Annotated in this window: 44 protein-coding genes; 20 read left to right on the plus strand and 24 right to left on the minus strand. The window is 73.8% G+C overall.

Annotation, left to right across the window (positions count from 1 at the left end; genetic code table 11):
- Positions 1-432: 432 nt before the first annotated feature.
- The gene (locus ACZ7JA_RS25095; RefSeq protein ID WP_389306426.1) at positions 433-882 is read left to right on the plus strand and encodes a PTS sugar transporter subunit IIA; all 450 of its coding nucleotides are present in this window, start codon (positions 433-435) and stop codon (positions 880-882) included.
- Between the two features lie 76 nt (positions 883-958).
- On the plus strand, positions 959-2,629 hold the full coding sequence (gene ptsP, locus ACZ7JA_RS25100; RefSeq protein ID WP_351663740.1) for a phosphoenolpyruvate--protein phosphotransferase: 1,671 nt from the start codon (positions 959-961) through the stop codon (positions 2,627-2,629).
- A 70-nt stretch (positions 2,630-2,699) separates the two neighbouring features.
- On the opposite strand, the gene ACZ7JA_RS25105 is transcribed toward ptsP, so the two are convergent.
- Both ACZ7JA_RS25105 and ACZ7JA_RS25110 read right to left on the minus strand, forming a co-directional pair.
- Complete coding sequence (locus ACZ7JA_RS25105) at positions 2,700-3,593, minus strand: hypothetical protein (RefSeq protein WP_470810559.1); 894 nt, start codon at positions 3,591-3,593, stop codon at positions 2,700-2,702.
- 174 nt (positions 3,594-3,767) lie between these two features.
- Positions 3,768-5,735, minus strand: coding sequence for an acetoacetate--CoA ligase (locus ACZ7JA_RS25110; protein WP_389448275.1), 1,968 nt, complete (start codon positions 5,733-5,735; stop codon positions 3,768-3,770).
- A 214-nt stretch (positions 5,736-5,949) separates the two neighbouring features.
- Between ACZ7JA_RS25110 and ACZ7JA_RS25115 the strand changes: the two genes are divergently transcribed.
- Entirely contained in the window at positions 5,950-8,310 is a 2,361-nt protein-coding gene (locus ACZ7JA_RS25115; protein ID WP_470810561.1) for a glycoside hydrolase family 31 protein, read from the plus strand.
- A 9-nt stretch (positions 8,311-8,319) separates the two neighbouring features.
- Here ACZ7JA_RS25115 and ACZ7JA_RS25120 read toward each other — a convergent pair whose 3' ends face one another.
- Positions 8,320-8,856 carry an NUDIX domain-containing protein gene (locus ACZ7JA_RS25120; RefSeq protein ID WP_393438717.1) on the minus strand — a complete coding sequence of 179 codons (537 nt, stop codon included), beginning with the start codon at positions 8,854-8,856 and terminating at the stop codon, positions 8,320-8,322.
- A 201-nt stretch (positions 8,857-9,057) separates the two neighbouring features.
- Here ACZ7JA_RS25120 and ACZ7JA_RS25125 point away from each other — a divergent pair, with 201 nt between their 5' ends.
- From ACZ7JA_RS25125 to glpK, 3 genes are all read left to right on the plus strand, one after another.
- Positions 9,058-10,701, plus strand: a complete 1,644-nt coding sequence (locus ACZ7JA_RS25125; protein WP_389306416.1) for a GGDEF domain-containing protein — start codon at positions 9,058-9,060, stop codon at positions 10,699-10,701.
- Between the two features lie 362 nt (positions 10,702-11,063).
- Positions 11,064-11,813 (plus strand): MIP/aquaporin family protein, encoded by a 750-nt coding sequence (locus ACZ7JA_RS25130; protein WP_470810564.1) that lies wholly within the window; start codon positions 11,064-11,066, stop codon positions 11,811-11,813.
- A gap of 74 nt (positions 11,814-11,887) precedes the next feature.
- Positions 11,888-13,408, plus strand: coding sequence for a glycerol kinase GlpK (gene glpK / locus ACZ7JA_RS25135; protein WP_351663754.1), 1,521 nt, complete (start codon positions 11,888-11,890; stop codon positions 13,406-13,408).
- Positions 13,409-13,545: 137 nt separating this feature from the next.
- On the opposite strand, the gene ACZ7JA_RS25140 is transcribed toward glpK, so the two are convergent.
- The 5 genes from ACZ7JA_RS25140 to ACZ7JA_RS25160 are packed head-to-tail and all read right to left on the minus strand — an operon-like array spanning position 13,546 to position 21,456.
- Positions 13,546-14,151, minus strand: coding sequence for a GTP-binding protein (locus tag ACZ7JA_RS25140; protein WP_351663756.1), 606 nt, complete (start codon positions 14,149-14,151; stop codon positions 13,546-13,548).
- Positions 14,132-17,770, minus strand: a complete 3,639-nt coding sequence (locus ACZ7JA_RS25145) for a hydantoinase B/oxoprolinase family protein (protein ID WP_450751850.1) — start codon at positions 17,768-17,770, stop codon at positions 14,132-14,134. Before ACZ7JA_RS25145 ends, ACZ7JA_RS25140 begins: the two co-directional genes overlap by 20 nt.
- A gap of 24 nt (positions 17,771-17,794) precedes the next feature.
- Positions 17,795-18,190, minus strand: a complete 396-nt coding sequence (locus ACZ7JA_RS25150) for a DUF742 domain-containing protein (protein ID WP_351663760.1) — start codon at positions 18,188-18,190, stop codon at positions 17,795-17,797.
- 9 nt (positions 18,191-18,199) lie between these two features.
- A complete protein-coding gene (locus ACZ7JA_RS25155; protein ID WP_351663762.1) occupies positions 18,200-18,634 on the minus strand; it encodes a roadblock/LC7 domain-containing protein in 435 nt (144 codons plus the stop codon).
- Positions 18,631-21,456: a sensor histidine kinase gene (locus tag ACZ7JA_RS25160; protein ID WP_470810569.1), complete on the minus strand. Its 2,826-nt coding sequence runs from the start codon at positions 21,454-21,456 to the stop codon at positions 18,631-18,633. The genes ACZ7JA_RS25155 and ACZ7JA_RS25160 overlap by 4 nt, the downstream gene beginning before the upstream one ends.
- 418 nt (positions 21,457-21,874) lie before the next feature.
- On the opposite strand from ACZ7JA_RS25160, the gene ACZ7JA_RS25165 reads away from it, so the two are divergent.
- On the plus strand, positions 21,875-22,405 hold the full coding sequence (locus ACZ7JA_RS25165) for a hypothetical protein (protein WP_351664161.1): 531 nt from the start codon (positions 21,875-21,877) through the stop codon (positions 22,403-22,405).
- 76 nt (positions 22,406-22,481) lie between these two features.
- Here the strand turns inward: ACZ7JA_RS25165 and ACZ7JA_RS25170 are convergent, their stop codons facing one another.
- The 4 genes from ACZ7JA_RS25170 to ACZ7JA_RS25185 form a co-directional block, all read right to left on the minus strand.
- The gene (locus ACZ7JA_RS25170) at positions 22,482-27,146 is read right to left on the minus strand and encodes a hypothetical protein (RefSeq protein ID WP_470810571.1); all 4,665 of its coding nucleotides are present in this window, start codon (positions 27,144-27,146) and stop codon (positions 22,482-22,484) included.
- Positions 27,147-27,183: 37 nt separating this feature from the next.
- Positions 27,184-28,062, minus strand: coding sequence for a hypothetical protein (locus ACZ7JA_RS25175; protein WP_351663767.1), 879 nt, complete (start codon positions 28,060-28,062; stop codon positions 27,184-27,186).
- Positions 28,063-28,096: 34 nt separating this feature from the next.
- A complete protein-coding gene (locus tag ACZ7JA_RS25180; protein ID WP_389448294.1) occupies positions 28,097-29,623 on the minus strand; it encodes a hypothetical protein in 1,527 nt (508 codons plus the stop codon).
- A gap of 165 nt (positions 29,624-29,788) precedes the next feature.
- Positions 29,789-30,490 (minus strand): GntR family transcriptional regulator, encoded by a 702-nt coding sequence (locus ACZ7JA_RS25185; RefSeq protein WP_351663769.1) that lies wholly within the window; start codon positions 30,488-30,490, stop codon positions 29,789-29,791.
- Positions 30,491-30,638: 148 nt separating this feature from the next.
- On the opposite strand from ACZ7JA_RS25185, the gene ACZ7JA_RS25190 reads away from it, so the two are divergent.
- The 5 genes from ACZ7JA_RS25190 (at position 30,639) to ACZ7JA_RS25210 (ending at position 35,159) form a co-directional block, all read left to right on the plus strand.
- A complete protein-coding gene (locus tag ACZ7JA_RS25190) occupies positions 30,639-31,958 on the plus strand; it encodes an MFS transporter (RefSeq protein WP_351663770.1) in 1,320 nt (439 codons plus the stop codon).
- A gap of 5 nt (positions 31,959-31,963) precedes the next feature.
- Entirely contained in the window at positions 31,964-32,794 is an 831-nt protein-coding gene (locus ACZ7JA_RS25195; protein ID WP_351664163.1) for a putative hydro-lyase, read from the plus strand.
- A gap of 73 nt (positions 32,795-32,867) precedes the next feature.
- On the plus strand, positions 32,868-33,626 hold the full coding sequence (locus ACZ7JA_RS25200) for a LamB/YcsF family protein (protein WP_389306399.1): 759 nt from the start codon (positions 32,868-32,870) through the stop codon (positions 33,624-33,626).
- A 5-nt stretch (positions 33,627-33,631) separates the two neighbouring features.
- Complete coding sequence (locus ACZ7JA_RS25205) at positions 33,632-34,249, plus strand: 5-oxoprolinase subunit B family protein (RefSeq protein WP_470810879.1); 618 nt, start codon at positions 33,632-33,634, stop codon at positions 34,247-34,249.
- A gap of 40 nt (positions 34,250-34,289) precedes the next feature.
- Positions 34,290-35,159: a 5-oxoprolinase subunit C family protein gene (locus tag ACZ7JA_RS25210; RefSeq protein ID WP_470810574.1), complete on the plus strand. Its 870-nt coding sequence runs from the start codon at positions 34,290-34,292 to the stop codon at positions 35,157-35,159.
- Here ACZ7JA_RS25210 and ACZ7JA_RS25215 read toward each other — a convergent pair.
- The 5 genes from ACZ7JA_RS25215 to ACZ7JA_RS25235 form a co-directional block, all read right to left on the minus strand.
- Positions 35,060-36,028 carry an SGNH/GDSL hydrolase family protein gene (locus tag ACZ7JA_RS25215; protein ID WP_470810576.1) on the minus strand — a complete coding sequence of 323 codons (969 nt, stop codon included), beginning with the start codon at positions 36,026-36,028 and terminating at the stop codon, positions 35,060-35,062. The two genes, ACZ7JA_RS25210 and ACZ7JA_RS25215, sit on opposite strands and share 100 nt — an antisense overlap.
- Complete coding sequence (locus ACZ7JA_RS25220; RefSeq protein ID WP_470810578.1) at positions 36,025-37,215, minus strand: glycosyltransferase; 1,191 nt, start codon at positions 37,213-37,215, stop codon at positions 36,025-36,027. Before ACZ7JA_RS25220 ends, ACZ7JA_RS25215 begins: the two co-directional genes overlap by 4 nt.
- Positions 37,212-38,342 (minus strand): glycosyltransferase family 4 protein, encoded by a 1,131-nt coding sequence (locus tag ACZ7JA_RS25225; protein ID WP_470810580.1) that lies wholly within the window; start codon positions 38,340-38,342, stop codon positions 37,212-37,214. Before ACZ7JA_RS25225 ends, ACZ7JA_RS25220 begins: the two co-directional genes overlap by 4 nt.
- A gap of 354 nt (positions 38,343-38,696) precedes the next feature.
- Positions 38,697-40,115, minus strand: coding sequence for a HEAT repeat domain-containing protein (locus ACZ7JA_RS25230; protein ID WP_351663776.1), 1,419 nt, complete (start codon positions 40,113-40,115; stop codon positions 38,697-38,699).
- A 298-nt stretch (positions 40,116-40,413) separates the two neighbouring features.
- Positions 40,414-40,806, minus strand: a complete 393-nt coding sequence (locus tag ACZ7JA_RS25235) for an ankyrin repeat domain-containing protein (RefSeq protein ID WP_351663777.1) — start codon at positions 40,804-40,806, stop codon at positions 40,414-40,416.
- Between the two features lie 264 nt (positions 40,807-41,070).
- Between ACZ7JA_RS25235 and ACZ7JA_RS25240 the strand changes: the two genes are divergently transcribed.
- Both ACZ7JA_RS25240 and ACZ7JA_RS25245 read left to right on the plus strand, forming a co-directional pair.
- The gene (locus tag ACZ7JA_RS25240) at positions 41,071-41,265 is read left to right on the plus strand and encodes a hypothetical protein (RefSeq protein ID WP_143638022.1); all 195 of its coding nucleotides are present in this window, start codon (positions 41,071-41,073) and stop codon (positions 41,263-41,265) included.
- A 42-nt stretch (positions 41,266-41,307) separates the two neighbouring features.
- A complete protein-coding gene (locus ACZ7JA_RS25245; protein WP_470810583.1) occupies positions 41,308-42,933 on the plus strand; it encodes a hypothetical protein in 1,626 nt (541 codons plus the stop codon).
- Positions 42,934-43,023: 90 nt separating this feature from the next.
- On the opposite strand, the gene ACZ7JA_RS25250 is transcribed toward ACZ7JA_RS25245, so the two are convergent.
- The gene (locus ACZ7JA_RS25250) at positions 43,024-44,529 is read right to left on the minus strand and encodes an SCO1417 family PLP biosynthesis transcription factor (RefSeq protein ID WP_470810585.1); all 1,506 of its coding nucleotides are present in this window, start codon (positions 44,527-44,529) and stop codon (positions 43,024-43,026) included.
- A 101-nt stretch (positions 44,530-44,630) separates the two neighbouring features.
- On the opposite strand from ACZ7JA_RS25250, the gene yczE reads away from it, so the two are divergent.
- The 4 genes from yczE to ACZ7JA_RS25270 all read left to right on the plus strand — a co-directional run bounded on the left by yczE (position 44,631) and on the right by ACZ7JA_RS25270 (position 48,098).
- Positions 44,631-45,284: a membrane protein YczE gene (gene yczE / locus ACZ7JA_RS25255; protein WP_351663781.1), complete on the plus strand. Its 654-nt coding sequence runs from the start codon at positions 44,631-44,633 to the stop codon at positions 45,282-45,284.
- Complete coding sequence (locus ACZ7JA_RS25260; RefSeq protein ID WP_351663783.1) at positions 45,281-46,057, plus strand: glycerophosphodiester phosphodiesterase family protein; 777 nt, start codon at positions 45,281-45,283, stop codon at positions 46,055-46,057. The genes yczE and ACZ7JA_RS25260 overlap by 4 nt, the downstream gene beginning before the upstream one ends.
- 61 nt (positions 46,058-46,118) lie before the next feature.
- Positions 46,119-47,468, plus strand: coding sequence for an MFS transporter (locus ACZ7JA_RS25265; RefSeq protein WP_470810588.1), 1,350 nt, complete (start codon positions 46,119-46,121; stop codon positions 47,466-47,468).
- A gap of 255 nt (positions 47,469-47,723) precedes the next feature.
- A complete protein-coding gene (locus tag ACZ7JA_RS25270; protein ID WP_003977404.1) occupies positions 47,724-48,098 on the plus strand; it encodes an RNA polymerase-binding protein RbpA in 375 nt (124 codons plus the stop codon).
- Positions 48,099-48,187: 89 nt separating this feature from the next.
- Here ACZ7JA_RS25270 and fxsA read toward each other — a convergent pair whose 3' ends face one another.
- From fxsA to ACZ7JA_RS25290, 4 genes are all read right to left on the minus strand, one after another.
- Positions 48,188-48,739, minus strand: a complete 552-nt coding sequence (fxsA, locus tag ACZ7JA_RS25275) for an FxsA family membrane protein (protein WP_470810590.1) — start codon at positions 48,737-48,739, stop codon at positions 48,188-48,190.
- A gap of 55 nt (positions 48,740-48,794) precedes the next feature.
- Positions 48,795-49,613 carry a polyprenol monophosphomannose synthase gene (locus ACZ7JA_RS25280; protein ID WP_351663789.1) on the minus strand — a complete coding sequence of 273 codons (819 nt, stop codon included), beginning with the start codon at positions 49,611-49,613 and terminating at the stop codon, positions 48,795-48,797.
- 534 nt (positions 49,614-50,147) lie between these two features.
- On the minus strand, positions 50,148-51,752 hold the full coding sequence (locus ACZ7JA_RS25285) for an amidohydrolase (RefSeq protein WP_470810592.1): 1,605 nt from the start codon (positions 51,750-51,752) through the stop codon (positions 50,148-50,150).
- 52 nt (positions 51,753-51,804) lie between these two features.
- A complete protein-coding gene (locus ACZ7JA_RS25290; RefSeq protein ID WP_351663793.1) occupies positions 51,805-52,245 on the minus strand; it encodes an Lrp/AsnC family transcriptional regulator in 441 nt (146 codons plus the stop codon).
- A 290-nt stretch (positions 52,246-52,535) separates the two neighbouring features.
- On the opposite strand from ACZ7JA_RS25290, the gene ACZ7JA_RS25295 reads away from it, so the two are divergent.
- Positions 52,536-52,973, plus strand: a complete 438-nt coding sequence (locus ACZ7JA_RS25295) for a hypothetical protein (RefSeq protein ID WP_351663795.1) — start codon at positions 52,536-52,538, stop codon at positions 52,971-52,973.
- A 416-nt stretch (positions 52,974-53,389) separates the two neighbouring features.
- Here the strand turns inward: ACZ7JA_RS25295 and ACZ7JA_RS25300 are convergent, their stop codons facing one another.
- On the minus strand, positions 53,390-54,562 hold the full coding sequence (locus ACZ7JA_RS25300; protein WP_389306381.1) for an acyl-CoA dehydrogenase: 1,173 nt from the start codon (positions 54,560-54,562) through the stop codon (positions 53,390-53,392).
- Between the two features lie 347 nt (positions 54,563-54,909).
- Here ACZ7JA_RS25300 and ACZ7JA_RS25305 point away from each other — a divergent pair, with 347 nt between their 5' ends.
- Entirely contained in the window at positions 54,910-56,157 is a 1,248-nt protein-coding gene (locus ACZ7JA_RS25305) for a glycoside hydrolase family 18 protein (RefSeq protein ID WP_351663799.1), read from the plus strand.
- A 263-nt stretch (positions 56,158-56,420) separates the two neighbouring features.
- On the opposite strand, the gene ACZ7JA_RS25310 is transcribed toward ACZ7JA_RS25305, so the two are convergent.
- Positions 56,421-57,074: a TetR/AcrR family transcriptional regulator gene (locus ACZ7JA_RS25310; RefSeq protein ID WP_389304809.1), complete on the minus strand. Its 654-nt coding sequence runs from the start codon at positions 57,072-57,074 to the stop codon at positions 56,421-56,423.
- Positions 57,075-57,148 lie beyond the last annotated feature (74 nt).

Below are 57,148 nucleotides of genomic sequence, written 5' to 3' on the forward strand. Positions count from 1 at the left end.
CGGGGTATCAACATATCTGGCGTTGATTTTTGGCACGCTGTTGAGTTCTCAAGGAACGGTCGCTTCCTTTGTACTCACCCTCTCGGGCTTTCCTCTGGGCGCTTCCCTTCGGTGTTCCAAACTCTATCAGTGTTTTTCCGACTCTCTGACCACCCTCCGCAGGACATGCGGAAGGGATCCCGAGAGAGGATCTGACCAGTTTGGTTGCTGCCGGGCCGCGACACTTTCGCGCCGCCCCGCCCCAGGCAGGAGTACGACAGTACACGGGGCCTCGAAGGCCATGCAAATCGACGGCGCTGGTGGTCTAGACCACTAGCTGGTAAGTTCCGTACGGAACCGTCACTTCCTTTGGCATACGCTGCTGATCAGCGCGCCGTTTACGGGACAGGCAGTGACGGCCCCACCTGCAGCTCCACTCCTGGGAGGCTTCCCATGACCACCGTGACGTCCCCTCTCGCCGGTCGGGCCATCGGACTGGCCGATGTACCGGATCCGGTCTTCTCCGGGGCCATGGTCGGCCCGGGCACCGCCATCGACCCGGTACGTGAGCCCTCCGAGGCCGTGGCACCGGTGGACGGCGTCATCGTCTCCCTGCACCCCCACGCCTTCGTCGTGGTCGACGCAGCCGGGCACGGTGTGCTCACCCACCTCGGCATCGACACCGTCCAGCTCAACGGCGAGGGCTTCGAGCTGCTCGTCGCCAAGGGCGACACCGTGACGCGTGGGCAGAGCATCGTGCGTTGGGACCCGGCCGCGGTCGAGGCGGCCGGCAAGTCCCCCGTGTGTCCGGTCGTGGCCCTCGAGGCCACCGCCGAGTCCCTCTCCGATCTGCGGGACAGCGGCGACGTGAAGGCCGGCGACAGCCTCTTCTCCTGGAACTGACGGGAGGGCCGCCGTCCGGCGGCGTACAGGACGACCATCGCGGCGGCGGCCCCGCCGCACTATCGGAGACGGTGAGATGGAGACAACGCTGCGAGGCGTCGGCGTGAGCCACGGTGTGGCGATCGGCGAGGTTCGGCACATGGGGACGGCGGTGCTGGAGCCGCCTGCCAAGCAGATACCCGCGGACGAGGCGGGACGCGAGCAGGGACGGGCCCGCCAGGCGGTGGACGCTGTGGCGGCCGATCTGATGGCGCGCGGCAATCTGGCCGGCGGCGAGGCCCAGGCGGTCCTCGAGGCGCAGGCCATGATGGCCCAGGACCCCGAGCTGATGGCGGACGTGGAACGGCGGATCGCCGTCGGCAGCACGGCCGAGCGTGCCGTGTACGACGCGTTCGCCGCGTACCGCGAACTGCTGGCGGGCGCCGGGGAGTACCTAGCCGGGCGCGTGGCCGACCTGGACGACGTCCGGAACCGCATCGTCGCCCGGCTCCTGGGCGTGCCGATGCCCGGTGTCCCGGACAGTGACAGGCCCTATGTGCTGGTGGCGCGCGATCTGGCGCCCGCGGACACGGCGCTGCTCGACCCCACGCTCGTCCTCGGTTTCGTGACCGAGGAGGGCGGTCCGACCAGTCACAGCGCGATCCTCGCCCGTGCCCTGGGGGTTCCGGCCGTCGTGGCGCTGCCGGGTGCCGGGGAGCTGGCCGAGGGGAAGGTGGTCGCCGTCGACGGCAGCACCGGGGACGTCTTCGTGAACCCGAGCGCCGAGAAGAGGGCGCAACTGGAGGCGGCGGCGGCCGAGCGCAAGGCGGCGCTGGCGGCTTCCACCGGTCCCGGCGCCACGGCCGACGGGCACAAGATGCCGCTGCTCGCCAATGTCGGCGGGCCCGCGGACGTGCCGGCCGCCGTGGAGGCCGGGGCCGAGGGTGTCGGTCTGTTCCGCACCGAGTTCCTGTTCCTGGACGACAGCAAGAACGCGCCGTCAGAGGACAAGCAGGTGGAGGCCTACCGGCAGGTGCTGGAGGCGTTCCCCGAGGGCCGTGTGGTGGTGCGGGTGCTGGACGCGGGCGCGGACAAGCCGCTCGAGTTCCTGACCCCGGCGGACGAGCCGAACCCGGCGCTGGGCGTGCGGGGTCTGCGGACGCTGCTCGACCATCCCGACGTCCTGCGCACGCAGCTCACCGCGCTCGCCAGGGCGGCGGAAGGGCTGCCGGTCTACCTCGAGGTCATGGCGCCCATGGTGGCGGACCGTGCGGACGCCAAGGCGTTCGCGGACGCCTGCCGCGAGGCGGGGCTCCGGGCGAAGTTCGGCGCGATGGTGGAGATCCCGTCCGCCGCTCTGCGGGCGCGCTCGATCCTCCAGGAGGTCGAGTTCCTCTCGCTGGGGACCAACGACCTCGCGCAGTACACCTTCGCCGCTGACCGACAGGTGGGTGCGGTGTCACGGCTCCAGGACCCGTGGCAGCCGGCACTGCTCGACCTGGTGGCTCTGTCCGCCGAGGCGGCGAGGGCCGAGGGCAAGAGCTGCGGGGTGTGCGGCGAGGCCGCGTCCGACCCCCTGCTGGCGTGTGTGCTGACCGGTCTGGGTGTCACCTCCCTGTCGATGGGCGCGGCGTCGCTGCCGTACGTGCGGGCGACCCTGGCGAAGTACACGCTGGCGCAGTGCGAGCGGGCGGCCGCCGCCGCGCGGGCGGCGGACAGCGCCGCGGAGGCACGCAGCGCCGCGCAGGCGGTGCTGTCCGGGGAGTAGTCGATTCCGGCTCGCGCCGGATCGCCGGTTCAGGGGCGCCTCACCACCGGGTGGGGCGCCCCTGGTGCGTTCAGTGGCGGTGCTCCGGTGGCGTGTCCTCCTGTCCGAGGTCGGGCGGTGCGCAGTAGTCGACGTCCGGTTCGGGGCTGATGAGGTCGCCGGATTCGGCGTCCGTGCAGTAGGCGTCGAAGACCTCGGCCGCGCTGAGGGGTACGAGGTCGCCTCCGCGCAGCCGCCAGCCGTGCACGCGGTCGGCCGTACCGGGCGAGCTGACGCGCATGACCAGGCCGCCGGGGCTCTTGGTGGCGAGGCCGAGGGCGAGGACGCTGGTGAATTCGAGGGCTTCCCCCTCGTCGAGTTCGGCGGTGCCCTCGGCGCCCTGGTCGGCGTGGAGGACGGCGACCAGGGTTTCCGCCGGCGCCGAGACGCTGCAGACGAGGTGGCGGTCGCCGGGCGGGGCGCTGTCGAGGATGCGGACGATGAGCCCGGACGCGCGGGTGAAGGCTGCGCGGCCGATGTCCTCGCCGCAGGTGGCGCAGGGGCCGAGGCGGGTCAGGAGGATGGTGGCGTACTCCCAGGTGGCCTGGCGTACGGCTTCGTCGACGAGGTCGGGCACGAGCGCGGTGAGGGGGCGGCCGTCGTAGGGGACGGTGGGGCCCGTGGCCGCCAGGTGTGCGGTGAACCGGGCGCGGCTGGCGGATGCTTCCGGGTCGAGGCCGGTCGCCGCGCAGAACGCCGCGTAGTCCTCCGGATCGAACAGGGCCAGCGTGGTGTGTCCGCCCTGGGCCGCCCGGCTTTTCAGCAGGGATTCCACCTGTCGCAGGTAGGTGGTGTGGTCGTCGAAGACGAAGCTGCGGTAGCGCCGCATGGCGCCGAAGTCGTGTTCGTCGGTGAGCAGGCCGATGGTTCCGGCGATCTCGCGGCGCAGGGCGCGTCGCATCGTCTGCTGGTCGGTGTGCGCCATGTTTCCCCCAAGTGCGCTGTCGATCAATGCTCACTCACAGTAACCGGGGACACTGACAACGGGCCGGGGCGGAGACGTTCGCGCGGGGTTTCGCGGGGGCTTCGAAGCGTCCGGCCCCGGGCTTCGCCGGCGTGGCGGGTGAAGTCCGGGGCCGTTCGCGGGTGAGCGGGGAGGTCAGGCGCGCTTGCGGGCCAGCTCCTCGTAGAAGCCGAGCAGGGTGAGGTTGTCGATGGAGCCGGGGTTGACGGCCTTCTCCAGGGGGGTGCCCTGGAGGAGGCGCTTGACCGGGACCTCGATGCGCTTGCCGGTGAGGGTGTGCGGGATGCCGGGGACGGCGATGACCTCGTCGGGCACGTGCCGCGGCGAGAGCTGTTCGCGGATCGCCTGCTTGATGCGGTTCAGCAGTGCCTCGTCGAGGGCGGCGCCCGGCGCCAGGTGCACGAAGAGCGGCATCCAGTAGCCCCCGTCGGGCTGCTCGACGCCGATGACGAGGGACTCCTTGATCTCGGGCAGCCTTTCGACCACTTCGTAGATGTCGGCCGAGCCCATGCGTACGCCCTGCCGGTTGAGGGTGGAGTCGGAGCGGCCGTGGATGATCACCGAGCCGCGCGAGGTGAGGGTGATCCAGTCGCCGTGCCGCCAGACGCCCGGGTAGGTGTCGAAGTAGCTGCCGTGGTAGCGGCTGCCGTCGGGGTCGTTCCAGAAGTGGACCGGCATGGACGGCATGGGGTTGGTGACGACGAGCTCGCCCACCTCGTCGACGAGGGGTTTTCCGCTCGGGTCCCAGGACTGCAGGTCGGTGCCGAGGCCGGGCGCCTGGAGTTCGCCGGTGTACACCGGCAGGGTCGGCACGGCTCCCGCGAAGCAGGAGCAGACGTCCGTGCCGCCGCTGACGGAGGCGATCCACAGGTCTTCGCGGACCTCTTCGTGCAGCCAGCGGAACCCGTCCGGCGGCAGTGGCGAGCCGGTGGTGGCGACGCACTGGACGCGGGAGAGGTCGAAGTCGCGGGAGGGGTGCACGCCCGCCTTGCGGCAGGCCATGACGTAGGCGGCGGAGGTGCCGAAGAGGGTGGCTCCGGTGCGTTCGGCGACGCGCCACTGGGCGCCGGTGTCCGGGTAGCCGGGGCTGCCGTCGTACAGGACGATCGTCGTGCCCGTGAGCAGGCCGGAGACGAGGAAGTTCCACATCATCCAGCCGGTCGAGGTGTACCAGAAGAAGCGGTCCTCGGGGCCGAGGTCGCAGTGCAGCCCGAGCTGCTTGAGGTGCTCCACCAGGATGCCGCCCTGGGACTGCACGATGGCCTTGGGCAGGCCGGTGGTCCCGGAGGAGTACAGGACCCACAGCGGATGGCCGAACGGGACCTGTTCGAAGACGGGCTCGGTGTCGGCGGCGGTCAGCGCCGACCATTCCAGGGCGCTCTCCGGCGCTTCGGTGCCGAGCAGCGGGATGTGCACCACGGCGCGCAGGGTGGGCAGTTCCCGGCGCAGTTCGGCGACGGTCTCGCGGCGGTCGTGCTCCTTGCCGCCGTAGCGGTAGCCGTCGACGGTGAACAGGACGACCGGCTCGATCTGCTGGAAGCGGTCGAGGACGCTGCGGGCGCCGAAGTCGGGGGCGCAGGAGGTCCACACGGCGCCCACGGCGGCCGCCGCCAGGAGGGCGACGACGGCCTCGGGGATGTTCGGGAGGTACCCGCTGACCCGGTCGCCGGGGCGGACGCCGAGGGCGCGGAGTTCGGCGGCGAGGGAACCGACCTGGCGGCGCAGCTCGGCCCAGGTCACCGGGCGTGGTTCGTGGGTCTCGTCGACGTACAGGAGCGCCGGCTCGTCGGGGCGGTCGGACGCGGCGCGCAGGGCGTGTTCGGCGTAGTTCAGGGTGGCTCCGGGGAACCACTCGGCGCCGGGCATCGCGCGGTCGCCGAGCACGCGCGTCCAGGGCCTCGAGAAACGGACGTCGAACCAGTCGGCGACGGCCTTCCAGAAGGTGTCCAGCTGGTCCACGGACCACTGGTGCAGTGCGGGGTAGCCGCCCTCCGCAGGGGCGCCGTGGTGCTCGGCGGCCCATGCCTGGAACTGGGTGATGCGGGCCTGGGCGATCCGCTCGGGATCGGGCTGCCAGAGCGGCTTGGGGTTCGCGGTCGACATGGGGCGGCTCCCGGGCTGTACGCGTCGTGTGCGTCGGTCCGCGCACGGGCTGGGGTGTGCGCGTGACGCGGCTGACAGGGACGATGCCATGTGATCGACTTCTGCACCAGGGCGGGCCCCACATAGTCCGTGTCGTGAAGATGTGGTCCGGGCACGGGTGAACGGCAGTTGAACGACACACGCGCGCGGGGCGGTCAGTGGCAGGGTGAACAGCATGGACGGTCGTGACCTGGTGCGTTCGGTGAGTGTCGGTGGTTCGGGGCGGGCGGCTCAGGGGTTGCGCACGGTGCGGGCGGCGTGGCGCAGACGGCGGATCGACGCCGCCGGGCTGCCCCGGCGGGGGGCCGAGCGCGCGCGGGTCCCGGGGCGGGTGCAGGGGGCGGAGCCGGGTCCGGGGGGCGGTGTGATCCGGTTCAGCCGGTCCGACCTGCGGATCACCGTGACGGTCAGCGGGGCCGTGTTCTGGGGGTGGGACGGGGCGGGTCCGCAGCCGTCGTACGCCCTCGCGGGCGCGGCCCCGGAGCCCGATCCGCGGGCCGTGCTGGAACCGGACAAGGACGGCGGCTGGCGGGTGGTCGCCGAGCGGGTGACGGTCGTCGTGTCGCGGCACGGGGCGCTGCAGGTGTGCACTCCGGGCGGTGTGGTGCTGCGGCGGGAGATGCCGCCGCGGTGGTGGGAGCCGGCCGACGGGGGCCCTGCGCGGTGGATGCAGCGGTCCGAGGTGGCGGCGGACGCCCGCTTCTTCGGTCTGGGCGGGCGCGCGAGCGGTCCGCGCCTGCGCAAGGGCGTCTACCGGCTGTGGAACACCGATCCGGGCCGTGCGTTCGGCCCGGGGGACGATCCGCTGTACGTGACCATGCCGGTGCAGTTGGTCGTGGCCGACGCCGCGAGCCATCTGGTGTTCCACGACACCACGTGGGACGGCACGGTGAGCCTGCGGGAGGGCGAGGAGGGCGCCGGGTCCGGGCACGACCGGGCGGGGCGCTGCGAGCTGCGCATGGACGGGGGGCCGCTGCGCTGCTGGGTGATGGTGGGCACGCCCGCGCGCGTGCTGCTCACCTGGGCCTCGCTGACCGGGGCGCCCGCGCTGCCGCCGACGTGGGCCCTGGGCCACCAGCACGCGCGGTGGGGCTTCGGCGGTGAGCAGGAGGTGCGCCGGATCGTCGCGGGGTACCAGGAGCGCGATCTGCCGCTGGACGCCGTGCACCTGGACGTCGACCACTACGACGGCCATCGGGTGTTCACCGTCGACCAGGAGCGTTACCCCAAGCTGCCGGTGCTCGCGGAGGAGCTGCGCCGGGACGGCGTCCGTCTGGTGTCGATCGTCGACCCGGCGGTGAAGGCCGTGCCGGGGGACGCCGTGTACGACAGCGGTTCGGCGTTGGACGCGTTCGTGCGGGACGGCTCGGGGCGGAGGGTGCGGGGCGAGGTGTGGGCCGGCGAGTCGGTCTTCCCGGACTTCACGCACGCGCGCGTGCGCAAGTGGTGGGGCGGCCTGTACGAGGAGCGGCTGGGGCAGGGTTTCGCGGGGTTCTGGCACGACATGAACGAGCCGACGTCGTTCAGCGCCTTCGGTGAGACGACGCTGCCGCGTTCGGCGCGGCACGCCGTCGAGGGGCGCGGTGGCGACCACCGGGAGGCGCACAACGTGTACGCGCTCTGCATGGCCAGGGCGGGCTACGAGGGGCTGCGGGAGCTGTCGCCACAGGAGCGGCCGTTCGTGTTCTCCCGGTCCGGCTGGGCCGGCATGCAGCGCTACGGCGGCACCTGTTCCGGCGACGTGGCGACGGGCTGGCCCGGGCTGCGGGCCTCGCTGTCGCTGGTGCTGGGCCTGGGCCTGTGCGGGGTGCCCTACTCGGGGCCCGACGTGGGCGGTCACGACGGCAGTCCGTCGCCGGAGCTGTACCTGCGCTGGTTCCAGCTCGGCGCGTATCTGCCGCTGTTCCGGACGCACGCCGGTCCGCGGGCGGGCCGCAGGGAGCCGTGGGAGTTCGGTGCGGAAGTGCTGGGGCACGCGCGCGCGGCGCTGCTGGAGCGCCGGCGTCTGCTGCCGTACTTCGTGACGCTGGCGCATCTGGCGCGGCGCACCGGCGCGCCCTATGTGCGGCCGTTGTGGTGGGGGTCGCCCGAGGACCGGGCGCTGCGCGACTGCGAGGACGCGTTCCTGCTGGGTGACCAGCTGCTGGTGGCGCCGGTTCTGGGCCCCGGCGCGGGGCGGCGCGCGGTGCGGCTGCCCCGGGGCCGCTGGTACGACACCGTGACGGAGGAGGCGTACGAGGGTCCGGGGCAGGTCGTCCTGGACACGCCGCTGTCACGGATACCGGTGCTGGCGCGCGCGGGGGCGGTCGTTCCGGTCAGGGGCGCGGACGGGGAGCTGGAACTGGAGGTGTGGGCGCCCGTCGCCGGGCGGACCGGGGGCGGGCTGGTCGTCCGGGACGCGGGCGACGGCTGGGTGGAGCCGGAGATCGAGCGGTATGCGGCCCGCCGGCAGGGCCGGCGGGTGGTGGTGACCTGGGAGCGGGAGGACGGCGCGGCGGCGCCGCCCCACCCGGTGCGGGTACGGGGGCTCGGCTGAGCGGGCGGCTCAGATGTAGCGGCCCTCGAACCAGCCCCGTACGGCAAGGGTGTGCAGCGGGAAGGCGAGTTCCTCGGGTCGGCGCAGGAGGTGCCAGCCCTCGGTCTCGTCCGTGGCGCTGGACTCCGGGAGCCCTTCGGCCGGACGTTCGGGCAGGAGTCCGAACAGCAGCAGGTGTCCGTCGGGCGAGCTCATGGCGTCCACGAGGCGGACGTCCCGGGCGGCGGCGTCGATGCCCGTCTCCTCCTTGAGCTCGCGCACCACGGCCTGTTTCCAGTCCTCCCGGTCGTCGACGTAGCCGCCCGGCAGTGCCGTGCCTCCGCGCGCGGGGGCGACGGTCCGGGTGATGACGACCAGGGCGGTGCCGGTGGTGTCGTAGACGGGCTGGAGCGCCACCGCGACCGGAAGCGGGTTGCGGTAGGCGACGGTGCCGCAGGAGGGGCAGGTGCGCGGCCAGCCCGTCACGCCCTCTCCGTAGGGCGCTCCGCAGCCGGAACAGTGCGAGCCGGGCGCGGAGTTGGCGATGGGATGCTGATTTTCGGACACGCGCGGACTGTATCCGATCAGAGGAGGCACTTCTTCCGGCACTGACGAACAGGAAGCGGAAGTGGAACCAGGCGGCCCGGCCGGGATGCCTCGGAGGTGCCCGCACCGGGCACTCCGCACGCTCCGTGATCACCCGGGAATGCTGCGTGAACGTCTTATGAACTGGGCCTGGGCGCGTTCCGGCAGCGCCATCATGCTCCCGTGCACTCCTGGACGGATACTCTCCGCTTCGCCTTCCAGCCGGTGGTCAATCTGCGGACCGGCGCGGTCACCGCACTGGAGGTGCTCGCCCGCCCGGAGACCGGCGACGTCCTGGCCGAGGCGCGCCGGGACCCCGAGCTCGACGGCAGGCTGGCCGTGCTGGCGCTCCGCGCGGCGGCCCGCAAGGAGACGCTGCTTCCGCTGCACCTCAACGTGTTCGCGGCCACGCTCGCCGACCTCGGCGGCCTCGCCCGGCTGCACGACGCCGTCCGGGCGGAGGGGCGGATGCCCTGGGAGGTGACCCTCGACATCGTGCCGCCCTGCACCCATGTGCCGCAGCGAGCGCTGCTGGAGGCCGTGGGCGGGCTGCGTGAGCAGGGGTTCCGGATCAGCGCGGACGGCATCGGGGACGGGGACGTACCCCTGCGGCTGCTCACCGACCTCTCGCCCGACCTGGTCAAGCTCGACGCCTCGCTGCTGGCACGGCCGGCCGCTGTGCGGTCCATGCGGACCCTGTGCGAGCAACTGGGCGCCCTGGTGGCGGTGGAGGGCGTGGAGACCGAGCTGCAGTGCACGGCCGCGCTGTCGGCCGGCGCGCAGCTCGCCCAGGGCGAGCTGTTCGCGCCGCCGGCCAGGATCCCGGCGGCGGACGTGTACGTTCCGCCCCGCTCCGCCGCGGCCTCGGCCCAGCCCCGGCCGGGCCCGCCGGTACGGGAGTTCGTGCGGCCCGCCGCCGTGCTGCCGGTGACCGCTTCGGCGGGGCAGGTCCGTGCGCTGCTGACCGGCTCACCGGAGGTCTCCGGGGTGCTGCTCGTGGACCAGGCCGGAGTGCCCGTCCGTTCGGTGCACCGCTCCCGCTTCCTGCTGTCGATGTCCGGCCGCTACGGGCACGCCCTGTACGCGGACCGGCCCGCGTACAAGCTGGGCGACGCCCCGCGCGCGGTCGGCGCGGACGCCACCGCCTGGGAGGTGCTGGACGTCGTGGCGGTCGGCGGCAGCGACCGCACCTCGGACGACGTGGCCGTCGTCGACCACGGTGGCCGGTGCGTGGGCGTCGTACGGCTCGCGGACCTGGTACGCGCGCTGGCCGAGACCCGGGTGGAGGAGGCGGCGGGCCTGAACCCGCTCACCCGGCTGCCCGGTTCGGACGCCATCACCGCCGAGGTGGACCGGCGCATCGCCGAGGGGCGGGCGTTCGCGCTCAGCTGGCTCGACATCGACCACTTCAAGCAGGTGAACGACGGTGCCGGTTTCGCCGCGGGTGACGAGCTGATCCGCTCGGTGGGCCGGGCGCTGCAGCAGGCCGCCGCGGGGCACGCGCGCGTGGGCCACATCGGCGGGGACGACTTCCTGGTGCTGACCGACGAGGAGACGCTCGAGCCGCTGGCCACCGCCCTGCTCGACGTTCCCTGGTCGGCGGGCGGCCGCCTGGTCACGCTGTCCCTCTCGACCGTGGTGTGCCGGCCCGGGAGCGTATTCGACCACCGGCAGGCCGCGGCCGCTCTCGCGCCGGTGAAGAAGGCCGCGAAGGCGCTGGCCGGAACGAGTTGGGTGCTCGTGCGCGCGGGACTGCCCGGGCAGGAGGTCCGGCGCGGGGCGGCGCCGGCCCGGGCCGGCCGGGCGGCGGCCGAGCCGCTCGGGTGAACGGCCCGGCCGCACAGGGCCGTTCGTGCCCCCGCCTGCGAGAAGGGCGCCGCCGGAAGTTGCGCCCGTGTGAACGCCGCCATCGTTGCCGTCGGCGACCTTGACGGCCTCCCGGTGCCGGTGAACACTTCCCGGTGTCAGCCGACATCGCCGTACATTCACGGCGTATTCAGGCACTGCGCCGTGGGTTTTTTCCGCGCCCATCGGCCCGCCATCGAGGCGATCCGGCTGCGTCGGCACGCTCGTCACGGACGCCGGGCGGGGCGCGGGGCCCTCCCTGCCTTCGGCTGAAGTCGCCAAGGAACCGTTCCTGCACGGAGGGCCGGGGCCGTTCGCCCCAGGCCGGCGTCAAGGGAGCCGCCATGAGCAACGGAGACATATTCGTCGGCGAAGTCATCGGTACCGCGATCCTGATCCTGTTCGGCGCGGGTGTCTGCGCCGCCGTCACCCTCAGGTACTCCAAGGCCCGGGCCTCCGGATGGGTGGTCATCGCGTTCGGCTGGGGATTCGGCGTGCTCGCGGGCGCCTACACCGCCGCGCCCCTGTCCGGCGGGCAGCTCAACCCCGCGGTCACCATCGGCATCGCCGTGGACACCGGCAAGTGGGACAAGGTCTGGGTCTATCTGCTGGGCCAGGTCGTCGGCGCGATGCTCGGCGCCGTCCTCGCCTATCTGGTGTACCTCGCGCAGTTCCAGGCCAACGTCCGCAAGGAGGGCACCACGGAGGGGACCGCCGACGAACCGGTGCCGACGCTGGGCGTCTTCGCGACCATCCCCGAGATCAGGAACCCGGTCGCCAACCTCGTCACCGAGATCATCGCGACGATGTCGCTCGTGCTGCCCGTCCTCGCCTTCGGTCTCACCAAGGGACTCGGCGAGTCCGGCACGACGGTGCTGATCGTCTCACTGCTCGTCGTCGGCATCGGACTGTCCCTCGGCGGCCCCACCGGATACGCCATCAACCCGGCCCGCGACCTCGGCCCGCGCATCGTGCACACCTTCCTGCCGATCCCGAACAAGGGCACGTCCGACTGGGGTTACTCGTGGATCCCGGTCGTCGGCCCGCTGATCGGCGGCGCGCTCGCGGGCCTCGTCTACAACATCTCCTTCTGACCGGCGGCACGACCACGCACACCGGGCCGCGAAGGCCCGAGCCAGCGACCCGACCCAGCGACCCAGGGACAGCCATGACGGACACCGCCGAGAAGTACGTCGCCGCCATCGACCAGGGCACCACGTCCAGCCGCTGCATCATCTTCGACCACGGTGGCGCGATCGTCGCCGTGGACCAGCGCGAGCACCGCCAGATCTTCCCCAGGCCGGGCTGGGTGGAGCACGACGCCACCGAGATCTGGTCCAAGGTGCAGGCCGTGGTGGCCGGTGCGCTGGCCAAGGCCGGGCTGCGCGCCGACCGGCTCAGCGCGCTCGGCATCACCAACCAGCGGGAGACCACCGTCCTGTGGGACCGGGCCACGGGCAAGCCCGTGCACAACGCCATCGTCTGGCAGGACACCCGTACCGCCGCCCTGTGCCGCGAACTGGGCGGCACCGACGGCCAGGACCGCTTCCGGGAGCCGACCGGACTCCCGCTGGCGAGCTACTTCTCCGGGCCGAAGGCGGCCTGGCTGCTGGACCACGTGCCCGGCCTCAGGCAGCGCGCCGAACGCGGCGAGATCGCCTTCGGCACCATCGACTCGTGGCTGATCTGGAACCTCACCGGCGGCCCGGACGGCGGCCGGCACGTCACGGACGTCACGAACGCCGGCCGCACCATGCTGATGAACCTGAACACGCTCCAGTGGGATCCCGCCATCCTCTCCGCGATGAACGTGCCCGAGGCGGTCCTGCCGGAGATCAGGTCCTCCGCCGAGGTGTACGGCACCGCCGTCGGCCCGCTCGCGGGGGTCCCCGTGGCCTCGGCGCTGGGCGACCAGCAGGCGGCCGTGTTCGGGCAGGCCTGCTACGACGTCGGCACCGCGAAGAACACCTACGGCACCGGCAGTTTCCTGCTCCTCAACACCGGCGACCGGCCCGTGGCGTCCAAGAGCGGGCTGCTGACGACAATGGGCTACAAGATCGGCGGGGAGGCGCCGGTGTACTGCCTGGAGGGGTCCATCGCGATAACGGGCGCGCTGGTCCAGTGGTTCCGCGACCAGCTCGGCATCATCCGGGACGCCGACGAGATCGAGACCCTGGCCGCCGGTGTCGAGGACAACGGCGGCGCCTACATAGTGCCCGCCTTCTCCGGGCTGTTCGCGCCCTACTGGCGCTCCGACGCGCGCGGCGTCGTCACCGGTCTGACCCGCTACGTCACCAAGGCGCACCTCGCGCGCGCGGTGCTGGAGGCGACGAGCTGGCAGACGCGGGAGGTCGTGGACGCCATGTACCAGGACTCCGGGGTACGGATCACGACCCTGAAGGTCGACGGCGGCATGACGAGGAACAACCTGCTCATGCAGCACCAGGCCGACGTGCTCGGGGTTCCGGTGATCCGGCCGCGGGTGTCCGAGACCACGTGCCTGGGAGCCGCCTACGCGGCCGGTCTGGCGACGGGCGTGTGGAACGACCTGGACGAGCTGAAGTCGCACTGGCAGCGGGACGCCGAGTGGACCCCGGCGATGGAGGCGCCGGTGCGCGACCGCGAGTACCGCAACTGGCGCAGGGCGGTGGAGAAGAGCTTCGGCTGGCTCGAGGAGGACGACGTGTAGGGGCGAGGGCGCCCGGCACGCGCGCGTGCGGGACGTGTGAGCACCTCACACGCGCGTCGGGTGTCCGCGGGGACCACGGCCCGTACCCCTGTCGGCGGGGGTACGGGCCGTGCCGTGGACCGAGTGGCGGGGTGCGGTCAGGTGGCGAGGGCCCGGCGACGGCCCGCCGCGTGCTTCATCGCGTGCTGGACGACGCCGATGAGCACTTCCTTGACCGACTCCCGGTCCCGTGCGTCGCACAGCACGACCGGCACGTCCTCGTCCAGGTCGAGGGCCTGCCGCACGGATTCCGCGGGGTAACGGGCCGCACCCTCGAAGCAGTTGACGCCGACGACGAACGGGATCGTGCGGCGTTCGAAGTAGTCGACGGCGGCGAAGCAGTCCTCCAGCCGGCGGGTGTCCGCGAGGACCACGGCACCGAGCGCGCCCTCCGACAGCTCGTCCCACATGAACCAGAACCGTTCCTGTCCGGGTGTCCCGAACAGGTAGAGCACGAGGTCCTCGCGCAGGGTGATGCGGCCGAAGTCCATGGCCACGGTGGTGGTGTGCTTCCCCTCCACGCCGCTGGTGTCGTCGACCGGACGTCCGGCCTCGGTGAGCAGTTCCTCGGTGCGCAGCGGTCTGATCTCGCTGACCGCGCCGACGAGGGTCGTCTTGCCCACCCCGAAGCCGCCGGCCACCAGGATCTTGAGCGTGACGGGCTCGACCGGGGGCTTGCCGCGTTCAGAACGCCCGAAGATCATCCGTCTCTTCTCCTGCTTGATCGGGTTCGCGTGACGGCCGGCCGTAGCCGCCGCCACCGGGGGTTTCGATGACGAGAACGTCGCCCGGGCCCACCTCCGCCGAGCCGCTCCCGCCGAGATCGGTGACCGTGCCGTCGGCGCGTTCCACCCGGTTGGAGCCGAGAGCGCCGGGCTCGCCGCCGGCCATGCCGTACGGCGGCACACGGCGGTGCTGGGAAAGCGTGGAGACCGTCATGGGTTCCAGGAAGCGGATCCGGCGGACGGCGCCGTCGCCGCCGCGCCGGCGCCCGGAACCGCCGCTGCCCCGCCGGACGGCGAACTCCTCGAGCCGTACGGGCAGCCGCCACTCCAGCACCTCGGGGTCGGTGAGCCGCGAGTTGGTCATGTGGGTCTGCACGACGTCGGCTCCGGGGAAGCCGTCGCCCGCGCCGGAGCCGGAGGCGACGGTCTCGTAGTACTGGTGGCGTTCGTTGCCGAAGGTCACGTTGTTCATCGTCCCGGAGCCCTCGGCCTGCACGCCGAGTGCGGCGTAGAGGGCGCCGGTGACGGCCTGGGAGGTCTCCACGTTGCCCGCTACGACGGCGGCGGGCGGCTCGGGGGCGAGCATGGAGCCGGGCGGTACGACGATGTCCAGCGGGCGCAGACAGCCGTCGTTGAGCGGGATGTCGTCGGCGACCAGGGTGCGGAAGACGTAGAGGACGGCCGCGTTGACCACCGACGAGGGGGCGTTGAAGTTGGTGGCGAGCTGAGCGGAGGTGCCGGTGAAGTCGATCGTCGCGCGCCGCTCGGCGCGGTCGACCCGCACACGGACGCGGATGACGGCGCCGGAGTCCGTCTCGTAGGCGTACTCCCCGTCGTCCAGGGCGTCGACGACCCGGCGGACCGCTTCCTCCGCGTTGTCCTGGACGTGCCGCATGTAGGCCTGGACGACGTCGAGACCGAACTCGTCGATCATGCGGCGGACCTCGTCGACGCCCTTGCGGTTGGCGGCGATCTGCGCGCGCAGGTCGGCGAGGTTGGTGCGGACGTTGCGGGAGGGGCAGGGCGCCTCGGTGAGCAGGCGGCGGGTCTCCTCCTCGCGGAACCGGCCGTCCTGCGCGAGCAGCCAGTTGTCGAAGAGGACGCCCTCCTCGTCGATGGTCCGGCTGTGGGCGGGCATGGAGCCGGGGGCGATGCCGCCGATCTCGGCGTGGTGGCCGCGGGAGGCGACGTAGAAGAGGATCTCCGGCTCACTCCGCGTGACCGTGGCCTCCTCGGTGTCGAAGACCGGGGTGATCACGGTGACGTCGGGCAGGTGGGTGCCGCCGTGGTACGGGTCGTTGACGGCGTAGGTGTCGCCGGGGCGCATGGAGGCGCCGCGGCGGCGGATGACCTCTTGGACGCTGGTGCCCATGGAGCCCAGGTGGACGGGGATGTGGGGCGCGTTGGCCACCAGGTTCCCGCTCGGGTCGAACAGGGCGCAGGAGAAGTCCAGCCGCTCCTTGATGTTGACGGACTGGGCCGTGGACTCCAGCCGGGCGCCCATCTGTTCGGCGATCGACATGAAGAGGTTGTTGAAGACCTCGAGCAGGACGGGGTCCACTTTCGTGTCGAGATCGGAACTCTCCGTAATCGCCGTGCGTTCCATGACCAGATGCCCGTCGTCTCCGGCCGCGGCCCGCCAGCCGTCGTCGACGACGGTCGTCGCGCCGGGCTCGGTGATGATCGCCGGTCCGGTGACGGTCTCGCCGGGAGGAAGGGCCTCCCGGCGGTGGAGGGGTACGTCGTGCCAGGCGCCGCCGGTGTGCAGCCGGACGGTTCGCGGTGCGGCGCGGCGGCCTTCGTAAGGGGCGAGGGCGGAGAGGTCGGGGGGTGCGGTGATGCCGGTGGCTTCGACGGAGAGGGCTTCGACGACGATCGGGCGGTCGAGGGTGAAGGAGTACGTGGCGCGATGACGTTCTTCGAAGGCGTGGGTCATGGTGCCGGGGTCGGTCAGCTCGACGGTGAGGGTGGTGTCGGTGCCGTCGTAGCGGAGCTGGGCGCGCCGGGTGACCTCGACGCGGTCGTCCGGTACGTCCTCGGCGCGCAGTTCGGCGCGGGCGGCGCTCTCCAGGGCGTCCGCCGTCTCGCGGACGCCCGGCATCGAGGCGGCCTCCAGGGGCGCCTCGACCGACTGTTCGCGCATGGCCGTGGTGTCGGCGAGGCCGATGCCGAGCGCGGAGAGCACACCGGCCATGGGGGGTACGAGGACGGTGCGGATCCCCAGGGAGTCGGCGACCCGGCACGCGTGCTGACCGCCCGCTCCGCCGAACGTGGTCAGGGCGTAGCGGGTGACGTCGTGGCCCTTCTGGACGGAGATCCGTTTCACGGCGTTGGCGATGTTGGCGACGGCGATCCGCAGGTAGCCCTCGGCCACCTGCTCGGGCGTGCGGTCGTCGCCGGTGCGCTCACGGATCTCGTGGGCGAGGGCGGTGAAGCGGTCGCGGACGACGGCGTCGTCGAGGGGCTGGCCGCCGTCCGGGCCGAACACGGCGGGGAAGTGGGCGGGCGGGATCCGGCCGAGCATCACGTTGGCGTCGGTGACGGTGAGCGGGCCGCCGGCGCGGTAGCAGGCGGGCCCGGGGGCGGCGCCGGCCGAGTCGGGGCCGACGCGGTAGCGGGAGCCGTCGAAGTGGAGCACGGAGCCGCCGCCGGCGGCGACGGTGTGGATGTCCAGCATCGGGGCGCGCAGCCGGACTCCGGCGATCCGGGCGGTGAAGACGCGTTCATACGCGCCGGCGAAATGGGAGACGTCGGTGGAGGTGCCGCCCATGTCGAAGCCGATGACGCGGTCGAAACCGGCCCGCTGCGACATGCGCGCCATGCCCACGATGCCGCCGGCCGGTCCGGACAGGACGGCGTCCTTGCCGCGGAACTGTCCGGCCTCCGTGAGTCCGCCGTTGGACTGCATGAACATCAGCCGTACATCGCGCAGTTCGTCGGCGACGTGGCGCACGTAGCGGCGCAGCACCGGGGACAGGTAGGCGTCGACGACGGCGGTGTCACCGCGCGGGACCAGCTTCATCAGCGGGCTGGTCTCGCTGGACAGGGAGATCTGCGGGAAACCGGTGCGCGCGGCGAGGTCGCCGATCGCGCGTTCGTGGGCGGGGTGCAGATGGCTGTGCAGGCAGACGACGGCCACCGCGCGGATCCCGTCGTCGTACGCCTGGCGGAGCGGTCCCGCGAGCGCCTCGAGGTCGGGGGCGCGCAGCACGGTCCCGTCGGCGGCGATGCGTTCGTCGGCCTCGATGACCCGCTCGTACAGCATCCCGGGCAACCGGATGTGGCGGGCGAAGATGGCGGGGCGGTTCTGGTAGGCGATGCGCAGCGCGTCGCGGAAGCCGCGGGTGATCACCAGCAGGGTGCGCTCGCCCTTGCGTTCCAGCAGTGCGTTCGTGGCGACGGTGGTGCCCATGCGTACGGCGTCGACGGGCTCCTGGGAGCCGTGCAGCAGTTCCCGGACGCCCGCGACCGCCGCGTCGGCGTACCGTTCGGGGTTGTCGGACAGCAGCTTGTGCGTGAGCAGCCGGCCGTCCGGGCGGCGCGCGACGATGTCGGTGAAGGTGCCGCCTCGGTCGACCCAGAACTGCCAGCCAGTCACGTCGTCACTCCGCATCCGCGCCGGTCACAGGGCCCGGAGGCCGTTGATCACGTCGCGCAGAATACTCTCGTCCGGCAGCTCGGCCGGGGGTACCGGACGCGTCACGTGGACGAGTTCCGCGTCCACGAGGTCCCCGATCAGGACGCGCACGACGCCGACCGGCAGGTTCAGTTCCGCCGCGATCTCGGCGACGGACTGCGGCGCCCCGGCGCAGAGCCCGACGATCTCCACGTGCTCGGGGGCGAGCGTCGGGTCCGTATCCGGGTCCTCCGCGCCCGGTTCGGTGACGACCACCGCGATCAGATCGAGCCGGTGCTGGCCGGCGCTCGTGGTGCGGCCGCGCGTCATGGCGTACGGGCGGACGACCGGTCCGGCCTCGTCGTCGAACCAGTGGCTGCTTCCCTGACCGTCTCCGCTCATGTCATCCCACTACCCGCCTGCGGGCAGATCGGTGCGCGGCGCGGTGATCAGGTGCACGCCTACCCGCTTGACCAGCAGTGTCATCTCGTAGGCGACCTGCCCGACGTCGGAGTCGGCGTCGGAGAGGACGGCGAGGCAGCTGCCATCGCCGGCGGCGGTGACGAACAGGAACGCGTCGTCGAGCTCGACCATGGTCTGCCGGACGCTGCCCGCCTCGAAGTGGCGGCCCACGCCCTTGGCGAGGCTGTGGAAGCCGGAGGCGACGGCGGCCAGGTGCTCGCTGTCCTCGCGGGTCAGGTCCTTGGACACCCCCGTGGGCAGCCCGTCCCCGGAGAGCACGACGGCCTTGCGGATGCTGGCGACCCGGTCGACGAGGTCGTCCAGGAGCCAGTTCAGCTCGCCCTTGTTCGGCTCCGTCTGGCCGGTGGCCTTCGGTGCGGTCATCGACCGTCCCCCTTAGTCGTTCCTTGTGCTGTGCCATTGCGTTGGTCGTCGCCCGAGGCGTTCTCCTCACGGCCGCGCTGCCAGCCCCGTTGCAGTGAGGCCATCCGGTCGCGGACCTCGTCGGCGTCGCGGTCGGCGGGCTCCTCGGCGTGCTCGGGGCGCCGAGAAGGTTCCTGCTTCAGCTGCGGGGCCAGGCTGGCCTGCCGGACGCGCCGGGGCAGCGGACCGGTGCCGGACGCGGGCTCCGGGGCCGGGCCGTCCGCGGGCGGGGTGGCCTCGCCCCGGCCGCGGCCCGAGGCCGCCGACGCGGGCCGGGTCCGCCGGGGCAGCGCCGAGGCCCCGGAGGGCTGTTCCTCGCCGTCGCCCGCACGGGCCGTCTGCTCGGCCGTGCGGTCGGGAAGAGCGGGGGGCCGCCGGACCGCCGTGCCACGCCGACGGGCGGGAAGCGGGGCCGGGCCCACGGCGTCGGGGCGGCGCGGGCCCGGAGTGATCCGGTCGTCGGGGTCGTCGCGCCGGGCGCGTTGCTCGGCGACGGGCCGGCCATGCGAGCTGACCAGCTTGGGCGTCTGGCGCCGCGGCAGCGGCACGGGGCCGCCGGTGCGGTCGGGGTCCGGGCTGTCGGCGCCGTGCGGGGGGACCGGCCGGTGCGGCCCGTCCGGTCGTGCGGTCCGGCGCTCCTCCTGGTCGCGGGTGCGGCGGGAGCGGAACAGGCCGCCGCGCACGCTCTCCTCGTCCGTCAGGGCGCCGGGGAAGTCGTCGATGGTGTCCAGGTCCACCGGCCCCTCGAGTTCGACCGGTCCGTCCAGCAGGGAGGTCGGCAGGCCGGGAAGCTGTACGGGGGCCTGGGAGCGAGCGGGGCCTAGGCCCACGGCCTGTCCGGTGTCCTTCGCCGGGCGGTCGAGGCGGAAGCCGATGCCGTTGGTGTCGGGGACGTCGTCGGACAGCAGCAGGTCGGGGATGAAGACGACGGCGGTGGTGCCGCCGTAGGGCGACGGCTGCAGGGATACCCGGACGTTCTGGCGCTGGGCCAGGCGGCTGACCACGAACAGGCCCAGCCGGTCCGTGTCCGAGAGCTCGAACTCGGGTGTCTCGGCGAGCCGGAGGTTGGCGTCCAGCAGAGCCTCGGCGGTCATGCCGAGACCCCGGTCGTGGATCTCCAGGGTGAAGCCGTTCGCGACCCGTTCGCCGAGGACCTGGACGGCGGTGTGCGGCGGCGAGAAGACCGTGGCGTTCTCGAGGAGTTCGGCCACCAGGTGCGTGACGTCGGCGACGGCCGGGCCGGTGACGGCGACCCGCGCCAGGCGCCGGACCTCGATGCGCTCGTAGTCCTCCACCTCGGCGACCGCGGCCCGGACGATGTCCATGAGCTGCACGGGGCGGCGCCACTGCCGCGACGGCGCCGCGCCGGAGAGGATCACCAGGCCCTCGGCGTGCCGGCGCATGCGGGTGGTGAGGTGGTCCAGCCGGAACAGGTCGGCGAGTTCGTCGGTGTCCTCGGTCCTGCGCTCCATGGTGTCGAGCAGAGTGAGCTGCTTGTGCAGCAGGACCTGGCTGCGGCGGGCGAGGTTCACGAACACCTCGGAGACGCCGGACCGCAGTTCGGCCTGCTTCACCGCGGCCTCGACGGCGGCGCGCTGCAGGGTGTTGAGCGCCTGGCCGACCTCGCCGATCTCGTTCCTGTCGTACTCCAGGCGTGGCACCTCGGTCTCCACGTCCACCTGTTCACCGGCCGAGAGGCGGCGCATCACGCTGGGCAGCCGCACCCCGGACGCCTCGTGCGCGTCCAGGCGCAGCTTGCGCAGGTCCCGCACGAGGCCGCGGCCGACGCGCACGGACAGGACGAGGGACACGAGGAGGGCGACGAGGCCGAGGACGCCCGCGACGGCCGCCTGCACGATCACGCCGACCGCCACGGGCCGCATCCGGTCCTGGAACCGGTCGCCGGCCTGGTCGTCGAGGGTGCCTAGCTCGTCGAGGACGCCGGCCGCGGTGGAGTCCCAGCTCCGGGCGGTGACGCCGCGCGGGGTTCCGGGGCCGCTGCCCGTGACGGACTGCTCGGCCGCCAGCAGCGGTGCCGTGGTGGCGTTCTCCCAGAAGCGTTCGTACCGGTCGCGTTCCGCGGCGGGGAGCAGCGGCAGGCTGATGTCGTAGAGCAGGTCGCGCTGGGCGACGAGGTCGGAGACAAGGCGGGTCTCGTCGCGGGAGACCTTGCCCACGACCAGCGCGGATCCGAGCAACGCGTCCTCCCGGGAGAGGAGTTCGCGGGCGCGGGTGAGGTTGACGAGGGCACGGGCCTGCTCGTTCATCTCGACGCTGTCGATGCCGTCGAGGGATGCCAGCAAGGTGTAGCAGGGGTCGACGAGGCGGTTGTAGCGGTCGAAGGCCTGGGCCCGGCTGACCGTGCGCGCCTCGACGCCGCGGCGCAGGGCGTCGAGTCCGTCGAAGGCGTCCAGGACCGTGGTCAGACGCTCGCCGTCGTCCCCGTCCATGCCGTCGAGGACGTCCCGGTCCCGGGCGTGCCCGCGGACCTCGGCGAGGGACCGGTCGGTCGCGGTGCGGGTGCGCTGGAGCGCCGACAGGGCGTCGGCCGCACGCGGGTCGGCGAGGTAGACGAGGGTCTGGCGGCGTTCCTGCTGGAGGCCGCGGGCGGCGTCCTCGACGGGGTAGCCGACGTCCCGCACGATGTCGGACACGCTGAAGAGCCGGGTGACCTCACGTCCTGTGAGCACCGTGGCGAAGCCCCAGACGGCGGTCAGGGACACCAGCGGCACGAGAAGCAGCGCCACGATCTTCCGGCGGATCGACTTCCCGCGAAAGCGCATGGCCTCCCCCAGCTCGACCCCCGCGGGCCGGGGGTACACATGTGCGTCAACAAACGGCGCGAGCCTACTACCGCCGCACAGATAACTCGAAGACGCGTGTGCCAGGCGAACTGCCGCATCGGCTACGGGAGATGGCGAGTTGTCCGGGCATTGCGGGACTTTGCACCCGGTGTACGGGGGCCGGTGACCGGACCGGCCGGAGGAGTACGGACAACGGGTTGGCCGGAAGTTTTCGCCGGTGGGAATCTTCGCGGCTCGCCACTCGTCTTTCCTGATGGGAAATGGGGGCGGAATCGGACGCAGGAGCCGCATCCCGCATCCCGGCGGCGTAAAAGTGCGCAAGCCGGGCAGCCAGTGGGAGTCGGCGTCTTCGGACATCAGGGCAAGGGGCCTGCCGGCGGTGGGGAGTGACACGGTGATGGGCACGGCGGAGCGGCGCGGGGCGACCGCGGAGAGCGTGGCGGAGCGACCGTCGGTGCGGCGGCACCCGGAAGCGTCGGATCGGGACATTCCGGCGCAGGGGTACGCCGAGGAGTCCACCGGCGAATTCAGGCAGCAGGAGCGGCAGTTGTGGGTCGAGGAGCCCGCGCGGCGACGCAGGCTGCCCGACCCGGTGCGTACGGCGGCGGTGCGGGCGGTGCTGATCGCCTCGGTGACGCTGATCCAGGCGGTGGTGGCGTTCCTGTGCACGATGGCCGACTCCTGGCTGGCCTTCCCGATGGTGATCAGCAGCGTGGTCAGCACGATCGTCGCCACCTGGGGCGTGGCCGACGTCTGGGTGACCCGTCAGGTGTGGAACCAGCGGTACGGCGTCGTCTCCGAGCCGAGCAGCACGGCCCGGGCACTGCGCCGTGAGCGCCGGTCCCGCCGGCGGCAGGAGCGCGCCACCCTGCGGGAGCAGGCGCGCATACGCCGGCGGGGCGGCGCCGGGCAGCTGTCGCACCCCTGACCGAGCCGGCCGGACGGGAGGCCCGGCCCGGCCGGCTCCCCGGCTCGGCCCGTACTCGCGAGCCTCCGGGCCTGGATCAGGAGGTCGCGGAGGCCGGCCGCCTGAACATGCGGGTCGCCGTGATCTCGCTGCGCACCTCGTCCCCGGCCTGCGGCTGCTGCGGCAGGCCGGGCCGGAGGTGCTCCTCGACGCTGATGTACTTCAGGCCCGCCCTGAGGTCGGCGTCGTTGCGGAGCCGGATGACCAGCGGGAACTCGGCCAGCGCGGTCGTGTCGAACAGGCCGGTGGTGTACAGGAGCTGCACGCCCAGCGCGTCGGACACCGCCCGCTGGAGCTCCAGCAGGTAGGTGGCGTTGGCGCGGCCGATCGGGTTGTCGAGGAACAGCGTCCCCGCGTGCCGGTGCTTGTCCCGGCCCCGGTCGTTGGAGCGCAGGGCGGCCATCGTGCAGTACAGGGCGATGGCGGCGGTGAGGAGCTGCCCGCCGGAGAACACGTCGCCCATCTGGCCGACGGGGACGCGTTCGGCGCGGAGCACCGCGTCCGGCTTGAGGATCTCCACGGCAACGCCCCTGGGCTGCAGCGCGGCCGCCACTCCGCGCAACAGCAGCGACATGCCGTCGCGCCGCATGTCGGAGTTCTTCTTCACGGCCGCGCGCGTGGCCTCGTCGATGACGTCGCCGAGCCGTTCGGTGAGCGTCGCCTGGTCGGGCTCCTCGAAACGGATGCGCAGGAACTCCTGTCCCGACCACTCGCCGAGCCCTTCGGGGAGACGGGAGAGCCGCTGGGCGGAGCGCAGGGTGGCCAGAGCCGACTCGACCAGCCCGCGGAGCCGGTCGACGATCGAGTCCCGGTTGCGCTCCAACTGGGCCAGTTCGTCGGTGAGGACCCGCAGCCGGGGCGCGAAGGCGGCCGCCCACTTCTGGGCGTGCTCGGGCAGCGCGGAGGCGGGCAGCTCGCGGATCTGCTGCCGGGCGGGGGTGCGCACCTGCTCGTACCGGGTGGAGTTGGCGTGCCGCACGAGCACGTCGCTCGCCTCGCGCACGGCCGCCTCGGCGGCGGACAGGTCGGCCGCGCAGCCGCGCAGTGAGCGGCGGACCTCGGCGGCCGCGTGCCGGGCCTCCTCCAGAGTGCCGGGGTAGGGCTCGGGCTCCTCCTGCTCCTCTTCGGTGGTGTGCTCGCGCAGCAGGTCGCGGAGCATCGCGGCGATCTCGTCGAAGCCGCCGGCCGCGTCCTCGGCGACCCGGTGGGCCTCCAGCAGCTCGGTGTGCGCGTCCCGGGCCTCGGCCAGCGCCTCGGTGCGGGCGGCGAGTTCGGCCGTGGCGGTGCGCAGCAGGGCCTGGGCGTGCTCGGCGTCGCGCGGGGTGAGTTCCGCGGACAGCTCGGTGTGCGCCGCGCCCTCCTCGGGGGCGTGCCGCTCGGCCTCGCCGCGCAGCCGGCCGAGCTGCTCGCTCGCGGTGGACATCCGGGTCTCCAGGAGCTGCACCAGCTCCTCCGCACGTGCGGCGGCCGCCTGCCGGGAGGGGCCGTCGGAGCCGTCCGGCGACTGGAGCAGTTGCTCGGCGCGGCTGCGGACCTTGTTGCTGAGGCGGTCGAGTTCGGCGCGGGCGGCGCTCTCGTCGCTCTCCGCGCGGGCCTGCTCGGCCCGCAGGTCGGCGCCGACGCCGACCTTCTCGTACACCTGGGAGGCGGCTCGGTACGCCTCGCGCAGGGCGGGCAGCGAGGCCTCGGGGTCGTCGGAGTCCGCCGCCGGCACGTCGTCGGGTGCGCCGGCGATCTCGGCGCGTTCGGCGCGCAGCGCACGCGCGGTGCGGCGGGCGTCGTCGGCGGCCCGCTGGACGGCGCGGCGGTCCTCGTCGGCGGCGCGGGCGCGCTCCAGGCAGGCCTGGGCGCGGGCCTCCGACTCGGTCGCCTCGTCGGCGAGTTCGCGGAGCCTGACCTGCCAGCCGGCGCGCTCGCGCAGCCGGAAGGCGAGCCCGGCGAGGGCGTCGGCGGCGCGCCGGGCCCGCTGCGCGGCCTCCTGCCGCTCGTCGCGGACCTGCGTGGCTTCGGCGGCGGTCTCGTCGGCTTCCGCGCGGGCGGTGCGTGCCTCGGCGAGTTCGGCCTCGCTCTCCTCGGCGAACGCGCGTGCCTCCTGCGCCGCCGCGCTCAGCTCGGTCAGCCGTCCGGCCGGGCAGCCGGTGCGCCAGGAGGCGAGGCGGGCCGACAGCTCGCGGTCGCGGCCGAGCCGGGCGGCGAGCGCGCGGATCTCCTCGTCGCGCTCGGCGGCCCGTGCGCGCAGGGCCTGCCGCTCCTCGTCCGCCGCGTGCTCGTCGTGCATGGCGGGGTTCGGCGGCACGAGGAAGACGTCGCCGGAGGTGGCGCCGGGCGCCGGCGTCGGGGCCAGCAGGGCCGCCGCCGTGCCGACCGCCACGGCGGAGCGGGGCAGCAGGGCGGCGTCGCCGAGCGCCTCGCGGGCACGCGCGTGCGTGGCGGGGTCGGTGATGATCACACCGTCGACCAGCTCGGGGCGGGCGGCGAGCACGCGCGCGTGGTCGGCGGAGTCGACGGCCTGGGCGAGGTAGCGCCATCCGGGCAGCGCGGGGATGCCGCGCTCGCCGAGGAACTCGACGGTGGCCAGCACGTCCGGCCCGGGCGGCAGCAGTCCGCCGTCGCCCAGGGCGCCGAGGATGCGGGCGTCGTCGGCGGCGGCCGTACGCAGTTCGAACAGGTGCCGTTCGGCGGCCGACACGGCGTCGTCGAGGAGTTCGCGCAGCTCGTCCGCGAAGCGGTCGAGTTCCTCGGGGCCCATCGTGCCCTCGGCGCGCGGACGGGTTGCCGCCGGTTCCGCCGTCCGCACCGACGGTCCGTCGGTCTCGCTCCTGGGCGCCGGCACCCCGGGGCGGGCCGCTCCGGAAGCGGCCGGCAGGCTCAGCAGCTCGGCGAGCCGGTCCTCGGCGGCCAGCGTCTCGGCGAGGCGCCGCTCGGCGTCGTAGGCGCGCTCGGCGGCGGTCGCGGCGTCCGCCGCGCGAGCCGCCGTCAGCTCGGCGCGCGCCTCGGCGGAGGCCGCCTCACGGGCGTGCTCGGTGGCCTTGCGGGCGGCCTCACGGGCCGCGTCCCAGGCGGCGACCGCGGTCTTCTCGGCGTCGCTCGCGGCGAGCGCGGCGCGGGCCGGGTCGGCGTCCGGCGCGCTGTCGTCGAGCCAGCCCGCGCGCACCGCCTCGGCCGTCTCCTGCTCGACCTCGGCGAGGCGCTGGCGCAGGTGCCCGGCCTCGCTGCGGGCCCGCTGGCCCTCGGTGGCGGCGGCGGTGGAGTCGCGGTAGCCGCTCTCACCGATCTCCTGGAGGGCCGCCGAGCGCTCCTCCCCCTCGTTGGCGAGGCTCTCGGCGCTCTCGGCGGCCGCGTGCAGGGCGCGGACGAGGTCCACGGCGGCCTTGGCGCGGGCGGCCAGCGCGGGGGCGGCGTCCCGCTCCGCCTCCTGGATGGCGGCGGACACGCGCGTGACCCGGTCGGCGGCGGCGCGGTGCCGCAGCACGGCCTCGGCGGCCTGCCAGGCGGAGTGCAGGGTGCGCGCGTCGGCCAGTTCGCGCTTCTGCGCGGCGGCGGCCTTCTCGGCGGCGGCGAGCGCCAGGGACGCGTGCCGGTAGGCGAGTTCGGCGGCGACGAGCGAGCTGCGCTCGCGGGCCCCCTCGGAGTGCGTGACGGCGTAGGCGGCGGCCGTGACGCGCTGCGCCAGGTCGGCGGCGCGCACCCGCTCCCGCACGGCCCTCGCGGACAGCCGCCGGGCCAGGGTGCGGGTGCGGCGTTCGGCGCCGGCGTGCACGTCACGCGTGCGTGAGCGCGTCTCGGCGGCCTCGACGATCCTCCCGAGCAGGTCGACGGAGCCCGCGGTGAAGTCCCGCTCGGCGGTCAGCTCGGCCCGCCGGCCGAGTTTGTCGCCGAAGCCGCTGACCAGGTCGGCGAGGCCGTCGGTGTCCCGGGTGTCGGTGACCGCGCGGAGCAGCAGGTCGGTGAAGTCGGAGTCCTTCTTGACCGCGAAGAGACCCGCCGCCTCGCCCTCGTCGGCGTTCATCTCCCGCTGGTAGCGGAAGAGTTCGGGGTCGAGGCCGAGGTCGCCGAGGTGCTCGATCCAGCGGTCGTGGATCTCCTCCCAGTGCACTTCGAGGTGGGGGTAGGCCTTGCCGGACTCGGTGAGGGCGTCGCGGAAGCCCTTCATGGTGCGGCGCCGGCCTTGGGCGCCCGAGCTGCCCTCGACGGGCGGCCGGACCGCGGTGGACTCGGCGACGGGCAGGTTGTCCAGACTGAGGCCGGGGCCGGGCCGGAAGGAGTACCAGGCCTCGGCGAACTTCCGCGGGTCGCTGGAGACCTGGCGTCCGCGCCACTCGCTGACCTTGCCGACGACGACGCACTCGCCGGTCTGCACGTGCTGCCACTCCAGCGCCACGTGCCCGCAGTCGTCGGCGAGCAGGAACTTGCGCAGCACGCCGGAGCTGGCGCCGCCGAGGGTGTTGCGGTGGCCGGGCAGCATCACCGAGAAGATCAGCTTGAGCAGGACGGACTTGCCGCCGCCGTTCTCCAGGAAGAGCACGCCCGCGGGCGCGGGCCGGCGCGGCGGGCCGGACGGCTCCTCCGCGAAGAACTCCGCCTGCGTGGGCGCGGGGTCGGGCACGGGCCCGCCCACGCCCCGCAGGTCGAGCACGGTGTCGGCGTAGCGCGCACCGGCCGGCCCGATGGAGTAGAGGCGGACCCGGGACAGCTCGTACATGGCGGACTCTCGTAAGTCTGGTCAGGAAGGCGGTGGATCAGGAGTGGAACGGCAGCCCGGCGTCGGCCACCAGGTCCAGGTCCTCGGTGTCCTCGGCGGGCAGCAGGCTGGCCGAGCCGTCGGTGACCGGGACGACGCCCAGCTCCAGCAGCTCGGCCATCGCGGCGCCGCCGGCCAGGTCGCGCACCTGGAGCTGGTAGCGCGCCGTGGTGCGGTAGGTGCCGCCGTGGTCGTCCCCGGTGCGCTGCAGGAAGCCGGATTCGGTGAGGAAGGCCGCGGCCTTGGCGACGATGCCCGTGGTCGAGGCGGCCGGCCGGCGCGCGTCCTTGGTGGCGCCGGTCGCGCTGCGCCGAGCCCAGATCCGCCAGGCGGCCTCCAGACCGGGCGCGTCGGTGGCCGGGTCGGTGTTCTCGCCGCGTTCCTCGGCCCGCTCCTCCAGGCGGCGGCAGGCCTGCCGTACGAAGGCGTCGACGCCGTTGACGGTGATCCGGCCGATGTAGGAGTCGTCGGCCAGATCCTCCGGGCGCGGGAACGCCAGGGCGGCGACGGCCAGGTGGGCCAGGCCGTGCAGGAAGCGGTCCCCGGAGTCGGCGGCGGTGCGACGCGCGTAGTCACCCATGCGGACGGCGAACACCGAGTCCTCGGCGGCGGTCACGGCCATGCCCGCGCGGGGGGACACCTCCAGCACGATCAGGCCGAGGCCGGCGGCGACGGCGTCGGCCAGGCGCGCGAACGCCGGTTCCTCGCGGTAGCGGCGCAGCAGATCGGTGTACTCCTGGTCGCGGGCGGGCTGCAGTCTGGGCTGCAGCCCGAAGGCGACGAGCCGCGCCGCGTCGGCGGCGTCAGCGGGGGTGACGGCGGCGGACGCCGACGGGGCCGGGGCCTGCGTGTCACTCCACTCGACGTGCTCGGTCACGGTCTGGGCTCCTTGTCGCGGTCTCGCTGCTCACTCATGCTGCTTCCGTCCGGTCGGCGGCCATTCCCGCCGCGTCCAGCAGCGCCGTTCCGACGATCAGGTCGGCCCCGCCGAACTCGGGATCGTCCAGTTCGGTCCCGTCGTCGACGGCGAACAGCAGTCTCTGCTCGCCCTGCCGGTAGGCGGTGCCGACCGCGGGGCTGGCCGCGTGCACGGCCAGCAGCGCCACCAGGTAGGGCAGTTCGGGGTCCTGTCCGCGCGCCTCGGCCAGCAGCCCGGACAGTCGGCGCGGGGCGTCCGCCGGCAGGTCCAGCAGCTCCATGGCGGCGGCGAGCTGCTCCTCGCTGAACCGGCTGTCGTCCGGTGTGGCGATCAGGTCGGGCTCGGGCATCTCCGCGCCGAGGTGCTCCCGTTCCACCGGCGGCGTCAGCAGTATGTCCACGAGGTCGCCGACCCGCACCGACACCGGGGTGCGCAGTCCGGTGGCGTGGGCGAAGAAGGCGTCTGTGACGCGGACCGCGCGCTCCAGCGGCAGCGGCAGCGCCGGAGCGAGGAGGTGGCCGTACAGGTCGGTCCCGGACGTGGACGCGGCCGGAGCGAACGCCTGTCTGTCCTGTTCGGCGCGGAACAGCGGGCCCGCTTCCAGCAGCCGGGACTGGAGCTGGGTGTGCCGGCGGATGCAGTCCTTGACGATGTCCACCAGCTCGGCCGCGCGGCGCTTGTTGCCGGGGTCCTCGGTCTCGTCGCGGGCCTTGCGGATGTTGGTGAGGATGGCGTTCTCGTGCCGGTAGCGGTCGGCCACGTGGTCGAGGGCCTCGGCGATCATGTCGGGCACGGCGTTCAGCCAGTCGACCGCGCGGACGTTGCGCCGGGTGGCCTCCAGCGCGCGGCGCAGGGTCTCCGAGTACTGCACGGTGCGGTAGCGGGCCTGCTCGGCGGCGAGCTGTGCGTCGGCGAGGCGGCCGCGGTTGATCAGCACCTCGAGCTTGACCTCGGCGGCGATCTGGGCGCTGGTGACGTCGGTGTCCAGGGCGCCGACGAGGACGTTGACCGCCTCGTCGGTGGTGCGCAGGTAGACGGTGCCGCCGGGGCCGGGGACCTCCTCGATCAGCTTGAAGTCGTAGTCGCGGCGGACGTAGGTGCCGTCCGGCGCGAACGTGCCGTACACCGCGCGGAAGCCGCGGTCCACGCTGCCGACGTTGATCAGGTTCTCCAGGACCCAGCGGGCCACGCGCTCGTGCTCGGCGGTGGGCCGGTGCGGGGCCTGGGCGGCGATGCGCGGGACGAGCCGGGCCACGATCTGCTCGTGGTCGGCGCCCGTGTCGAAGTCCATGTTCAGCGTGACCAGGTCGATGGCGGACAGGGCCACCTCGGCCATCCCGTACACCGAGTACTCGCCGGCGAGGTTGGCCTTGCGCGCGTCGAGGTCGTGCAGCGGCGCCGTGCAGGCGAGCGCGCGCAGCCGCCGCGCCAGCCCCTCGTCGGCGGCCGGGCCCGGCGCCGGGCGCGGCCCCGCGCTGAGCTGGGGCGGAACGCTGTCCGTCGATGCAGGCGAAGTCACGGTGCACAGACTAGGTCCTCGGTCTGACAACGACCCAAACGACGCAGAAGCGACGGCCGTCACAGACGCTCGACGGGTGCGGATGACAGCACCGCGCGCCACGGGCTCCCGGCGTCACCAGGACTCGTCGGGCTCCCGGCGCCGACAGGAGACGGGCTCCCGGCGTCAGGAGGAGGCGTCCTCGCCGACCCGGCGGCGGTACACCTCCACGACCCGCTCCAGCGAGTCGGCGAGGTAGGTCCTCAGCAGCCCCTCGGCCTCGTCCCGGTCGCCGGCCTGCAGGGCCCGCAGGATCTGGCCGTTGCGGGCGAGGTACGGCTCGTGCAGCCGGCGCGGGTGGTCGACGACGTGGAAGGCGAGCCGCAGTTCGGCGAAGACGCTGCGCATCAGCTCGTCGGTGCGTTCGCTGCCGGCCAGCGCCACCAGTTCGCGGTGGAAGTGGATATTGGCCGTGCCCAGCGATTTCCAGTCATCTCCCTGCATGGCGAGCTGCCCCTCGGCGACGGCGGCGGCCAGGCCGTCGAGCGCGTAGGGCGGTTCGCCGAGGCCGCGGACGACGGCGCATTCGACGAGTTCGCGGACGCGGTAGATGTCCTCGACGTCCTCCACGGTCAGGACCCGGACGAAGACGCCGCGGTTGAGTTCGTGGACGAGCAGTCGCTCGTGGGTGAGCAGCCGGAACGCCTCGCGCAGGGTGTTGCGGGAGACCCCGAGCGCGCCGCCGATGGCGTCCTCGGACAGGCGGGTGCCCGGCGGGAAATAGCCCTCGGCGACCCGGCTGCGGAGGATGTCGGAGACCCGTTCGGCGGTGCTGGTGCGCCCCAGGAGGGCGCGGTCGTCGGCCAGTCCCGTCAGCTGCTCTGCCATGCCCGGAATTCAATCGCAGTCGGGAGGACGAGACAACAGGGGTATTGAAGGATCGTTGAACGATCCTCTACGGTGCTCGGCACGGCACAACTCCCGCACGGCATGGCTCGGTTCACCGCACCCCCCGTCCCCCTTCTGCGAGGTGCCCATGAGCACGACTCCCCCGCCCCGGTCCGCGACACCGGACCTCCGGCCGGCCACAGGCGAACGCGTCGCCGAGGACGGCGCGTTCGGCTGGCTGCGGGCCCTCGGCCCGCGCGGCCGCCAGGCGTTCGCCGGAGCTTTCGGCGGATATGCCCTGGATTCCTACGACTACTTCACGCTGCCGCTGAGCATGGTGGCGCTCGCGGCGTACTTCGGTCTGGACAGCGGCCAGACCGGCCTGTTCACCACCGTCACGCTGGTGGTCTCCGCGATCGGCGGGGCGGTGGCCGGGGTGGTCGCGGACCGGCTGGGCCGGGTCCGGGCGCTGATGATCACGGTGATCACGTACGCCGTCTTCACCGTGGCCTGCGGCTTCGCACCCAACTACGAGACGCTGCTGGTGTTCCGCGCCCTGCAAGGGCTCGGCTTCGGCGGCGAGTGGGCGGTGGGCGCCATCCTGGTCGCCGAGTACGCGAGCGCCCGGCACCGGGGCCGCACGCTCGGCGCCGTCCAGAGCTCCTGGGCGGTCGGCTGGGCACTGGCGGCGGTCGTCTACACGCTGGTCTTCTCCGTCGCCGGCGACGACCTGGCCTGGCGGATCATGTTCTGGACCGGGGCGCTGCCCGCGCTGCTCGTGGTGTGGCTGCGCCGCCGGGTGCACGACGCGCCCGAGGCGACGGCCGCCCGTGAACAGAGCCCCCGGCGCGGTTCGTTCGCGGCGATCTTCCGGCCGGCTTCGAACGGCGAGCCGGGCCTGCTGCGCACGACGGTCTTCGCGAGCCTGCTGTCCACGGGCGTGCAGGGCGGCTACTACACGCTGGCGACCTGGGTGCCGACGTACCTCAAGAGCGAGCGCGGCCTGTCCGTCGTGGGCACCGGCGGCTATCTGACCCTGCTGATCTCGGGGGCCTTCCTCGGCTACCTGACCGGTGGACACCTCACCGACCGGCTCGGCCGGCGCCGCAACATCTGGCTGTTCGCGCTGCTCTCGGCGATCTGCGTGCTCGCCTACGCCGACATCCCGCACGGCGCCGACACGCTGCTGCTGGTGCTCGGCTTCCCGCTCGGCTTCTGCATGTCGGCCATCTTCAGCGGCTTCGGCTCCTACCTGAGCGAGCTGTACCCGACGGAGGTGCGCGGCACCGGGCAGGGCTTCACGTACAACACCGGCCGCGCGGTGGGCGCGGTCTTCCCGACCCTGGTGGGCTTCCTGGCGGACAGCTGGGGCGTGGGCGGCGCGCTGGTCTTCGGCGCGATCGGCTACGGCCTCGCGGCGCTCGCCCTGCTCGGGCTGCCGGAGACGCGCGGGAAGGAGCTGGCGTGACGCGGGTGAACCGTACCTCCGACCGGCCCGTGACCCTCGTCGACGAGCACGCGCACGCGTGGAGCCCCGAGGAAGCGCGGGCCCGCTTCCGGGCGGGGCTCACCGGCCCCACGGCGGGTGTCTCGGCCGGGCACACGCAGGCCAACCTGATCGCGGTGCCGGCCGACTGGGCCTACGACATGCTGCTGTTCTGCCAGCGCAACCCCAAGCCGTGTCCCGTGCTGGACGTCACGGACGCGGGCTCCGCCACCACCGTGCTCGCCCCGGGCGCGGATCTGCGCACCGACCTGCCGCGCTACCGGGTGTGGCGGAACGGCGAACTGGCCGAGGAGCCGACGGACGCGCGCGCGTACTGGCGGGACGACCTGGTGTCGTTCCTGCTGGGCTGCAGCTTCACCTTCGAGTGGGCGCTGGCCGGGGCGGGCGTCCCGATCCGGCACGTCGAGCAGGGCCGCAACGTGCCGATGTACGTGACCGGCAGGGAGTGCCGCCCGGCGGGCCGGCTGCGCGGGCCGATGGTGGTGTCCATGCGTCCGGTGCCGCCGCAGCACCTGCGCGCCGCGATCCGGGAGAGCGGCCTGCTGCCCGCCGTGCACGGCGGCCCGGTGCACTGCGGCGATCCGGCGGCCCTCGGCATCGAGGACCTCGGGCGGCCCGACTTCGGCGACCCGGTGGACGCCGCGCCCGACGACATCCCGGTGTTCTGGGCCTGCGGGGTGACCCCGCAGGCGGCGGTGATGGCGTCCCGGCCGCCGTTCGCCATCACCCACGCACCGGGCCAGATGTTCCTGACCGACGCGCGGGACGAGCAGTACCGCGTGGTCGGCGTCGACTGACGCCGGCGAGCGGCACACCGGGCACGGGGCCCGGACAGCACCCGACACGAGGACCGGAAAGACACGAGGGACCATGACCGCGATCGATCTGAACGCCGACCTGGGCGAGGGCTTCGGCCGCTGGCGGCTGACCGACGACGAGCAACTGCTGTCCGTCGTCACCAGCGCCAACGTGGCCTGCGGGTTCCACGCCGGCGACGCGGCCACCATGCGCCGGGTGTGCGAGCTGGCCGCGGCGCGCGGGGTGACGATCGGCGCGCAGGTCTCCTACCGGGACCTCGCCGGGTTCGGGCGGCGCGCGATGGACGTGCCGCCCGCCGAGCTGGCCGCCGAAGTGGCCTACCAGATCGGCGCCCTCGAGGTGTTCGCCCGGGCGGCGGGCGCGCGCGTGGCGTACGTCAAGCCGCACGGCGCGCTCTACAACCGGGTGGTGCACGACGAGGACCAGGCCGCTGCGGTGGTGGACGGCGTGCTGCTGGCGGACGCCTCGCTCCCGGTGCTCGGCCTTCCCGGCTCCCGGCTGCTGGAGCTGGCCGGGAAGGCGGGCCTGCCGACCGTCACGGAGGCGTTCGCCGACCGCGCCTACACCGACGCGGGCACGCTGGTGCCGCGCGGCCGGGAGGGCGCCGTGGTGAGCGATCCGGAGACCGTCGTGGAGCGCTCGGTGGGTCTCGCGCGCTCCGGCTCGGTGATCGCGCACTCCGGCGCGCGGATCCGGGTCCGCGCCCGCTCGCTGTGCCTGCACGGCGACACGGCCGGCGCGGTGGATCTGGCCCGCCGGGTGCGCGAGCGGCTGGTGGCGGCGGGCGTGCGGGTGGAGGCCTTCGCATGAGCGGCCTGACGGCACTCCCCGTCGGCGACGACGCCCTCCTGGTCGAGGTCGCCTCCGGCTCGCAGGCGCGGGCCCTGCACGCGGAGTTGCTGCGACGGCGGGCGGAAGGGTCGCTGACCGTACGCGAGATCGTCCCGGCGGCCCGTACGGTCCTGCTCGACGGGCTCGCCGACCCGGCCCGCCTGGCATCCGAACTGGCCTGCTCGGAAACGCCCGCCGCTCCCCCGCAGACGCCCGAGCGGGTCGAACTGCCCGTGCGCTACGACGGCCCGGACCTTACGGAGGTCGCCGCCCACTGGCGGGTGTCCGTGCGCGAAGCCGTCCGGATCCACGCGGACACCGAGTTCACGGTGGCCTTCTGCGGGTTCGCGCCCGGCTTCGGCTACCTCACCGGGCTGCCCGCCCGCTACGACGTCCCGCGCCGGGCCACCCCGCGCACGGCGGTGCCGGCGGGCGCCGTGGCACTGGCGGGACCGTACACGGGTGTCTACCCGCGCTCCTCGCCGGGCGGCTGGCAGCTGATCGGCACCACGGACGCGGTGCTGTGGGACCACGCGCGCGTACCGGCCGCGCTGCTCTCACCGGGCACACGGGTGCGCTTCACACCGGTGGGCGACGCGTGAGGGCGCACGCGCGGGCGTGCCCGGCAGCCGGGGAGGACACGTGAGCGACCGCGCGCTCGTCGTGGTGCGGGCCGGGGCGCTCACCACCGTGCAGGACCGCGGGCGCCCCGGGTACGCACACCTCGGCGTGCCCCGCTCCGGGGCACTCGATCCGCGCGCGGCGGCCCTCGTCAACCGGCTGGCCGGCAACCCGGCGGACGCGGCGGTCCTGGAGACCACGGTCAACGGCTGCGCGCTGCGCCCGCGTTCCATGGTGACCGTCGCCGTCGCGGGGGCGCCGTGCCCGGTCACGGTGGCCGGACGGCCGGTCGCCTGGGGCGCCCCGGTCACCGTGCCCGCCGGTGAACTGCTGGAGGTGGGCACGGCCGTGGCCGGCCTGCGCGCCTACGTGGCCGTGTCCGGCGGCATCGCCGTGGAACCGGTCCTCGGCAGCCGCTCCCGCGATCTGCTGTCCGGCCTCGGTCCGGCGCCCCTCACCGACGGCACGGTGCTGCCGCTGGGGGTCCCGGCCGGCCCGCCCGCGCGCGTGGACCCCGTCCCGCAGCCGGGGCCGCCGGCCGAGCTGGTGCTCCGGGTGACGACGGGCCCGCGCGACGACTGGTTCACGGCGGGCGCGCTGCGGACGCTGACCACGCGCGCGTACCGGGTGTCCCCGGCGAGCAACCGCATCGGCCTGCGCACCGAGGGGCCCGCCCTGGAGCGGGCCCGCCAGGGCGAACTCCCCAGCGAGGGCATGGTGCTCGGCGCGGTCCAGGTCCCGCCCGACGGCCGCCCGGTGGTCTTCCTCGCCGACCACCCGACCACCGGGGGCTACCCGGTGATCGCCGTGGTCCGCGCGGCCGACCTCCCGGCGGCCGCGCAGGCGGTCCCGGGCACCCCGGTGCGGTTCGTGGCGGTACGGCGCCGGTGATCCCCGAAGCCGGTCCGGGCGCCCTCGACGCACCGGGCCGGGGGCAGGGCGGCGAGTGCCCGCGACACCGCGGCGGACGCGCGCAGGTCGAGCTGGTCGGCGGTGCCCCGCGCGCGGTGCCGTGCCTCGTCCGCCGCCAGCCGCAGCAGCTGGGGCAGCAGATCGGTGCAGCGCCTGGCCACCCAGCCGGTCCCCGCGGTGGCGAGCCACCACAGGCTCGCCACGCGGGTCGGGGCCGGGAACTCCGGTTCGGTGGACGGCGGCGCCCCGGTGGCCAGACCCGCCGCGGCGAGGAGGGCGTGGAAGCGGACGGCGAGCTGCCGGTGGCCGCGCTCGCCCGGGTGCAGCCGGTCCGCGCTCCACAGGGCGCGGTCGCCGAGCCAGGCTCCCTCCGAGGCGTGCAGGTGGACCGCCGCGTACCGGCCGGACAGCGCGTGCACGACGGCGTTGACCGCCCGTTGCCGCCGGGCCAGCGGGCGGGCCAGGGCGCCGGGGAGTCCGAGCATCGCGCCGGGGGCGGGCAGACAGGCGGTGAGCAGCGTGGCGCCCTGGCCGGTGAACGCCGCGTAGACCTGGTCGAGCCGGACGGCCGCGGCGTCGATGTCGAAGGTGTGGCGCAGCGTGTCGTTGACGCCGACGACGACGGAGACCAGGCCCGGGCGGAGCGCGAGCCCGGCCGGGGTCTGCGCCGCGCGCACGTCGTGCGTCCGCGCCCCGCTGCCGGCCAGGTTCGTGAACTCCGTCCGGCCGGGGTCCTCGGTGAGGGCGGCGGCCAGCAGGGCGGCCCAGCCGCGCCAGGCCTCCCCCAGCGGGTCGCCCACGCCCTCGGTGAGCGAGTCGCCGAGCGCCACGAAACGCACAGGTCTCATGACGCGCCCTCGCGGGTCGCGGGGCGGGCCGGAGCCTCCGCGCGCCCGAGCACCTCCGCGTCGTGCGCGGCGAGGAACGCCTCCACCGCCGCGCCCCAGCCGAAGCACTCCGCACGCGCGCGTGCCGCCTCCCGCCGTTCGGGCCCGGAGCGCGCCAGCAGCAGTTCCACGGCGTCCGCGAAGGCCTCGCCCCGGTCGGCCGCCACCACGCCCGCGGAACCGAGCACCTCGGGCAGCGCCGAGGACGCGCTCGCCACCACGGGCGTCCCGCACGCCATGGCCTCCAGCGCGGCCAGCCCGAAGGTCTCGGCGGGCCCGGGCGCGAGGCACACGTCGGCGGACGCCTGGAGCGCGCCGAGGTCCGCCCGGTCCGCGACATGGCCCAGGAAGGCCACCGGCAGGCCGCGTTCGCGCGCCCGGTGCTCCAGCCGCGCCCGCAGCGGCCCGTCCCCGGCCACCACCAGCACCGCCCGCCGGCCGCGCCGCAGCAGCGCCTCCAGTGCGTCCAGGGCGGTGCCGGGCCGCTTCTCCACCGACAGCCGCGAGCACATGACGAGCAGCGCCTCGTCGCCGCGCGCGTGCAGGGCCCGCAGCCCGGGATCGCGCAGACCGGGGTGCCGCTCCGTCAGGTCGACGCCCAGCGGGGCGCGTACGACGTTGCGCGCGCCGATGCGCACGAACTCGCGCTCGGCGAACTCCGTGGTGCACACCACGCGCGCGTAGACGTGCGCGGTACGGGTGTTGAGGGCGTCGGCGGTCCGCCGGGCGAGGTGCTCCGGCAGGCCCCAGGTGCGCAGGACGCCGTCGGCGGTCTCGTGGGAGACCATCACGGCGGGTATCCGCGCGCGACGCGCCCAGCGGCCGGTCCAGCGCAGGGTGGTGCGGTCGGAGACCTCCAGGCGGTCCGGGGCCAGCCGCTCCAGGAGCGCGGCCAGCCGCCGCCGGTCGGCCAGGACGCGGTAGCCGCCCGTGCCGGGCACCACCGGTCCGGGCAGGGTGATGACCCGGCCCTGCTCGGTGTCGCGGTCGGTGTGCCGTTCGCTCGGCACGACCAGCACCGGCTCGTGGCCCGCCGCCCGGAAGCCCCTGCCCAGTTCCCGCAGGGCGGTGCGCAGGCCGCCGGAGGCCGGGGTGACGAAGTTGGCGAGCCGGACGATGCGCAGGGGTGTGCCGGTTGTGCCGGTCATGCCGCCACCGCCGTCTTCCGGGCGGCGAGCACGTCCTCGTAGTGCTCGATCAGCCGGTCGCCGACGGCGGCCCAGGTGCGTCCCTCGACCGTCGCCCGCCCGGCGGCGCCATAGGCGGCCCGCAGCCCCGCGTCGGCGGCCAGGGCGCGCACGGCCTCCCGTACGGCGACCGCGTCACGCGGAGGGACCAGCAGGCCGGTGCGCCCGTGGGCGACCAGGTCGAGCGGTCCGCCGGCGGCGGGGGCCACCACGGACACGCCGCTGGCCATGGCCTCCTGGACGGTCTGGCAGAAGGTCTCGAAGGGGCCGGTGTGCGCGAACACGTCCAGCGAGGCGAAGATCCGGGCTAGGTCGTCGCCGGTGCGCCGGCCGAGGAAGACCGCGCCCGGCAGGGCCTCGGTCAGGTGGGCGCGGCTGGGTCCGTCGCCGACCACCACGACCCGCACGCCCGGCAGCCCGCAGACACCGGACAGCAGGTCGACCTGCTTCTCGGGGGCGAGCCTGCCGACGTAGCCGACGAGCACCTCGCCGTTCGGCGCGAGTTCGCGGCGCAGCGCCTCGTCCCGGTGGTCCGGCCGGAAACGGACGGTGTCCACGCCGCGCGGCCACAGCCGGACCCGGGGCACATCGTGTGCCTCGAGGTCGCGCAGGGCGGCGCTGGACGGGGCGAGGGTGCGGTCGGCGGCGGTGTGCACGGAGCGGATGCGCCGCCAGGCGGCGGCCTCGCCGGCGCCCATGTAGGTACGGGCGTATCCGGCCAGGTCGGTCTGGTAGACGGCGACGGCGGGTATGCCGAGCCGGGCGGCGGCCGCCATGCCCCGGACGCCGAGGACGAACGGGCCGGCCAGGTGGACCAGGTCGGCCCGGTGCCCGGTGAGCGCGGCGGCGAGCCGCCGGCTGGGCAGGGCGACCCGGACCTGCGGGTAGCCGGGGAGCGGGAGGGAGGGGATCCGGACGACGGGACACGGCTCCGCCAGGGCGTCGGCCCTGGTGCCGGGTGCGGTGGCGGGAGCGACGACGAGCGGATGGTGACCGCGGTCCCCGAGGTGGCGGGCGGTCTGGAGCGCGCAGTGGGCGACGCCGTTCACGTCGGGGGGAAAGGATTCGGTCACGATGACGACACGCATACGGGTGTTGTCGCCGTGCCGGACGTGGCCGCGTCAACGTCGATCTTTCCGGCCGGGGAACGTCCTGTGAGCGTTGGACCGCGCACCCGCGCGGGCCGCACGGCCGCCATGCCCGCCTGCCCCGCGGGTCACCCGGTGTTCACCCAGGGGCGGGCCGTCCACCCGGGCGGCGTACGTACGGCACCCGTGCCGGCCGCTGCGCGCGTCCCCCGGCACGCGTCCCCGGCCGGCGCCCGCCGGAGCCGTGGCTCCGGCCTGGTCCGGGTGCGGGCGGTCCGGGCTTGGACGGTCCAGATTGGACGATCCGAGGTTGGACGGTCCGAGCTTGGACGATCCGAGCTTGGAAGGTCCGGGTCACATGATCTGCGCGTCCGGTCCGAAGCGGCTGCGGACCGCCGTCTGCACCTCGTCCTCCTCGGCCGGGTCGGCGGCGAGGCGGCGGAGCCTCTCCACGACGCGGACGTCGCCGGTCTCGGCGTGCCGGGCGGCGATCTCCCGGGTGGTCTCCTCGCAGTCCCACAGGCACTCGACGGCGAAGCCGGTGGCGAAGGAGGGGTCGGTGGCGGCCAGGGCGCGGGCGGCGCGGCCGCGCAGGTGGGAGGAGGCCGTCTCGCGGTAGACGTGGCGCAGCACCGGGGCCGCGCAGGCGATGCCGAGGCGTCCGGCGCCGTCGACCAGGGTCCACAGGGTGGGCGCGTCGGGCCCCTCGCCGCGTACGGCCTCGCGCAGGGCGCCGAGGACGAGGTCGCTGTCCTGGGCCCCGCCGCGGCAGGCGAGCATCCGGCCGGCGGCGGCCCCGAGGGCGTCGGGGCGCTGGGCCCAGCGCCGGGCCCGCTGGACGGCGGCGATGCTGCGCATCCGTTCGAAGGCGTCGACGGCGGCCTCGACGACGACCGACGTTCCGTCGGCCACCGCTGCCTCGATCAGACCGAGGACGTCGGGATCGTTGCTGTCGGCGAGGTAGCGCAGGGCCGTACAGCGGGCCCCGTCGGTGCCGGACCGGGCGGCCTGGAGGATCTCCGGCCGGTCGTCCGGACCGGCCACGGCGACGAGGCAGCGGGCGGCCGGCACATGGAGGGCGGCGCCGCGTTCGATGCCCTGCTGGGCCCACTCGAAGACGGCTCGCACGCTCCAGCCCGGACGTGGCCCGGTGGGCCGCATCTGGCGCTGCCAGCGGTCGAAGCAACCGGTCTCCTGGGCGGCACGCACGCGTGTGGCGACCGATGCGCGCGGATCCTCGGCCCACAGCCGCCAGGGCCGCGGCTCGAAGGCGTCGCGGACGGCGGCGGCCAGTTCGGCCTCGCCCTCCGGGTCGGTGGCGAAGCGGGCCAGGACCGGGGCGGCGAGGGCGCGCAGGCCCGCGTCGTCGTCCCGGAGGGCCAGTTCGTCGAGAGCCCAGGCCCAGTTGGAGCCGTGAGCGGCGTACCTGCGCAGCAGTTCGAGCGCGTCCCGCCTGCCGTAGGAGGCGAGGTGTCCGAGCACGGCCAGGGCGAGGCCGGTGCGGGACTCCTCGGTGTCGAGGACGTCCTCGGCGCCGAAGAGGTGCGCTTCGACGGCGTCCAGTTCGCCGTTCAGGTCGAGGTAGAGCCGGGCGTAGTAGAGGGAGCGGTTCTCCACCTGCCAGTCGTGGCGGGGGTCGCGCAGCACACAGTGGTTCAGGGCCGCGAGCGCCTCGGCGCGCGGGGCGGTGAGCGCGTGCAGCGTGCCGTCGCCGCGGCCCCGCTGGAGCAGGCCGAGCAGCGTACCGCTGGGCGCTATGACCGGATCGAACATGGGAAACAGCCTCACATCAAGCGTCGACGCAACCGGGAAACACGCATTACCTGGCCGCGTGACACAACGTCGGAGCGCCCGCCGTCTCTTGCTTGCTGTAGACCATCTCTCTGCCTCTCGTCGGTGGCCCATGCGGACCGCGTCACGGTCCGCGCGGTGCGGCAACACCTGCCCGGCCATCGCGTCCGTGAATCACGTCGTCATGATGACCCGCGCTGTGAGCTGCCGCGACCGTATTTCCGGCGGCCTTGTACCGCCTCCCCCGTTGTCCGTGTCGTGCCTGGTCAGAACGGCCGCTTCAGTGCGCGCCGAACAGCTCCAGGAGTTCCGCCTTGCCGAACATGCGCGCCGTGTCGACGGCCGAGGGGGTCCCCGCGGCCGGGTCGGCGCCGCCCTCCAGGAGCGCTCTGATCACTTCCGTCTCACCTTTGAACACGGCTCCCGCGAGCGGGGTCTGACCCCGGTCGTTGATCCGGTCGGCCTCGGCGCCCCGGGCGAGCAGGGCGCGTACCGCGTCGGCGTGACCGTGGTACGCGGCGAGCATGACCAGGGAGTCGCCCCGGTCGTTGGTGAGGTTGGCGGGCACGCCGGCGTCGACATACGCCACGAGCTCGTCCGTCCGCCCCTGCCGCGCCAGATCGAAGATCTTGGTCGCCAGCTCCACGACCTCGGGGTCGGGAACGTCACTCATCGACGTGACCGCCTCTCGTTGCAACCGTTCAGGTGAATCGCAAGGGTACTGGCTCGCGCCTCGCATGGCCCGAACCGCCCGAGGTGAAGATCACCCGAGACACCGGCGGACGCAAGCGCCCGGATCAAGCGGCCCGCCCACGGCTCCACCGGTCGAGGGAAAAGCACCGTAATTCACCCAGTTGCACCTTTTATCGTATAGATACATCCTGTGATCCTGGAAGAACTCACGGTGACTGTCCCCCTCGACACCAGGAGGTCTCAAATGATCCTCTCCATGTCCGGCGTCGTCCTGCTCGGCGTCGTCGTCTTCCTCTTCTTCCGCAAGGACGGGCTCAAGGGCTCGCATGCCTGCGTCTCGGCCCTGTTCGGCTTCTATCTCTCCAGCACGGCCATCGCCCCGAGCATCAAGGCGGGCGGGGAGAGCCTGGCGAGCCTGCTGGGCGGCATCAAGTTCTGACGCCCGTACCCCCGCCCGTACGCACACCAACAGGAGACAGCAGTGGCCCGGCGCCCTCTTCCCCGCATTCTGAGCAAGGACAGCGCGCAGATCGCCCGGACGCAGATCGCCCGGAGCCGGGAACTGGCCCGGACGGCGGCCGACAGCGCCACCGACGTCCTCCACCCGCTGATCACGATCTCGCGCGGGCTGCGCCGGCTGGCCTCGGCCGGACGGCGCAGGTGGGCCGAGACACCCAAGGACAAGCGCGGGCCACTGCTGTTCCTCGCGGCCTCCGTGGTCCTGGTCGTGGCGCTGATGCCGTACGGACCGCTGCTCGCCGTCATCACGGTGATGGCGGCGGCGGCCTGGCAGGGCCGCGACCGCACGCCGCCGGCGCCCGAAGGGCCGGACGAGACACAGGCCGAGCGCCTCCAGTCGCTCTACGAAGCCCTCGTGCCGTACTTCACCACCGCCGAGGACCCGGCGCCGCTGTACGCGCACGGCGGGGAGTGGCCGAGGGCCTTCGAGGCGCACGAGTTCGACGACGGCGGACGCGTCGCCCACCTCGTGATCCGCTATCCCGCGTACTTCCCGGACGGCGAGGCCACGGCCCGCGCGCGAGTCGAGCACCTGCTCGCCGCGAAGGCCGGGCGGGGCCGCGAGTACCACTTCGGCTGGGACGAGGAGGGCAACCGGCTCACGGTGTCCGTCCTCGAGCCGCTGCCCGCCGGCATCGCCGCCCAGCGGTTCGTCACCACGCCCGGCGAGACGGTCCTCGGGTTCACCGACCCGAGCGAGGTCCAGCGCACGCTGCCGCTCTCCTACGAGGAGGAGCGGCGCGACGTGCCGCCGGTCGTGTGGCGCACCGGCATCCGCTCCACCGAGCCGCACCTGCTGGCCATGGGCGACCCCGGCAGCGGCACCTCTACCCTGCTGCGCTCGATCGCCCTGCAGGCCCTCCAGCACGGCGACGTGCTCGTCGTCGACGGCGGCGGCACCGGTGAGTACGCGTGCCTGATCGGCCGGGACGGCGTGCTGGCCGTGGAGTGCGCGCCGGCCGGGGCGCTGGCCAGCCTGGAATGGGCCGCGCAGGAGACCGAGCGGCGGCTCACCGCCGTCAACCGCGCCCGGCAGGCGGGCGACCCGCCGCCCGAGGACACGCGGCGCCCGCTGTGGATCCTGCTGGACCGGCCGACCGTCTTCACCCACCTCGCGGAGGCGGACCACCGCAGGGATCCGCAGACGTTCCTGCAGGTGCCGCTCCGGCACGGGCGCGCCGCCAACGTGACGGTGGTGGTGGCCGAGCAGTTCGACAGCGCGGAGTCGCTGAGCGAGGCGGTACGGCAGCACACGCGCGCGCGTGTCGTGCTGGGGCCCGCGGCCCCGCAGCAGGTGGAGGCGGTGCTGGGAATGCCGCCGCACACGAGTCCGCCGGCCCATATGCCGCCGGGGCGCGGGTACGCGCGACTGGGCACGGGGCCGGTGCACCGGCTTCAGGTGCCGGCGACGCCGGACCCCTACGACGACGCGACGAGCGACACGGACCGGCAGGCCGTGCTGGGGCTGCTGCCGCCGCGTACGACGCCCGTCGACGGCGAGGCCGTCGAGGCCGTCGAGGCGGTCGCGGCGGAGCCGGTGGCCGCGGAACCGCTGGCCGCCAAGGCGGTCGCCGCCGAGAGTTCCTGAGCCGCCGTCAGCCGCAGCCGGGCGTGGGGCGTTCGGCGGGCCCGCGCTTCCGGGGCGCCTCCCCCGCCCCCGGCCACAGCGGAGGGGCGCCTACGCCACGAAGGTCCGGGGCGACTCCGCGTCCCCCGTCGCGCCCGTTCTCACCAGGAGGGACGCCGCCGCCAGGCGGGTCGCCGCCTCGTCCGCCACGGCGCCGCCCACCGTGAACGGCAGGCGTACGTACCCCTCGAAGGCGCCGTCGACGCCGAAGCGGGGGCCCGAAGGCACCCGGACGCCGACCCGCTCCCCCGCCTCGGCCAGCCGCGAACCGGACAGGCCGCCCGCGCGGACCCACAGGGTCAGGCCGCCCTTGGGGACCTCGAACTCCCAGTCGGGCAGTTCCCGGCGCAGCGCGGCCACCAGGGCGTCGCGGTTCTCGCGGGCCTGGGCCCGGCGCAGCGCGACCGCCTGCTCCCAGCCGCCGGTGCTGAAGAGCCAGTTCACCGCCAGCTGTTCCAGTACGGGGGTGCCGAGATCGGCGTACGCGCGCGCGGCGACCAGGCTGCGGATGACGTCCGGGGCCGCCCGCACCCAGCCGATGCGCATGCCCGCCCAGAACGCCTTGCTGGCCGAGCCGACCGTGATGACCGTGGAACCGGCCGGGTCGAAGCCGCAGACCGGGCGCGGCATCCCGGCGTCGTACTCCTCGTCGAGCCACAGCTCGGTCATCGTCTCGTCGGCGACGAGGACGGTGCCCGCCGAGCGGGCCGCGTCCACCAGCCGCCGCCGCTGGTCCTCGTCGGCGAGCGCGCCGGTCGGGTTGTGGAAGTCGGCGACGACGTAGGCCAGCCGGGGCGCGGCCTCGCGCAGCACCTGCCGCCAGCGGTCCAGGTCCCATCCGGCCAGTCCCTCGGCCATGGCGACGGGCACGAGCCGCGCACCCGCCTCCCGCATGAGCTGGAGGATGTTGGCGTACGACGGCGACTCGACGGCGATGCGCTCGCCGCGGCCCGCGAAGAGATGGCAGATCGCGTCCATGGCGCCCATCGCGCCGGTCGTCACCATGATCTGCTCGGGCATGGTGGGGATCCCGCGCGCGGTGTAGCGCTCGGCGATCATCGAACGCAGGGCGGGCAGACCGGCCGGGTAGTCGCCGTGGGTGTGGGCGTAGGGCGGCAGTTCCTCCAGAGCGCCCTGGACGGCACGGGTGAGCCAGGGCTCCGGGGCCGGGAGCGACGCACAGCCCAGGTCGATGACGGAGCCGAGGGCCTCGGGCGGCAGGGGCTCCAGGCCCCGCGCGGGCAGCGGGTTGCCGGCCGGCACGGCCGTCCAGCTGCCGGCTCCGCGCCGGGACTCGAGGAAGCCCTCGGCGCGCAGCGCCTCGTAGGCGGCGGCGACCGTGGTGCGGCTGACGGTGAGGGCGAGGGCGAGTTCGCGCTCGGCGGGGAGGCGGGCGGCCACGGGGACCCGGCCCTCCAGGACCAGCAGCCGGATGCCGTCGGCCAGGGCGCGGTAGGCGGGCGGGCGGCGGCTGCCGGGGCCCGCCGGGCGGTCCTGCTGCGACGTGAGCAGTCTGGCGAGCTGCGCGGCGCCCACCGCAGAGGTCCAATGCGCCATGCGATCAGTCCACCTTCCCCGGATTGGCCATGGATGGGATGTCCTCCCTGGCTCCAGAGTGACATGCGTCAGTCCACTGTCACCACCCAGGGGGGTATGTCGTGTCCACCTCCGGCCGTCTCGGACGACGGCTGATCCAGTTGTACGCGGGACTCGCGCTGTACGGCGCGAGTTCCGCGCTGCTCGTGGCGGCGGGCCTGGGCCTCGAACCCTGGAACGTGCTGCACCAGGGGCTGGCGGAGCTCACCGGCCTGACCATCGGCGTGGTGTCGATCGCCGTGGGGGCGGTGGTGCTGCTGCTGTGGATCCCGCTGCGCCAGCGGCCCGGCCTCGGCACCGTCTCCAACGTCTTCGTGGTCGGTCTCGCCATGGACGGCACCCTGGCCCTGCTGCCGGACGTGCGCACCCTCGCCGTGCGCGTCCCGCTGCTGGTGGCGGGCATCGTGCTCAACGGCGCGGCGACCGGCCTGTACATAGCGGCGAGTTTCGGACCGGGCCCGCGCGACGGGCTGATGACGGGGCTGCACCGGCGCACCGGCCGTTCGATCCGGCTGATGCGGACCGTGGTCGAGGTCACCGTGGTGATCACCGGGTTCGCCCTGGGCGGCACCATCGGGATCGGGACCGTGCTCTACGCGGTGTCCATCGGACCCCTGGCACAGCTGTTCCTGAAGGTGTTCGCCGCCCCGCCGGCACCGGGCGGCAGCACCGTCGTTGCCGCGGTGACACCCGATGGGGCGATACTGCGTCCGTGACCCTCACGACGCAGCCCCCGCGCCACCCCTACCTCGATCATCCGGGCCCGATCGCCTTCGCCCACCGGGGCGGGGCGGCCGACGGGCTGGAGAACACGGTGGCCCAGTTCCGGCGCGCCGTCGAGCTGGGCTACCGGTACATCGAGACCGACGTGCACGCGACGGCGGACGGCAGGCTCGTCGCCTTCCACGACGCGACGCTGGACCGGGTCACCGACGGCGCGGGCCGCATAGCCGACCTGCCGTGGCAGGACGTGCGGGACGCGCGCGTGGCGGGGCGGGAGCCGGTGCCGCTGTTCGAGGAACTGCTGGAGACCTTCCCCGGGGCCCGTTGGAACGTGGACGTCAAGGCGGAACCGGCGCTGCGCCCCCTGCTGGAGCTGATCGAGCGCACGGGCGCCTGGGACCGGGTGTGCGTGGGCTCGTTCTCCGAGGCCCGGGTGCTGCGGGCGCAGCGGCTGGCCGGGCCGCGCCTGGCCACCTCGTTCGGCACGCGGGGGGTGCTCAGCCTGCGGCTGCGCTCCTGGGGGCTGCCGGCCGCGGTGCGCAGGTCGGCGGTGGCCGCCCAGGTGCCCGAAGCGCAGTCGGGGGTGCCGGTGGTGGACCACCGCTTCGTGCGCGCCGCCCACGCGCGCGGGCTGCAGGTGCACGTGTGGACGGTCAACGAGCCGGAGCGGATGCACCGGCTGCTGGACCTCGGCGTCGATGGCATCATGACCGATCACATCGACACGTTGCGCAAGGTCATGGAGGACCGCGGCGTCTGGGTCTGAGCGCCCCGGCACCCGCGTCCCGGCCTTCGCACGGCACTGCGGCGGGGAAGCGAGGGCACGGGTGGGCATCGACACCGTGCGGGCGGGGACGGCCGGCGAAGCCGCGGGCCGGCGGCGCGAGCAGCGCGGCTGGTACTTCTACGACTGGGCGTGCTCGGTCTACTCGACCAGCGTGCTGACCGTGTTCCTCGGCCCGTACCTCACCTCGGTCGCCAGGCACGCGGCCGACGCCGACGGCTATGTGCACCCCCTGGGCATCCCGGTCCGGGCCGGCTCGTTCTTCGCCTACTCGGTCTCCCTGTCGGTGATCCTCGCGGTGGTGGTGATGCCCCTGGTGGGCAGCGCGGCGGACCGCACGGGCCGCAAGAAGCCGCTGCTCGGGGCGGCGGCGTACACCGGGGCCGCGGCCACGACCGGCATGTTCTTCCTGGACGGCGACCGGTACCTGCTCGGCGGGGCGCTCCTCGTCATCGCCAACGCGGCGCAGTCCGTGGCGATGATGCTCTACAACTCCTACCTGCCGCAGATCGCGCCGCCCGCGGAGCGCGACGCGGTGTCCTCCCGGGGCTGGGCCTTCGGCTACGCGGCCGGGTCCCTGGTGCTCGTCGCGAACCTGGTCCTGTACTCGGCGCACGACTCCTTCGGGCTGACGGAGACCGCCGCCGTCCGCGTCTGCCTGGCCTCGGCCGGGCTGTGGTGGGGCGTCTTCACCCTCGTGCCGCTGCGCCGGCTGCGCGACCGGCACACGCGCGTGGAGGGCGCCGCCGTCACCCCCGGCCTGCGGCAGCTCGCGGCGACGCTCCGGGACATGCGCCGGCATCCGCTGACGCTGGCCTTCCTGCTGGCGTACCTCGTCTACAACGACGGCATCCAGACGGTGATCTCCCAGGCCTCCGTCTACGGCTCCGAGGAACTGGGGCTCGGGCAGTCCACGCTGATCACGGCGGTGCTGCTGGTGCAGGTGCTGGCCGTGGCGGGGGCGCTCGCCATGGGGCGGCTGGCGCGGGTGTACGGGGCCAAGCGGACGATCCTCGGGTCGCTGGTGGCCTGGACGCTCACCCTGGGGGCCGGGTACTTCCTGCCCGCCGGGGCGCCGGTGTGGTTCTTCGTGCTGGCCGCCGGCATCGGGCTGGTGCTCGGCGGCAGCCAGGCGCTGTCCCGGTCGCTCTTCTCCCATCTGGTGCCGGCCGGCAAGGAGGCGGAGTACTTCTCGGCCTACGAGATGGGCGACCGCGGGATGAGCTGGCTCGGCCCGCTGCTGTTCGGGGTGACCTACCAGCTCAGCGGCAGCTACCGCTCGGCGATCATCTCGCTGGTGGCCTTCTTCGTGCTCGGGTTCGCGCTGCTCGCCCGGGTACCCGTGCGGCGTGCGATCGAGAAAGCGGGTAACCCGGTTCCGGACACGATTTAGCACTCGACACGAAAGGGCGGTAGTGTACGCGTTTGGCCTGCCAGGCGTACCGTTACTGCGCGTCAAAGATGCCGAAACGCTGGGTGACATCTGTGAGCAGATGTGACAAACCGGGCGCCTGTGGGTAGAACAAGGGGCGGCTACGACGGCGACGCATGACCCGGAACGGGAATCTTTACCGCCGACCGGACGTTGACCGGATGACGACGACAGCGACACCTGTCCTGTGGGCGACAAGCCCGGGAGGCACGATTCATGAGTGAGCGAGCTCTTCGCGGTACGCGCCTCGTAGTGACCAGCTACGAGACGGACCGCGGTATCGACCTGGCTCCGCGCCAGGCCGTGGAGTACGCATGCGAGAAGGGGCACCGGTTCGAGATGCCCTTCTCGGTCGAGGCGGAGATCCCGCCGGAGTGGGAGTGCAAGGTCTGCGGGGCCCAGGCACTCCTGGTGGACGGCGACGGCCCTGAAGAGAAGAAGGCCAAGCCCGCGCGTACCCATTGGGACATGCTGATGGAGCGGCGCACCCGTGAGGAACTCGAAGAGGTCCTCGAGGAGCGCCTGGCGGTTCTGCGCTCGGGGGCGATGAACATCGCGGTTCACCCCAGGGACAGCCGCAAGAGCGCGTAACGCGAGACACGCAATACCGCGGGCGCCGTACGTGATCACGTACGGCGCCCGCGGTTTTCCCATGTCCCGGCCGACCGGGCCGGCGGACCTCAGCGGGTCAGCGAGGGGCGCTGCCCGCCGGGCTCGGCGGTGTCCTCCCTGATGACCTCGCCCTGCACCACCTTGCCGTCGGGCCGGTGCATGCGGGCCTGCTGGAAGGCGTCGCCCAGGCCGCCCGGGACGACGCGGCGGAGCCTGCGGTCGAGAGTACGCTCGGTCCAGCGGCTCACGGCCCGCTGCACCGGCGGGAGCAGCAGGAGCAGTCCGGCCACGTCGGAGATCAGACCCGGGATGATCAGCAGCAGACCGCCGAGCATCAGCAGTCCGTTGCCGCCGCCGCGGGACGGCGAGCCGCCGCGCTGGAGCGCTTCGTTGAGGTTGCGGAAGGCCCGGCGCCCCGCCCGCTTGATGATCACCGAGCCGGCGACGACGCCCGCCACCAGAAGCAGGAACACGGTGGGGCCGCCCGCCGCGCCGGCGACCCGCGTCAGCAGCCAGACCTCCAGCACCAGCCACACGACCAGCCCCAGCGGCAGGTACCTGCGCAGCCGGGATCGGCGCGGCCGGGTGGTGGACGGGGAGGTGGGAACGCCAGTCGTCATGCTCCCAGTGTGCCTGGGCGCGGCTCAGCGCGGGATAAGCGGGGCGGCGGGACGGTCAGCGCGAGCCGTGCGACCGGGACCGGTCCTGGCCGCCCTTGCCGGTGACCTTGCCGACGCGGTCCCCGACACCCCAGGCGGTGACCCGCCACAGCGCCTCGACCACGATGTTGCGGCTCATCTTGGAGTCGCCGAGTTCGCGCTCCACGAAGGTGATGGGCACCTCGACCACGTGGTATCCGGCCTTCACCGCGCGCCGGGCCAGGTCGACCTGGAAGCAGTAGCCCTGGGAGGCGACGTCGGCCAGGCCGAGGCCCTCCAGGGTCTCGCGGCGGAATGCGCGGTAGCCGCCGGTGATGTCGCGCAGCGGCAGGTCGAGGGCGAGGCGGGAGTAGAGGCTGCCGCCGCGGGAGATGAACTCGCGGGACTTGGGCCAGTTCACCACCCGGCCGCCGGGGACCCAGCGCGAGCCGAGCACCAGGTCGGCGCCCTTGAGCGCGGTGAGCAGCCGGGGCAGTTCCTCGGGCTGGTGGGAGCCGTCGGCGTCCATCTCGACCAGCACGCCGTAGCCGTTCTCCAGGCCCCAGCGGAAGCCCGCCAGGTAGGCGGCGCCCAGGCCCTCCTTGCCCTTGCGGTGCAGGACCTGGACGTGCTCGTCCTCGGCGGCCAGCTCGTCGGCCAGCTTGCCCGTGCCGTCGGGGCTGTTGTCGTCCGCCACCAGCACGTGCGCCTCGGGGACGGCTTTGCGCACCCGGCCGACGATGGACTTGATGTTCTCCGCCTCGTTGTAGGTCGGGATGATCACCAAGGCCGTGCCGAGCGGACCGAACTGCCTCCCCTGGGCCTTGGCCGCGAGGGTCCCGTCGCCGTCGTTCACTGCTGCCCCTTCATGTCGTACGCAGGCGTCCACCATAGTGGCCGCGGCCTGCGATGACGCGACGGCACGGTCGTACGGTGGTGTTGTTTCCTCAAGCGTGGGGTAAGAATGTGCTTTTCGGCATCCGGGTTCCTCTGCGGATGGGGGCCCGGCGCCCTTCGGGCCGACCTGGGACCCGCTGGCTGCGGGTCGACCGAAAGCCGTTGTCTACTGAGCGACCGGGCCCCACCCGGGTCACACCTTGCCGACCGGCCGGAGCGTTCCCCCGTCGGCGCGGGCGCTGAGCCTGGCTGCCAGTGACGGTGCCCGGTGGGGCACACCGTCCCTGACCCAGCGGCGCTGCGACGAGTGCGCGAACACTCCACGGTCGGGCGTCCGGTGGTGGACTCCGCCGAACCTACCGGCCCCCGGCCGTCGACTGTCAACAGCCGTCTGACCTGCGCGGAAGTAGCGCTTACCGGGGTGGACCCGGAGGATTCCCAGGTAGGGCGAGGCTGCGGCGGCCGATGAGCGCCGTCTCGCCACCCCGGGAGATCACTCGCCCGGCCGTACGAAGACCGTCCGCCCGCCGACCACGGTGCGCAGGCAGCGGGGCAGCTCGCCGCCGGGGCTGAGATCGGGCAGGCCGGGGGTGCCGGAGCGCGGGTCGGTCGACCAGCGGGCCACCCGGTCGTCGGGGGCCTGGACGACCAGCTCACCGGTGTGCCAGACGGCGTAGTCGGCGGGTGCGCCGGGCACCAGGACGCCGGCGTCGTCACGGCCGATGGCGCGCCAGCCGCCGCGGGTGTGGGCGGTGAACGCGGCGCGCACGGAGACCCGGTGCTCGGGCGTGCGGTGGAACGCGGCGGCGCGGACCGTGCCCCAGGGGTCGAGCGGGGTGACCGGGCTGTCGGAGCCGAACGCGAGCGGGACCCCGGCCCGCAGCAGGGCGGCGAACGGGTTGAGGGTACGGGCCCGCTCGGCACCGAGCCGCCGGGCGTACATGCCGTCCTCGCCGCCCCAGAGCGCGTCGAAGGCCGGCTGCACGGAGGCGATCAGGCCCAGCTCGGCGAAGGCGGCCACGGCCTCGGGGGTGAGCATCTCGGCGTGCTCGACGCGGTGCCGGGCCGCGCGGATCCGGCCGAGGCCGGTCTTCTCGGCGGCCGCGCGCATCCCCTCCACGACCGCGGTCACCGCCGCGTCGCCGATGGCGTGGAAGCCGGCCTGGAGCCCCGCCTCGGTGCAGGCGACGACATGGGCGGCGACGGCGCCGGCGTCCAGGTAGGCGGTGCCGGTGTGCCCGGCGTCGGCGTACGGCTGGTGCAGGCAGGCGGTGTGCGAGCCGAGGGCGCCGTCCACGAAGAGGTCTCCGGCGGCGCCGAGCGCCCCCAGCTCGCGGGCCTTGTCGACGTTCTGCTCGGCCCAGTAGCCGATCACACGGGGCCCGGGCGCCTCGGCCGCGAGCCGCAGCAGGGCGGTGAAGTCGTCCTCGGAGGAGATCTGCGGGCCGCCGCACTCGTGCACCGAGCCGATGCCGAGGGAGGCGGCGTGGGCGAGGGCGGTGCGCTGCGCCTCGGCGCGCTGGGCGGGGGTGACGGCGGCGAGGGCGGCCTTGCGCACGGCGTGGTGGGCGTCGGCGGTGAGCGGCGCGTCCTCGCGGGCGACGTCGCCCGGGACCAGGTCCAGCAGGGCGGTGGTGACGACCGCCGAGTGCACGTCGATCCGGGAGAGGTAGAGCGGGCGTCCGCCGGTGGCGGCGTCCAGTTCCGCGCGGGTCGGCGGCCGGCCGCCGGGCCAGCGGGCGGCGTCCCAGCCGTGGCCCAGCAGCACCCGGTCGCCGGGCCGGGCGGCGGCGAAGTCGCGGACCAGGGCGAGTGCCGCCTCCAGGGAAGGGGCGTCGGACAGGTCGAGGCCGGTCAGCGCGAGGCCGGTGGCGGTGGTGTGCACATGGGCGTCGGTGAAGGCGGGGGTGACCAGGGCGCCGTCGAGGTCCACCACCTCGTCCACGCCGTCGGCGAAGGCGTCCGCCGCGCCCTCGGAGCCGACCCAGGCGACCTGGCCCCGCTCCACCACCATGGCGGTGGCGAAGGGGTCGGCGGGGCTGTGCACCTCTCCGCGGCGCAGGAGGACGGTCTTGGGGTCGGCGGACTGCTCACTCATGTCCCACAGTCTCTCGCGCCCGTGGGGCGCGTGGGGCACCGGGGCGGCCGGTTCAGATCCTCGGGGGCCGCGCCTCGTACGGGGTGGACAGCACGACGGTGGTGCGCGTGGAGACCCCGGCCAGGCTGCGCAGCCGGGCGAGCAGCTCCTCCAGCTCGTGCGGGGTGGCCACCCGCACCTTGAGGATGTAGTTCTCGTCGCCGGCGACGCTGTGGCAGGCCTCGATCTCGGGGACGCCGGCGAGGCGGTCCGCGATGTCGTCGGGGGCGCTGGGGTCGAACGGTTTCACCGAGATGAAAGCCGTCATCGGCAGCCCGACGGCCTCGGGGTCGACGACCGCGGCGTAGCCGCGGATGACGCCACGCTGTTCGAGCCGGCGCACCCGCTGGTGCACGGCCGACGTGGACAGGCCCGTGGCCTTGCCCAGGTCTGTGTAGCTCATCCGCCCGTCCGTGACGAGCAGCTGCACGATCTGACGGTCCAGCTCCTCCATGGCGCCAAAACCTACCGTGCGCGTGATCTCCTCGGATACCTGGGCACCGCTGGTCATGCCCGGTCCGCGGGGTGCGCGGCAGCCCGGGACGGGCCGCCGGGGGGCCGACCGGGCGGACGGTGGGGGACAAAAGCACCGCACCGGACACCCGCGCGCGGCATGTGACGAAGACCACAGCACCCGGGCATCCTCCGTGATGCTGCCGTGATTACCTCCCGGACGTGGCGGGAAGTGCTTGCTGTGGTCGAGGCCGCAGTGCCGTCACGGCCCAGCCTTAGGGGGAGAATCCCATGCAGAGTGTCAAGCGCCCTGGTCGATCCGCGTCCAAGCGGCAGCAGCCGGTCGTCGAGCCCGAGCCGGAGGGCGTCGAACCCGACGCCGACCTGGCCGACGAACTCGACGCCTACGACACCTTCGAGATGTACCGGGTGCTGTGCCCGGACTGCTCGCAGCCCATCGCGCTGCTCGCGGACGAGGAGTTCCTGCCGGAACACGCGCTGTGCGCCTCGCCGTGGAACCCGTTCGGCCTCACGGTCTGCGCCGGCACCGGCCGCGCCGCGGCCGAGGCCCGTCCCGCGGACGAGTCCTTCGCCCCGCAGGAGCAGGACACCGCCCTGCTGCTGACGCTCCCCCAGGGTCTCGACTGGCGGACGCAGCCCTTCTCGCACGTCGGCGGCCCGGGCTCGCGCCCGCTGCGCGTGCGGGCGATGGGCAGCCAGGCGGCCTGAGCCGCCCCGCCCCGTAGCGGACATCCCGATCCGCACCACGGCCGGCGTGAGCCGCCGTGGTGCGGGACGGACACGCCCTCGGACAGCCGCTCGCGGAGCGCCCGCCCGCTGGTACGGCCGCGTCAGCGGCACGCGGGAGCGGACGCCGGTGAACTGAAGCTCGATTCCGCCGGGCGGTGACCCGCCCGGCCCGCGCCGCGTTCTACCGGGCATGACCGCCTTGCACACGGCCACCGGGCGTCAGCGCCGGATCTTCGTACCCCGCCCCGCGGGATCGGTTCCGCCGTCCGCGCCGCCGGACCCGCCCATCTACCGCGACCTCATGCGCGCCTGGGCCGACGGAGGCCGCACCCTGCCGGGCCGCCACGACCCGGAGTGGATCAGGCTGGCGGCTCCGACGGTGCGCAGCGGCGAGTTCAGCGACCCTCCGGCCCTGCCACGTGACGGGCGATGACCATCCGCTGGATCTGGTTCGTGCCCTCGACGATCTGCAGGACCTTGGCCTCGCGCATGTAGCGCTCGGCCGGGAAGTCGGCGGTGTAGCCGTAGCCGCCGAGTATCTGCACGGCGTCCGTGGTGACCTTCATGGCCGTGTCGGTGCAGTGCAGCTTGGCCATGGCGGCCTGCTTGGCGAACGGCCTGCCCGCGTCGCGCAGCCGGGCCGCGGCGAGGTACAGCGCGCGGCCGGCCTCGATCTGGGTGGCCATGTCGGCGATCATGAAGCGCAGGCCCTGGAAGTCGCCGATGGTCCGTCCGAACTGCCGGCGCTGGGCGGCGTAGCCGACCGCCTCGTCCAGCGCCGCCTGGGCCAGGCCGATGGCGCAGGCCGCGATGCCCAGCCGGCCCGAGTCCAGGGCGGACAGGGCGATGGCGAAGCCCTGTCCCTCCTCGCCGAGGCGCCGACTGTCGGGCACCCGTACGCCGTCGAGGTGGACCTGGGCGGTCGGGCTGCCCTTCATGCCCATCTTCTTCTCCGGCGCCGCGCCGCTCAGCCCCTCGGCGTCGCCGGGCACCAGGAAGGCGGTGATCCCGCGCGGGCCGTCCTCGCCGGTGCGGGCCATGACCGTGTAGAAGTCGGCGATGCCGCCGTGCGTGATCCAGGCCTTGGTGCCGGTGATCACCCAGTCGTCGCCCTCGCGCACGGCCTTGGTGCGCAGGGAGGCCGCGTCGGAGCCGGAGGACGGCTCGGACAGGCAGTAGGCGCCCAGCAGGCCGCCGCCGAGCATGGCGGGCAGGTGCTCGACCTGCTGCTGCTTGGTGCCGTAGGCGGCGAGCCCGTAGGAGGCGAGGGTGTGCACGCTGACGCCCAGGCCGACGGTCAGGCGGGCCGCGGCCAGTTCCTCCAGGACCTGGAGGTAGACCTCGTAGGGCTGGTCTCCGCCGCCGTACTCGGAGTCGTAGGGCAGGCCCAGCAGGCCCGTCTCCGAAAGCAGGGTGAAGACCTCGCGCGGGAAGCGCCCGGCGTCCTCCTCCTCGGCCGCCTTCGGCGCGATCTCGCGCTGCGCGAGCTCGCGGACGAGTGCGAGCAGGTCCCTCGCCTCTTCCGTCGGCAGTTGACGCTCCACCGGCTGCGGGTCGCGGTCGGACATGGCGTCGGTCTCCTCCCTGTTCGGGCACACGGGGCGGATGTGCGCCTTGGGTGGGGCGGCTCCGCCTGGTCGTTCCGGTTCCGGCCGAGGCACCCGCTTCCGGGTCTCGGAAGCTGCTGACCAGCGGCTGTGTGCCGTGAGTATGCCCGATCAGCGACCTCCCGTCACCAGTTAACGACCGCTTACTCCAAGAATCCAGCCGAAGCGTTATCGACCTCCGTCATCGGCCCGGGATTGGTACGCACCATTGACCTATTGGTCTAGTCCTCCTACTGTGCATGACCAACGCTTTACCGCGTTCATGCCAATCGGCGCGCGTTCCCCTCACCCCCACGAGGAGCCACCCGATGCACACTCCCCACCGCCCCCGCGCCCGGTTCCGGGCGCTGGTCGCCGCCGCGTGTTCCGCCGTCCTCGGCGCCGGACTGCTGGCCGGCGCGGGCACCGCGACCGCCGCCGCCCCGGGCGGCCCGGCGGCCCCGCACGTCAAGGCCGGTTCCAAGGTCGTCGGCTACTTCACCGAATGGGGCACCTACGACCGCAAGTACTACGTCAAGAACATCGAGACCTCGGGCTCCGCGGCGAGGCTCACCCACATCAACTACGCCTTCGGCAACGTCACCGGCGGCAAGTGCGCGATGGGCGACTCCTACGCGGCGACCGACCGCGCCTACACCGCCGCCGAGTCCGTCGACGGCGCGGCCGACACCTGGGACCAGCCGCTGCGCGGCAACTTCAACCAGCTGCTGAAGCTGAAGAAGAAGCACCCGGGCCTGAAGGTGCTGTGGTCGTTCGGCGGCTGGACCTGGTCCGGCGGCTTCGGCGAGGCCGCCCGGAACCCGGCCGCCTTCGCCCAGTCCTGCTACGACCTGGTGAAGAACCCCAAGTGGGCGGGCGTCTTCGACGGCATCGACATCGACTGGGAGTACCCGAACGCCTGCGGCAACACCTGCGACACCAGCGGCCGGGCGGCGTTCAGGAACGTCATGGCCGCGCTGCGGTCCAAGTTCGGCTCCGGCGGCCTGGTCACCGCGGCGATCACCGCGGACGCCACCGGCGGCGGCAAGATCGACGCGGCGGACTACGCGGGCGCGGCGCAGTACGTCGACTGGTACAACCCGATGACCTACGACTACTTCGGCGCCTGGGACGCGGCCGGCCCGACCGCCCCGCACTCCCCGCTGACCTCCTACGCGGGCATACCGAAGGCCGGCTTCCACACCTCGGCGACCATCGCCAAGCTCAGGGGCCTCGGCGTCCCGGCGTCCAAGCTGCTGCTCGGCATCGGCTTCTACGGCCGCGGCTGGACCGGCGTCACGCAGGCGGCGCCGGGCGGTACGGCGACCGGCCCGGCGGCGGGCACGTACGAGCAGGGCATCGAGGACTACAAGGTGCTCAAGGGCAAGTGCCCGGCCACCGGCACCGTGGGCGGCACGGCCTACGCCAAGTGCGGCAGCGACTGGTGGAGTTACGACACCCCGGCGACCATCGGCACGAAGATGGCGTACAAGAACCAGCAGGGTCTCGGCGGCACGTTCTTCTGGGAGCTGAGCGGCGACACCGCGAACGGCGAGCTGATCAAGGCGATCGGCTAGCCCTCGCGGGTACGGCGTCCGGGCGTGGCGCGGAGCAGCAGGAGCCTCCGCGCCACGCCCGCTAGGTCGTGTCCGCGAAGTCGCGTCGTTCGCCCGCAGGGCTGGCGTCGCGGCGTCCGGTGCGTGCTCTGGGGGTCCCCCCGGCCGAAGGCTGGGGGAGTGCCGGCCGGATGCCCTCGTACTGGGTGTACTCGGGCTTTCGGCCGGTGCGGCGAGAGTGCGTGCCGGGCGTCGTGACGCAGACGCGACTTTGCGGACACGGCCTAGGCGTCGCGGCGCGCGGGCGGCGGCGCCGGGTAGGCGGGGTCCAGCTCCTCGACGGCGCGCAGCGCCCCGCCGAGGGTCTTCACCAGCAGGTCGCGCATGGTGTCCCGGGACAGCTCGGGGCGGTCGATCCAGTCGAGGGTGGCGCCCTCCACGCTGCACACCCAGGACAGCAGGCCCATGCGGGCCAGCGGGGCGATGTCCCGGCGGCCGTAGGCCCCTTCGGCGATCGTGGCGACGATGGCCTCGCGGACGCCGTCCCGGATGGCGTGCACCTCGGTGTCGAAGCCGACCCCGCCGCTGACGATGGTGCGGTAGGCGGCCTGGTGGTGCTCGGCGAAGCGCAGGTAGGTGTCGATGGTGCGGTGGACGCGGTCCACGGCGGGCAGTTCGAGGCCGCTGGCGGCGAAGTCCACCAGGTCCGCGACGGAGGCGTGGATGATCGCCAGGTAGTAGCCCCGTTTGGACTGGAAGTAGTAGTAGATCAGCCCCTTGGCGACGTGCGCCTGCTTGGCGATGTCGTCCATGGACAGTGCGTCGTAGGACGTGTCGGCGAACAACTTCCGTCCGATGGCGATGAGTTCGGCGCGACGCGCCTCGGAACGCTCGGTGCCGCGCGCCCGGGGACGGACGGCGGCACGCTGTGGACGCATATTCACTTTCGACCCTGGTCTGGGAGGTCGGCGGGACCTCCGCAGTATGTCAGAACATGCCGGCCCGGCGCGGG

The organism is Streptomyces sp. NPDC038135 (genome assembly GCF_055601245.1).

Bases quoted from the DNA above. Each gene is read 5' to 3' on its own strand.
- ACZ7JA_RS25095 (WP_389306426.1), top strand. From the start codon at position 433: ATGACCACCGTGACGTCCCCTCTCGCCGGTCGGGCCATCGGACTGGCC.
- ptsP (WP_351663740.1), top strand. From the start codon at position 959: ATGGAGACAACGCTGCGAGGCGTCGGCGTGAGCCACGGTGTGGCGATC.
- ACZ7JA_RS25105 (WP_470810559.1), bottom strand. From the start codon at position 3,593: ATGGCGCACACCGACCAGCAGACGATGCGACGCGCCCTGCGCCGCGAG.
- ACZ7JA_RS25110 (WP_389448275.1), bottom strand. From the start codon at position 5,735: ATGTCGACCGCGAACCCCAAGCCGCTCTGGCAGCCCGATCCCGAGCGG.
- ACZ7JA_RS25115 (WP_470810561.1), top strand. From the start codon at position 5,950: ATGGACGGTCGTGACCTGGTGCGTTCGGTGAGTGTCGGTGGTTCGGGG.
- ACZ7JA_RS25130 (WP_470810564.1), top strand. From the start codon at position 11,064: ATGAGCAACGGAGACATATTCGTCGGCGAAGTCATCGGTACCGCGATC.
- glpK (WP_351663754.1), top strand. From the start codon at position 11,888: ATGACGGACACCGCCGAGAAGTACGTCGCCGCCATCGACCAGGGCACC.
- ACZ7JA_RS25140 (WP_351663756.1), bottom strand. From the start codon at position 14,151: ATGATCTTCGGGCGTTCTGAACGCGGCAAGCCCCCGGTCGAGCCCGTC.
- ACZ7JA_RS25150 (WP_351663760.1), bottom strand. From the start codon at position 18,190: ATGAGCGGAGACGGTCAGGGAAGCAGCCACTGGTTCGACGACGAGGCC.
- ACZ7JA_RS25155 (WP_351663762.1), bottom strand. From the start codon at position 18,634: ATGACCGCACCGAAGGCCACCGGCCAGACGGAGCCGAACAAGGGCGAG.
- ACZ7JA_RS25160 (WP_470810569.1), bottom strand. From the start codon at position 21,456: ATGCGCTTTCGCGGGAAGTCGATCCGCCGGAAGATCGTGGCGCTGCTT.
- ACZ7JA_RS25165 (WP_351664161.1), top strand. From the start codon at position 21,875: ATGGGCACGGCGGAGCGGCGCGGGGCGACCGCGGAGAGCGTGGCGGAG.
- ACZ7JA_RS25170 (WP_470810571.1), bottom strand. From the start codon at position 27,146: ATGTACGAGCTGTCCCGGGTCCGCCTCTACTCCATCGGGCCGGCCGGT.
- ACZ7JA_RS25185 (WP_351663769.1), bottom strand. From the start codon at position 30,490: ATGGCAGAGCAGCTGACGGGACTGGCCGACGACCGCGCCCTCCTGGGG.
- ACZ7JA_RS25190 (WP_351663770.1), top strand. From the start codon at position 30,639: ATGAGCACGACTCCCCCGCCCCGGTCCGCGACACCGGACCTCCGGCCG.
- ACZ7JA_RS25200 (WP_389306399.1), top strand. From the start codon at position 32,868: ATGACCGCGATCGATCTGAACGCCGACCTGGGCGAGGGCTTCGGCCGC.
- ACZ7JA_RS25215 (WP_470810576.1), bottom strand. From the start codon at position 36,028: ATGAGACCTGTGCGTTTCGTGGCGCTCGGCGACTCGCTCACCGAGGGC.
- ACZ7JA_RS25220 (WP_470810578.1), bottom strand. From the start codon at position 37,215: ATGACCGGCACAACCGGCACACCCCTGCGCATCGTCCGGCTCGCCAAC.
- ACZ7JA_RS25225 (WP_470810580.1), bottom strand. From the start codon at position 38,342: ATGCGTGTCGTCATCGTGACCGAATCCTTTCCCCCCGACGTGAACGGC.
- ACZ7JA_RS25230 (WP_351663776.1), bottom strand. From the start codon at position 40,115: ATGTTCGATCCGGTCATAGCGCCCAGCGGTACGCTGCTCGGCCTGCTC.
- ACZ7JA_RS25235 (WP_351663777.1), bottom strand. From the start codon at position 40,806: ATGAGTGACGTTCCCGACCCCGAGGTCGTGGAGCTGGCGACCAAGATC.
- ACZ7JA_RS25240 (WP_143638022.1), top strand. From the start codon at position 41,071: ATGATCCTCTCCATGTCCGGCGTCGTCCTGCTCGGCGTCGTCGTCTTC.
- ACZ7JA_RS25250 (WP_470810585.1), bottom strand. From the start codon at position 44,529: ATGGCGCATTGGACCTCTGCGGTGGGCGCCGCGCAGCTCGCCAGACTG.
- ACZ7JA_RS25270 (WP_003977404.1), top strand. From the start codon at position 47,724: ATGAGTGAGCGAGCTCTTCGCGGTACGCGCCTCGTAGTGACCAGCTAC.
- fxsA (WP_470810590.1), bottom strand. From the start codon at position 48,739: ATGACGACTGGCGTTCCCACCTCCCCGTCCACCACCCGGCCGCGCCGA.
- ACZ7JA_RS25285 (WP_470810592.1), bottom strand. From the start codon at position 51,752: ATGAGTGAGCAGTCCGCCGACCCCAAGACCGTCCTCCTGCGCCGCGGA.
- ACZ7JA_RS25290 (WP_351663793.1), bottom strand. From the start codon at position 52,245: ATGGAGGAGCTGGACCGTCAGATCGTGCAGCTGCTCGTCACGGACGGG.
- ACZ7JA_RS25295 (WP_351663795.1), top strand. From the start codon at position 52,536: ATGCAGAGTGTCAAGCGCCCTGGTCGATCCGCGTCCAAGCGGCAGCAG.
- ACZ7JA_RS25300 (WP_389306381.1), bottom strand. From the start codon at position 54,562: ATGTCCGACCGCGACCCGCAGCCGGTGGAGCGTCAACTGCCGACGGAA.
- ACZ7JA_RS25305 (WP_351663799.1), top strand. From the start codon at position 54,910: ATGCACACTCCCCACCGCCCCCGCGCCCGGTTCCGGGCGCTGGTCGCC.
- ACZ7JA_RS25310 (WP_389304809.1), bottom strand. From the start codon at position 57,074: ATGCGTCCACAGCGTGCCGCCGTCCGTCCCCGGGCGCGCGGCACCGAG.